This window comes from Lysinibacillus sp. FSL M8-0216 (assembly GCF_038595555.1).
Classification (GTDB): domain Bacteria; phylum Bacillota; class Bacilli; order Bacillales_A; family Planococcaceae; genus Lysinibacillus; species Lysinibacillus fusiformis.
The window spans coordinates 2,883,057-2,940,727 of sequence record NZ_CP152007.1; the positions used below are offsets into that span (position 1 = coordinate 2,883,057).

Annotated in this window: 53 protein-coding genes; 13 read left to right on the forward strand and 40 right to left on the reverse strand. The window is 38.0% G+C overall.

The genetic code is table 11. From position 1 onward, the window contains the following. Window positions 1-188: 188 nt before the first annotated feature. From MKX57_RS14165 to MKX57_RS14190, 6 genes are all read right to left on the reverse strand, one after another. The gene (locus MKX57_RS14165) at window positions 189-1,058 is read right to left on the reverse strand and encodes a metal ABC transporter permease (protein ID WP_089986352.1); all 870 of its coding nucleotides are present in this window, start codon (window positions 1,056-1,058) and stop codon (window positions 189-191) included. Then, window positions 1,055-1,927: a metal ABC transporter permease gene (locus MKX57_RS14170; protein WP_090002617.1), complete on the reverse strand. Its 873-nt coding sequence runs from the start codon at window positions 1,925-1,927 to the stop codon at window positions 1,055-1,057. Before MKX57_RS14170 ends, MKX57_RS14165 begins: the two co-directional genes overlap by 4 nt. 12 nt (window positions 1,928-1,939) lie before the next feature. After that, on the reverse strand, window positions 1,940-2,668 hold the full coding sequence (locus MKX57_RS14175) for a metal ABC transporter ATP-binding protein (RefSeq protein WP_043990773.1): 729 nt from the start codon (window positions 2,666-2,668) through the stop codon (window positions 1,940-1,942). Window positions 2,669-2,677: 9 nt separating this feature from the next. Next, window positions 2,678-3,592, reverse strand: a complete 915-nt coding sequence (locus MKX57_RS14180; RefSeq protein WP_008180974.1) for a zinc ABC transporter substrate-binding protein — start codon at window positions 3,590-3,592, stop codon at window positions 2,678-2,680. Between the two features lie 165 nt (window positions 3,593-3,757). After that, a complete protein-coding gene (locus MKX57_RS14185; protein WP_008180975.1) occupies window positions 3,758-3,913 on the reverse strand; it encodes a hypothetical protein in 156 nt (51 codons plus the stop codon). Between the two features lie 197 nt (window positions 3,914-4,110). Continuing rightward, the gene (locus MKX57_RS14190) at window positions 4,111-4,743 is read right to left on the reverse strand and encodes a TetR/AcrR family transcriptional regulator (protein WP_170844134.1); all 633 of its coding nucleotides are present in this window, start codon (window positions 4,741-4,743) and stop codon (window positions 4,111-4,113) included. 136 nt (window positions 4,744-4,879) lie between these two features. Here MKX57_RS14190 and MKX57_RS14195 point away from each other — a divergent pair, with 136 nt between their 5' ends. Both MKX57_RS14195 and MKX57_RS14200 read left to right on the forward strand, forming a co-directional pair. Next, window positions 4,880-5,617 carry an SDR family NAD(P)-dependent oxidoreductase gene (locus tag MKX57_RS14195; RefSeq protein WP_089986349.1) on the forward strand — a complete coding sequence of 246 codons (738 nt, stop codon included), beginning with the start codon at window positions 4,880-4,882 and terminating at the stop codon, window positions 5,615-5,617. A gap of 126 nt (window positions 5,618-5,743) precedes the next feature. Further along, complete coding sequence (locus MKX57_RS14200; RefSeq protein WP_089986348.1) at window positions 5,744-6,772, forward strand: S-layer homology domain-containing protein; 1,029 nt, start codon at window positions 5,744-5,746, stop codon at window positions 6,770-6,772. A 22-nt stretch (window positions 6,773-6,794) separates the two neighbouring features. On the opposite strand, the gene MKX57_RS14205 is transcribed toward MKX57_RS14200, so the two are convergent. The 7 genes from MKX57_RS14205 to MKX57_RS14235 all read right to left on the reverse strand — a co-directional run bounded on the left by MKX57_RS14205 (window position 6,795) and on the right by MKX57_RS14235 (window position 14,386). Then, complete coding sequence (locus MKX57_RS14205; protein WP_342550370.1) at window positions 6,795-7,694, reverse strand: LysR family transcriptional regulator; 900 nt, start codon at window positions 7,692-7,694, stop codon at window positions 6,795-6,797. A gap of 178 nt (window positions 7,695-7,872) precedes the next feature. Beyond that, window positions 7,873-8,412, reverse strand: a complete 540-nt coding sequence (locus MKX57_RS14210; RefSeq protein WP_089986347.1) for a flavodoxin family protein — start codon at window positions 8,410-8,412, stop codon at window positions 7,873-7,875. A gap of 233 nt (window positions 8,413-8,645) precedes the next feature. After that, window positions 8,646-9,746 carry an alpha/beta hydrolase gene (locus MKX57_RS14215; RefSeq protein WP_089986346.1) on the reverse strand — a complete coding sequence of 367 codons (1,101 nt, stop codon included), beginning with the start codon at window positions 9,744-9,746 and terminating at the stop codon, window positions 8,646-8,648. A gap of 111 nt (window positions 9,747-9,857) precedes the next feature. After that, window positions 9,858-11,255, reverse strand: coding sequence for a right-handed parallel beta-helix repeat-containing protein (locus MKX57_RS14220; RefSeq protein ID WP_090002616.1), 1,398 nt, complete (start codon window positions 11,253-11,255; stop codon window positions 9,858-9,860). Window positions 11,256-11,303: 48 nt separating this feature from the next. After that, window positions 11,304-11,921, reverse strand: coding sequence for a DUF2306 domain-containing protein (locus MKX57_RS14225; protein ID WP_043990775.1), 618 nt, complete (start codon window positions 11,919-11,921; stop codon window positions 11,304-11,306). Between the two features lie 201 nt (window positions 11,922-12,122). Continuing rightward, complete coding sequence (ade, locus tag MKX57_RS14230) at window positions 12,123-13,868, reverse strand: adenine deaminase (RefSeq protein WP_089986344.1); 1,746 nt, start codon at window positions 13,866-13,868, stop codon at window positions 12,123-12,125. Between the two features lie 95 nt (window positions 13,869-13,963). After that, a complete protein-coding gene (locus MKX57_RS14235; protein WP_089986343.1) occupies window positions 13,964-14,386 on the reverse strand; it encodes a pyridoxamine 5'-phosphate oxidase family protein in 423 nt (140 codons plus the stop codon). Window positions 14,387-14,549: 163 nt separating this feature from the next. Between MKX57_RS14235 and MKX57_RS14240 the strand changes: the two genes are divergently transcribed. Then, the gene (locus MKX57_RS14240) at window positions 14,550-15,176 is read left to right on the forward strand and encodes a membrane protein (protein WP_008181003.1); all 627 of its coding nucleotides are present in this window, start codon (window positions 14,550-14,552) and stop codon (window positions 15,174-15,176) included. Between the two features lie 84 nt (window positions 15,177-15,260). Here MKX57_RS14240 and MKX57_RS14245 read toward each other — a convergent pair whose 3' ends face one another. Together MKX57_RS14245 and MKX57_RS14250 are read right to left on the reverse strand one after the other, a co-directional pair. Further along, on the reverse strand, window positions 15,261-15,896 hold the full coding sequence (locus MKX57_RS14245) for a 50S ribosomal protein L25/general stress protein Ctc (protein ID WP_036148871.1): 636 nt from the start codon (window positions 15,894-15,896) through the stop codon (window positions 15,261-15,263). A gap of 139 nt (window positions 15,897-16,035) precedes the next feature. After that, window positions 16,036-16,737, reverse strand: coding sequence for a YjjG family noncanonical pyrimidine nucleotidase (locus tag MKX57_RS14250; RefSeq protein ID WP_008181008.1), 702 nt, complete (start codon window positions 16,735-16,737; stop codon window positions 16,036-16,038). Window positions 16,738-17,012: 275 nt separating this feature from the next. Here MKX57_RS14250 and yfkAB point away from each other — a divergent pair, with 275 nt between their 5' ends. Next, window positions 17,013-18,125: a radical SAM/CxCxxxxC motif protein YfkAB gene (yfkAB, locus tag MKX57_RS14255; RefSeq protein WP_089986342.1), complete on the forward strand. Its 1,113-nt coding sequence runs from the start codon at window positions 17,013-17,015 to the stop codon at window positions 18,123-18,125. A 390-nt stretch (window positions 18,126-18,515) separates the two neighbouring features. Here the strand turns inward: yfkAB and MKX57_RS14260 are convergent, their stop codons facing one another. Both MKX57_RS14260 and MKX57_RS14265 read right to left on the reverse strand, forming a co-directional pair. Then, entirely contained in the window at window positions 18,516-19,508 is a 993-nt protein-coding gene (locus MKX57_RS14260) for an LLM class flavin-dependent oxidoreductase (RefSeq protein WP_171365082.1), read from the reverse strand. Window positions 19,509-19,584: 76 nt separating this feature from the next. Then, the gene (locus MKX57_RS14265) at window positions 19,585-20,010 is read right to left on the reverse strand and encodes a hypothetical protein (RefSeq protein ID WP_043990776.1); all 426 of its coding nucleotides are present in this window, start codon (window positions 20,008-20,010) and stop codon (window positions 19,585-19,587) included. Window positions 20,011-20,212: 202 nt separating this feature from the next. Between MKX57_RS14265 and MKX57_RS14270 the strand changes: the two genes are divergently transcribed. The 5 genes from MKX57_RS14270 (at window position 20,213) to MKX57_RS14290 (ending at window position 25,296) form a co-directional block, all read left to right on the forward strand. Beyond that, window positions 20,213-20,980 carry a TSUP family transporter gene (locus MKX57_RS14270; RefSeq protein ID WP_089986340.1) on the forward strand — a complete coding sequence of 256 codons (768 nt, stop codon included), beginning with the start codon at window positions 20,213-20,215 and terminating at the stop codon, window positions 20,978-20,980. Between the two features lie 156 nt (window positions 20,981-21,136). Beyond that, window positions 21,137-21,655, forward strand: a complete 519-nt coding sequence (locus tag MKX57_RS14275; protein WP_025116216.1) for a sigma-70 family RNA polymerase sigma factor — start codon at window positions 21,137-21,139, stop codon at window positions 21,653-21,655. Next, complete coding sequence (locus MKX57_RS14280) at window positions 21,648-22,541, forward strand: RsiV family protein (RefSeq protein ID WP_107922501.1); 894 nt, start codon at window positions 21,648-21,650, stop codon at window positions 22,539-22,541. The genes MKX57_RS14275 and MKX57_RS14280 overlap by 8 nt, the downstream gene beginning before the upstream one ends. A 143-nt stretch (window positions 22,542-22,684) precedes the next feature. Next, a complete protein-coding gene (locus MKX57_RS14285) occupies window positions 22,685-23,809 on the forward strand; it encodes an endospore germination permease (protein WP_008181803.1) in 1,125 nt (374 codons plus the stop codon). Beyond that, the gene (locus tag MKX57_RS14290; protein ID WP_008181802.1) at window positions 23,809-25,296 is read left to right on the forward strand and encodes a spore germination protein; all 1,488 of its coding nucleotides are present in this window, start codon (window positions 23,809-23,811) and stop codon (window positions 25,294-25,296) included. Before MKX57_RS14285 ends, MKX57_RS14290 begins: the two co-directional genes overlap by 1 nt. A gap of 39 nt (window positions 25,297-25,335) precedes the next feature. On the opposite strand, the gene MKX57_RS14295 is transcribed toward MKX57_RS14290, so the two are convergent. Both MKX57_RS14295 and MKX57_RS14300 read right to left on the reverse strand, forming a co-directional pair. After that, window positions 25,336-25,755, reverse strand: a complete 420-nt coding sequence (locus MKX57_RS14295) for an SRPBCC domain-containing protein (RefSeq protein WP_008181801.1) — start codon at window positions 25,753-25,755, stop codon at window positions 25,336-25,338. A gap of 175 nt (window positions 25,756-25,930) precedes the next feature. Continuing rightward, window positions 25,931-27,691 (reverse strand): ABC transporter ATP-binding protein, encoded by a 1,761-nt coding sequence (locus MKX57_RS14300; protein WP_342550371.1) that lies wholly within the window; start codon window positions 27,689-27,691, stop codon window positions 25,931-25,933. 416 nt (window positions 27,692-28,107) lie between these two features. Here MKX57_RS14300 and MKX57_RS14305 point away from each other — a divergent pair, with 416 nt between their 5' ends. Then, window positions 28,108-28,869: a TerC family protein gene (locus MKX57_RS14305; protein WP_008180519.1), complete on the forward strand. Its 762-nt coding sequence runs from the start codon at window positions 28,108-28,110 to the stop codon at window positions 28,867-28,869. 340 nt (window positions 28,870-29,209) lie between these two features. Beyond that, a complete protein-coding gene (locus tag MKX57_RS14310) occupies window positions 29,210-29,719 on the forward strand; it encodes a ferritin (protein WP_069481808.1) in 510 nt (169 codons plus the stop codon). 94 nt (window positions 29,720-29,813) lie between these two features. Here MKX57_RS14310 and MKX57_RS14315 read toward each other — a convergent pair whose 3' ends face one another. The 20 genes from MKX57_RS14315 to MKX57_RS14410 form a co-directional block, all read right to left on the reverse strand. Continuing rightward, window positions 29,814-31,898, reverse strand: coding sequence for an ankyrin repeat domain-containing protein (locus MKX57_RS14315; protein ID WP_342550372.1), 2,085 nt, complete (start codon window positions 31,896-31,898; stop codon window positions 29,814-29,816). A 13-nt stretch (window positions 31,899-31,911) separates the two neighbouring features. Further along, the gene (locus MKX57_RS14320) at window positions 31,912-32,250 is read right to left on the reverse strand and encodes a hypothetical protein (RefSeq protein WP_107922504.1); all 339 of its coding nucleotides are present in this window, start codon (window positions 32,248-32,250) and stop codon (window positions 31,912-31,914) included. A 351-nt stretch (window positions 32,251-32,601) separates the two neighbouring features. Then, complete coding sequence (locus MKX57_RS14325) at window positions 32,602-33,783, reverse strand: iron-containing alcohol dehydrogenase (protein WP_107922505.1); 1,182 nt, start codon at window positions 33,781-33,783, stop codon at window positions 32,602-32,604. Between the two features lie 17 nt (window positions 33,784-33,800). After that, entirely contained in the window at window positions 33,801-34,655 is an 855-nt protein-coding gene (locus MKX57_RS14330; RefSeq protein WP_043990738.1) for an N-acyl homoserine lactonase family protein, read from the reverse strand. Window positions 34,656-34,667: 12 nt separating this feature from the next. Further along, on the reverse strand, window positions 34,668-36,089 hold the full coding sequence (locus tag MKX57_RS14335) for an aldehyde dehydrogenase family protein (protein ID WP_107922506.1): 1,422 nt from the start codon (window positions 36,087-36,089) through the stop codon (window positions 34,668-34,670). 95 nt (window positions 36,090-36,184) lie between these two features. Beyond that, entirely contained in the window at window positions 36,185-37,183 is a 999-nt protein-coding gene (locus MKX57_RS14340; RefSeq protein WP_090002613.1) for a LacI family DNA-binding transcriptional regulator, read from the reverse strand. Window positions 37,184-37,255: 72 nt separating this feature from the next. After that, window positions 37,256-38,473, reverse strand: coding sequence for an RtcB family protein (locus tag MKX57_RS14345; protein ID WP_107922507.1), 1,218 nt, complete (start codon window positions 38,471-38,473; stop codon window positions 37,256-37,258). Between the two features lie 102 nt (window positions 38,474-38,575). Then, window positions 38,576-40,426 carry a dynamin family protein gene (locus MKX57_RS14350; RefSeq protein WP_089986331.1) on the reverse strand — a complete coding sequence of 617 codons (1,851 nt, stop codon included), beginning with the start codon at window positions 40,424-40,426 and terminating at the stop codon, window positions 38,576-38,578. A gap of 267 nt (window positions 40,427-40,693) precedes the next feature. Beyond that, window positions 40,694-41,578, reverse strand: coding sequence for a ribokinase (gene rbsK / locus MKX57_RS14355; protein WP_008180503.1), 885 nt, complete (start codon window positions 41,576-41,578; stop codon window positions 40,694-40,696). Between the two features lie 76 nt (window positions 41,579-41,654). Next, window positions 41,655-41,825 (reverse strand): hypothetical protein, encoded by a 171-nt coding sequence (locus tag MKX57_RS14360; protein ID WP_008180501.1) that lies wholly within the window; start codon window positions 41,823-41,825, stop codon window positions 41,655-41,657. Window positions 41,826-42,020: 195 nt separating this feature from the next. Beyond that, window positions 42,021-42,611 (reverse strand): 3-isopropylmalate dehydratase small subunit, encoded by a 591-nt coding sequence (gene leuD, locus MKX57_RS14365; RefSeq protein ID WP_043990735.1) that lies wholly within the window; start codon window positions 42,609-42,611, stop codon window positions 42,021-42,023. A gap of 31 nt (window positions 42,612-42,642) precedes the next feature. Then, window positions 42,643-44,052: a 3-isopropylmalate dehydratase large subunit gene (gene leuC / locus MKX57_RS14370; protein ID WP_008180497.1), complete on the reverse strand. Its 1,410-nt coding sequence runs from the start codon at window positions 44,050-44,052 to the stop codon at window positions 42,643-42,645. A gap of 17 nt (window positions 44,053-44,069) precedes the next feature. Further along, complete coding sequence (gene leuB / locus MKX57_RS14375; RefSeq protein ID WP_043990737.1) at window positions 44,070-45,170, reverse strand: 3-isopropylmalate dehydrogenase; 1,101 nt, start codon at window positions 45,168-45,170, stop codon at window positions 44,070-44,072. 175 nt (window positions 45,171-45,345) lie between these two features. After that, complete coding sequence (locus MKX57_RS14380; RefSeq protein ID WP_089986330.1) at window positions 45,346-46,881, reverse strand: 2-isopropylmalate synthase; 1,536 nt, start codon at window positions 46,879-46,881, stop codon at window positions 45,346-45,348. Next, window positions 46,868-47,902 carry a ketol-acid reductoisomerase gene (ilvC, locus tag MKX57_RS14385; protein ID WP_008180491.1) on the reverse strand — a complete coding sequence of 345 codons (1,035 nt, stop codon included), beginning with the start codon at window positions 47,900-47,902 and terminating at the stop codon, window positions 46,868-46,870. Before ilvC ends, MKX57_RS14380 begins: the two co-directional genes overlap by 14 nt. A gap of 105 nt (window positions 47,903-48,007) precedes the next feature. Then, the gene (gene ilvN, locus MKX57_RS14390) at window positions 48,008-48,523 is read right to left on the reverse strand and encodes an acetolactate synthase small subunit (RefSeq protein WP_025116198.1); all 516 of its coding nucleotides are present in this window, start codon (window positions 48,521-48,523) and stop codon (window positions 48,008-48,010) included. Continuing rightward, window positions 48,520-50,286 carry a biosynthetic-type acetolactate synthase large subunit gene (ilvB, locus tag MKX57_RS14395; protein WP_089986329.1) on the reverse strand — a complete coding sequence of 589 codons (1,767 nt, stop codon included), beginning with the start codon at window positions 50,284-50,286 and terminating at the stop codon, window positions 48,520-48,522. Before ilvB ends, ilvN begins: the two co-directional genes overlap by 4 nt. Before the next feature lie 479 nt (window positions 50,287-50,765). Further along, on the reverse strand, window positions 50,766-52,436 hold the full coding sequence (gene ilvD, locus MKX57_RS14400) for a dihydroxy-acid dehydratase (protein WP_107922509.1): 1,671 nt from the start codon (window positions 52,434-52,436) through the stop codon (window positions 50,766-50,768). Window positions 52,437-52,805: 369 nt separating this feature from the next. Beyond that, on the reverse strand, window positions 52,806-54,128 hold the full coding sequence (locus tag MKX57_RS14405; RefSeq protein WP_089986327.1) for a D-arabinono-1,4-lactone oxidase: 1,323 nt from the start codon (window positions 54,126-54,128) through the stop codon (window positions 52,806-52,808). After that, window positions 54,116-55,291 carry an amino acid deaminase/aldolase gene (locus MKX57_RS14410; RefSeq protein WP_008180482.1) on the reverse strand — a complete coding sequence of 392 codons (1,176 nt, stop codon included), beginning with the start codon at window positions 55,289-55,291 and terminating at the stop codon, window positions 54,116-54,118. Before MKX57_RS14410 ends, MKX57_RS14405 begins: the two co-directional genes overlap by 13 nt. A gap of 785 nt (window positions 55,292-56,076) precedes the next feature. Here MKX57_RS14410 and MKX57_RS14415 point away from each other — a divergent pair. Then, a complete protein-coding gene (locus MKX57_RS14415) occupies window positions 56,077-56,334 on the forward strand; it encodes a GlsB/YeaQ/YmgE family stress response membrane protein (RefSeq protein WP_107922510.1) in 258 nt (85 codons plus the stop codon). A gap of 35 nt (window positions 56,335-56,369) precedes the next feature. Here MKX57_RS14415 and MKX57_RS14420 read toward each other — a convergent pair whose 3' ends face one another. Next, on the reverse strand, window positions 56,370-57,068 hold the full coding sequence (locus MKX57_RS14420) for a lytic transglycosylase domain-containing protein (protein ID WP_008180475.1): 699 nt from the start codon (window positions 57,066-57,068) through the stop codon (window positions 56,370-56,372). Between the two features lie 193 nt (window positions 57,069-57,261). Here MKX57_RS14420 and mscL point away from each other — a divergent pair, with 193 nt between their 5' ends. Continuing rightward, window positions 57,262-57,651, forward strand: a complete 390-nt coding sequence (mscL, locus tag MKX57_RS14425) for a large conductance mechanosensitive channel protein MscL (protein WP_008180473.1) — start codon at window positions 57,262-57,264, stop codon at window positions 57,649-57,651. Window positions 57,652-57,671: the final 20 nt, after the last annotated feature.

Sequence of the window (57,671 nt, forward strand, 5' to 3'; positions counted from 1 at the left end):
TATCGTAACAAAATTTTAAATATTCGTACATAGCGATATAAAAAAATATTACTAGCTTCTATGCCATTCCACCCAATTCAATCTTTTTAAAGAGTATACTATTTTTCCTATAAAAAATACTCATCCAAAAGTTTGAATTATTCAAGCAAAAAACACCGTTTGATGAAAGTATCAAACGATGTTTTTTATTATGATAGTTCTAGTTTATGCACAAGCGCTTTTCTTCTGCGCTCGATTATTTTTTGACTAATTAATGTAATGATAAATAATAAGCCTACAGTTGTGGCCATCATCCCTGCTATAGAGGTATCCCATAGCTTCGCTAAATAATAGCCAATGACAGAAGCACCAGCACCAAAGAGCATACTGTAGATAAACATTTGCTTAATCGTCTTACTAATTAAATAAGAAGTTGCGGCTGGTCCAATTAGCATGGCAACGACTAAAATGGCTCCTACGCTATCAAATGCTGCAACCGTTGTAAATGAAATCGAGGTCATAAATCCATAGTGGAGAAAGACTACGGGTATACCAATTGTTGCGGCATAGACAGGGTCAAAGGTTGCAAGCTTCATTTCCTTAAAGAATAGTAGCAAAAATACAATATTGATGACTAATACGAGTAAAAGCATCCATACAGCCTTAGGCATGGCTAGACCTAAAACCGTCCATCGATCCCATGGAACGAAAGCAATTTCTCCCATTAAAACATGCTCTACATCCAAATGGACATTACTTGCAAATAATGTAATGAGCAGGACACCCGCCGCGAATAAGGATGTAAATACCACCCCTATCGCTGCATCTTCTTGAATACCAGAAGAATGTAATAATTGTACGAGATAAGCAGTTAAAATACCCGCAACTGCTGCACCTATTAGCATCCAAAGGCCATTCAATGATTGGGTAATGATATAGGCCATCACAATACCAAAGAGGACAGTATGGCTAATGGCATCGGCTATCATAGACATTTTACGCAAAATAAGAAAAACGCCTGCAATCCCACATGTTACACCCACTAATAAGCCAGTTAATACAACCCAAAACTCTATCATCCTATATCACCCTGCTTTCGAAATTGCATTTTTCTACGATATTGATTAATTTGACCAGCAGGACTTATAAAATAGGAGATAAAGAATATACCAGCCGCCACTAGAACGATAATTGGACCAGTTGATAATCCTGTTCGAATCGCGCTAATAAAAGTACCTGTAACACCTGAAATACCTCCAATCGCTGCACTCAACAGGAGCATCGTACTCAGTTTTTTCGTCCATAATTTGGCGCTTGCAGCAGGGATAATTAATAAAGCTGACATTAATATTACACCTACAGCTTGGATACCTGTAACAATCGTCATGACAATTAATACGGTTAGCGTAGCCTTTAAAGCCTCAATCGGTAAGCCAATCCCTTTTGCATAAACAGGATCAAAGATGAGTAATTTCCATTCCTTATAAAAGAACAGACTAACTAAAATAATTACGGCTGCACTGATGAACAGCCACATTAAATCAGCCTTTGTCATCGTTGCGGCTTTACCAAAAATAAAGTTATTAAGACCACTCTGGTTTCCAATTGGACTTCTGTTAACAACAGTTAAAAACACAACACCGATGCCAAAAAATACGGTCAGTACTAACCCAATAGCCGCATCCGCCTTCAACTTTGAAAAAGACACAATCCATTGTATACAATACACAGATAAAGCAGATGTAATACCCGCTCCGAGCATTAAAATTGGTAATTCCTTTTGTCCTGTAAGGAGGAATGCAAGCGCGATGCCTGGTAATGCTGCATGTGCCGCAGCATCGCCCACTAAGCTTTGTTTTTGCAAGAAGGAGAAGGTACCTGTTATGCCTGCAGCTATACCGAGTAACATAGTGCCACTAAGTACCCACAATAAGTTACCACTTATCATCCTGATCCCTCCCTACGCATGCTGCATCATGAATAGTTTACCACCATATGTTTTTTGCAATTGTTCTGGTGTAAAAACTTCTTCTGTTGCACCTGATGCTAATATCGTTTTGTTTAATAGAATTGTATAATCAAAATATTCTTTCACCGTTTGAAGGTCGTGATGCACGACAAAAATACTTTTTCCCTGAGCCTTTAATTCTTTTAAAATATCAATGATCGTTTTTTCTGTTGCAGCATCGACCCCAGCAAAGGGTTCATCTAAGAAATAAATATCTGCATTTTGTGCTAAAGCTCTTGCTAGGAATACACGCTGCTGCTGTCCACCCGAAAGCTGACCTATAGAACGCTCTGCAAAGTCCAGCATCCCTACACTTGCTAATGCTTGCCGAGCGACTAGTTTATCCTGTTTCGTCGGTCTTTTAAATAAACCTGTATGACCATATCTCCCCATTAACACAACATCGAGAGCATTTGTCGGGAAATCCCAATCAACGGCATTTCGCTGTGGTACATACCCAACTACTAAACTTTTTGGCTCAAAGATTTTTCCTAAAATTTCTACTTTTCCAACTTTATTTGGAAGTTGGTTTAATATAGCCTTTAAAAACGTTGATTTTCCGGCACCATTTGGCCCGATAATCGCAGCTAGATGACCTTTAGGAACCGTCACACAGGCATTTTCCAATACTGTTTTCTTATCATAAGCTACTGAAAGATTTTCCACTGTTAATGCATCCATTTTATCCACCTACTTTAATGCATCGACAATTGTGTCGATGTTATATTGATACATCCCTATATACGTACCTTCTGTTGTGCCTTCCGCACCCATTGCATCCGAAAATAGTTCTCCACCGATCACAATGTCATGTCCCTTTTCTTTAGCCCCTTCTATAACCGCCTTCATCGCTTTATCAGATACACTAGACTCGATAAAAATTGCCTTGATTTTATGAGCGACTAAGAAATCAACCATTTCCTGAACGTCTTTGACTCCATACTCTGAATCTGTACTTAAGCCTTGTAAGCCACGCACTTCAAAGCCTTGACTTCGACCGAAATAATTAAAAGCATCATGGGCAGTTACTAAAATCCTTTGCGGCTCTGGAATTTCTTCGACACGTTTTTTTGCATAGCTTTGTAAATCATCTAGCTTTTTTAAGTAAGACATTTCATTCTGTTGAAAATCCTCTTTGAATTCTGGGTATTCTTCTTGGAGTTGCAAACTGATTGCTTGGACAACTCCCTTCCAAAGTTCAATATCGAACCATATATGAGGATCATGTAGCATGGCATCACTATCACTAGCAAGTAATTGCTTAGTATCTAATGTTTCCCCAACAGCTAACACGGTTTTATCTTTTGCCATTTGTTCAAAAATGTCGAGCATCTGTCCTTCTAAATGTAAACCATTGTAAAAAATAACTTCGGCCTTATCCAATTTCGATAAATCGCTTTGGGTAGCCTTGTATAAATGGGGGTCAACCCCTGGTCCCATTAATGCTGATACTTGTAAATGATCGCCACTAATTTCTTTTATAGCATCTGCAATTTGTCCTGTTGTGGCGACAACAATTCCTTTTTTTTCTCCATCTGCTTCAGTTGAACAACCGAATAACAGAAGTGAGAGTGATAGTACGAATACACCTAACCATTGTTTCATTGACTTACCTCTACTTTCATTTTATTAGTCATTGCTTGAAAAAAAGCGGTCATGCTGCACCTATAAAGGGGGTGGCGGACATGCCTTATTAAATCTTTCGGCTACGCCCGCCTTGTCAGACTTGCATCATTACATGCATCGCTCTTTCTCATACTGCCACTTTATTTATATAATTTTCCGAATAAACTGGCGCCAGCTCATCCAGAAAAGGATTAATATTATGCCTGCTCCTACAGACTCTGTAAGTTTCCAAAGAATCGTAAGAAGTAATAAAACAACCATTGGAAGAATCGTCAGCTTGAATTCACCTAACTCTTTCATTCACGCACTCTTCTTTCTTTAGAGATATTTTGTTTCCCTTAGGAAAAATATATGCTTAAAACAAAAATAATTCAACTACTTTATGAAAATTTCTTTAAAAAAATTTTTTTCTAGAGGAAAATTTACTTTCGCCCAAACAAAAAAATCTCTAATGCTATGATTAGAGATTTTTTATAAAATAGTGATATTAAATACGGTCAATCGTTGATTGCTAGCGGTTTTCCTATATATTCAAATGCATAAATATGCGTCCGAGTCAATTCAATGACGTCTTTTATTAAAGCTTCTTCTGATTTTTCATAGCCGGTTGCAATCCATTGCATCATTAATCCGTAGAAGCCGTAAGAGGTATAATGTTTGAACATATCCATATTCACTGGTTGATTGTTTATGGTCTCAAAGTTAAATTGCTCTTGATAAATTTTAGTAATCGTCAAAGGCATGCGCGTATGCAATCCAGGAATCGTATCTTCAAAATTTAATAGCTCAAAAAATGTACGATTCTGATACATGTAATGAATAATATTAAATGAAGGAGCTTTGAGCTTCGTTGTGTACACTCTTTCACCAAATAAATATGGTTCCCCCACTGCTTGTTCTAGTCCATTCAACATCTGCTCTAGCAAATTTTCTGCTAGCTCAACTTTATCCTGAAAATGCACATAAAAAGTACTACGATTATAGCCTGCTTGTTCTACAATATCCTTTACTGTAATTGCCTGAAATCCTTTTTTTTTAATTAAATCAACTAAAGTGCTATAAAAATGACGACGGGTTCTTTCCTGTCTTTGTGTCCATTTTGTCACTATTTCTTCCTCCCTTTTAGACATTTTATATAGATATGTCTACTAGTTAGACACTTGCCATAACATTAATGATTGTTTCTGTTTTATAGAGTTTTACAATAAAAGTACACCGTGATTGACACAGTGTGCAAGAAAATTTACTTTTATGGGAGTGTCATATATGGGGAAATTACAAGATAAAGTCGCAATTATTACAGGTGGTGCTTCAGGAATTGGTGCAGCAACTGCTGAATTATTTGTAGCAGAAGGTGCTAAAGTAGTACTTGTAGATCTTAATGAAGAAAAAGGCCAAGCATTTGCAGCCCAACTGCAGGCAGGCGGAGCAGAGGCTCTCTTTATTAAAGCGAATGTAACAGATGAAAATGAAGTGGCCGCTATTTATCAAACAACACTAGAGACATTTGGCAAAGTCGATGTTCTATTTAACAATGCAGGAATTGGACGAGTAACGCCAACTGAGGAGTTACCTTATGCAGAATGGCGTCAAACAGTGAATGTAGATTTAGATGGTGTATTTTTAATGGCACAGGCTGCCATTAAGGAAATGCTAAAAGCGCAAGGCGGGACAATTGTCAATACTGCCTCCATGTATGGATGGGTTGGTTCACCAGGGTCTGCAGCCTATAATGCAGCGAAAGGTGGCGTTATCAACTTAACACGTTCACTAGCACTAGAGTTTGCTACGCGCGGCATCCGTGTCAATGCCCTTTGCCCTGGTTTTATTGATACACCGATTATTCCTGAAGAAAGCAAAGAGCCATTACGTCAAGTAACACCCATGCAACGTTTAGGTCAACCAGAGGAAATGGCAAAAGCCGTTTTATTCATGGCCTGCGATGATTCAACATTTATGACAGGCAACACATTAACGGTGGATGGTGGCTATACTGCCCAATAAATAACACTAAATAATCGCTTCCCCTGTAGAGGGTAGCGATTATTTTTTTATTAAGAAAAATTTGCAGTTTTTATCCATTTCCTGCAAACTATTAACATATCGAGCAGGAAAGGATGAAGATGACAAATGAAAAAATTAATAGGTATATTATTATTTTCCATTCTTATCGTAGGCAGTGCAAGCAATGTACAAGCTGCTGGTTTTAAAGATGTGTCAGAGGATCATTATGCCTATGAAGCTATCTTATGGGCAGAAGAATATGATATTGTGAATGGTTTTGCTGATGGTACATTTAAACCGAATGCTACTATTACCGAACAGCAATTAGCTAAACTTTTAGCTATCTTTTACGAGCTTGAATCTCCCATCGATGAATTAAAAAAACAGACCCCTTCTGCCATCTGGTCGGATGAATTTTATAACCAGCTTGCTAGCTATGGTGTCCCTTTAAACGGCTATTTCGATAATCGGCTACGAGCTGCTACCGTGAAGCGTGGTGTCGTGGCACAGGCTATTACTCATTTAGCCAGTGGAAAAAAAGGATTAGATTCATCTATTCAATTTTTACTTGATTACTATATTTCTTCTGGGCAAAATCCACAGTATGAAGACCGTAATTTACAAAAGTTTTATGGTGTGACCAACAATATGACACGAGCACAGGTTGTGACAATGCTGTATCGCATGGATGAACGAAATTTTTATGAAATTTCAGGGGATGCACAAGCCATTCAAGACAATGCCAACAAATTATCGTTAAACACTCGTGCTAAAAATGCCCAAAATCAGCTCGATAAATCAATGCAACAAACTACACCTAGCAAGAGTGCTTGGGAAGGGGTTTATACGTATTATTATAAATGGGGTAAAGGAACAAATGACTTTAACCGTCGAGATGCTATCATTTCAAACGCCACAAGCAATAGCTTTTCCATTGCTTTAACTGCGAATGATGGGACAGCTACAGGGAAAGTCAACGGAACTGCCACGATAACAAGTTCGAATAAGGCATTAATGAATAAGTCCTCTAACGGCAATCGTTGTGTCGTTGAGCTAGAGCGATTAACAAATAATGCGCTGAAAGTTACAGAAGTGGATTGCCGTGCAGAGCGTAGTGAAGGCACCAATTATTCTGGTACACTAAAACAACAATAGTACACAAAAGAGTCTGATTCGTTCAGGCTCTTTTTTGAGCACCAAAAATTTTATATTGCTCCTTGGCTATGGCAATAAAATCTAGAAGGCAAGGCTGCATATGTTTATCTTTATGCCAAGCAATGTCTGTAAAGATTGGTGCTAAGTTGATTGTCGAGTGAATTTCCTCTAATTGTCCATTTGCTAATTCCTTTTCTACGACCATTCTCGGTAAAAATGTAATACCTAAACCAGCCATCACACATTGCTTAATCGCTTCTATGCTCGCAAACTCTATCATTTGTAGAGGCAAAATATTTTCCTGCTGTAGCTGTGCTTCTAAATGATTGCGATAGGAGCACCCCGTTTCCGTTAGTAGCATGGTTTCTGTTGAAAGATGAGAAGCGACGAGAGGCTCTCTTCTAGCTTTCGAGGCACTCACAAAAATAAGCTGTTCTTCGAGTAAACGTTCTCGATGTAGCATCGCTGTTTCCTGATATGTATCTGTAATAAAGGCCACATCTAACTTACCTGATTGCAATAACTCCTTGGCAATGTCAGTCGTATGCACAGGCTTAAATATAATTTTCACATGGGGATGCGCCTGTTGAAATTGCTGCAAAATGCTTGGAAGTCGATAAACACATTGACTTTCCTGTGCCCCTACTTTTAACACTACTTGTTCTTGTTCATTGGACATCGCCTTTTTCATTTCACGATCTAGCTCTAACATTTTTTCAGCATATTGTTGGAAACGCTTGCCTTCCTCTGTTAAAATGATCCGCTTCCCAAGCCTATCAAAAAGTATAACCCCTAACTCTTGTTCCAATGTTTTAATTTGCGCAGTAATACTTGATTGAGCGTAGTCTAGGCGCTGTGCCGTTTGTGTAAAGCTTAATGTGTCTGCTGCTGTTAAAAATGTTTGAAGCTGCTTTATATCCATTTCCGCACCCCTCTTAAACAACTTTTTCGATATATTTTTATGAATCATTCACATTTATCGATAGTAAATCCAGTTTACACTAGCTTAGCAAAAATAAATAACTTTTCAACCAAACGAGGTCCATTAAACAGAAAAGGATTTGGAAACTTTATCGTCCAAATCCTTTTTTAATCTCATGCTATTGCAGTTCTTTTCTAAGACATTCGGCTGCTGACATCGCTTTTAAATCTTGAACTATATCTCCTGGTTTATTTCCTTCTCCTAAAATATATCCTTCAAATGATGTCCCCATAAAGTCAAAGATGTGTTGAAACTGCTGGATCATTGGTAGCCCTTTTATATAGGGCATATCACCACCAACTGCAATGACATACGCTTTTTTAGAAGACATATTGTCCTTGAAATTGGGGTAATTTGAATCTCTTAAAGTTTGTGACCAACGATCAATAAAGTTTTTCATCGGCCCTGTCATGCTATACCAATAAATAGGTGTAGAAAATAGTAGAATATCATGCGGAAGTATACGTTCAATGATGGAATTATAATCATCATTGACTGTAGAAAAACCCTCCTCTGTATGGCGTTTATCTATTATAGGTAGAATTGAATAATCCTTTAGATAAATTTCTTCAACTTTTAAATCTTGAGTGACTAATTTTGTTAACGTTTCTGCATTGCCATTCGGACGATTTCCACCATAAATAACGGCTATTGACATGTTGGTGATCCCTTCTTCCTTAAAGTTTTCTAGTATTATTCCCGAATAGTTATATCTTATTATGATTTCACAAATCGATAAAGATGATTATTTCGATAAAATGAATCGAAAAAATCGATTATAGAGAAGTGACTAGCATGGGAAATACATCATGAAAAATTTCAGAAAAAGGATTTTTTTAATGGGATAAATGGCTATCCTCTTGAATGATTCTTCATGATTAGACCTCCACATTATACAGAATCAAAAATTTTCTTTACCCATTCAAGATACTCACGCATATAGTATTGCTGCTTAAAGCCATGATTCTGACCTTCTGCTACAATCACAGTGACATCCGCATCTGCATTTCGTGCGGACTGAATATATTCCTGAGGTCCTTTTACCCCAACTGCTGAATCCTTTGTTCCATAAGCAATAAATTGAGGGATATGAGCCGTTCTGAAATGCTTGGATAAATCAGTCTTAAGCAAAAGCTCTTCTCGTTCTTCTGGATCTCTAACCACTTTATCATCAAAAGATGCAAAGAGCATTGGGATATTATAGCGGTACGTCAATGCAGGGTAAATCATAGCTGCAGATGCTACTTGGTCATCAACTGCATCGATAGCATCAAGCTGATAATTTTTTGGAAGCCGTTTTTCTCCCTGAATGAGATTAATAAAACTTCCTGTTTGAAAACCACCTGCACTAAAGCCTATCAATCCAATTTTATTAGGATGTATACCATAATCATTTGCATGATAACGTAGATAACGGACAGCACGCTGCACATCTAATTGGGGAATGGGCCATTCATAGGGATTGGAACGATAGTGTAGAACGAACGCGTTGATACCTGCCTTATTTAATGATTCAGCGATATCTTTTCCTTCAGTAGTGCCGCCATCCATTTCCTTAAAGCCATAGCCACCACCTGGAATCACAATGACCGCACTATCACTGTTTGACACCGTATATGGAATCAAATATGGCTCATCCTCATAGGTAGACTTTTCATAGCCTCCCTCTATTTCACGGACATATGTAAACGTATCAATGGCAGCCTCATTATTTTGATAGTCTTCTCCTACAATATTGCCGATAAATTTAAATGTAGCCAGCAGTCTATTAGGATTGCCTTTAATATTCATATCGTCTAGCTTGCTTCCAGAATGATTACCTGCAACTTCTTCTCCCCAAATTTCAACCTTACGTTCAATATCGGCAACTGGCTTACCTGGTTTATTGCCAAATGGATTAATCTCAAGAAAAGCATAACCAAACCCTATGATCAAAACCAATATAGCTAGCAATATTCCCACAAACTTGGCTGTTTTCTTCATTATTTTCATAATCACTAACCTCCGTAAGTAGTGAAAAAAGTTTGACGAGCATCTACGAATTACCCAAAGATGATTTTATTGACAACTCAAGCATCTTTTTAGCCTTAGCCTTCGTATTTTTTACTTCACTATATGTTCTGCAGGTGAATCTTTTTCAAGTCTAAAATCAAATTTGTCCATGTTTTTATATTGAGGATCTAGATAACTAGATGTCGCATCACTATTAGAAGCGATTTTAAACTTTTTAAACGAATCATATTCGGTATCCTTCCATATCCAAATACCATCCTCCCCTTTTTCTTGATGAAACACATTCCTCGCCAATTTATTATTTTTATTACTAGTAAAATAGTTAGCTATAAATATTCGAGATGATCCAGCTGTTAGTATATTTTTTTCGATTACATTATTTTGAGTATCATACTGTAATAAAAGCTGTCCTCCATTTAATTCCATCGTATCATTACGGTAAATAATATTGTGTGAGATAATCGAATTTTTCGTCCCTCCTCTTTCTTCATCATACCCACCAATCGATATTCCTGTGAAAAAATTATTATATACTGTATTATTTAGTACTTTTATATTATCTGCATACTTATTTGCATGTTCAGATGTTACTTCAATTCCGATATCATTCTTATAAAGAGTATTGTTCTCAATCGTTATATTCTTTCCACCATCGACATATATCCCCCCAGCAGAATAATTCTCGCCATATGCTGGATTACCATAGGAGGAAATTTCATAAACTTGATTATTTTTTACAACACCGTTTCGTACATAGTCCAATTTTTTATCATTTGAAATTCCTTCAAACCCAATCAGATCAATTCCGATATTATTGCTTCGACGAACTACATTATTTTCTATTGTAAATCCATCAATGTTTCCATTCAGGACCATCGATTCACTTGCACCTACTATTAAATCTTCCACTTTATTACCTACAATATTTATATCTCTCATTGAACCTGTTCCATAGACAGCGATACCATGGCCATTTCCATCCTCGGCAAAGGTTTTTATTCTTTTCACATGATTATTCGCTACGGTAATATGGCTACTGGAGCCTGTTACATAGATTCCCATCACTGTTTCATCTTGTTGTTCCGTCGTTAAATCCTGGATAGTGAATCCACTAATGGTAATGTAATTTTTATTCTTTATCGTTACAAGAGTTGCATCATCGTCAGTATTTTCCATCGACTCTCCACTAAGAATAACTTCTTCATTTTCATACGCCTTGAAAATAACGGGGTTTAATTTTGTACCACTATGTATAACAGAAAGCTTTTCCTTATAAATGCCTTTCCGTATCAATACGGTTGTCCCTGCTTCCGCTTCTAATGCCGCCTTTTTTAGTGTTCGGTATGGGCTTAATTTTGTACCATTATTGGAATCATTTCCATTGCTGTCTACAAATATTGTCCTATCCTGTTTTGTTTCTGTATCATTCGTCGTTAAAACGATCATCACAGCAGCTATAATCAAAAAAAATAAAATCCATTTTTTCATATATTCTCCCTTTTCACGATAATTTCTAAAATCGTTTTTGAAACGACGTTAAATGGTCGATTTTCTAATCACAATCTCTGCCAATACTAAATTAATCATAAAGGCTAACCACGCTCCTAACGAATACGAAAATCCATATGAAAGACCCGCTACATATTGAAATATCGTCACAAGTATGTAAATAGTTAGATTGGCAAACGTTAAGAAAAAGCTTCTTAGCATCCAGCTCCGATGACGATGAACTTGTCCTTTTCTTATAAAGCGATAACCGTTTATCGTCGTAAGCAACCAGAGTGTATTTAAAATGAGAAAACCAATCGTACTCCATATACCCCCATTTGCGTAGAGAGCTACATAATATCCTGGAAGTATATTAAATACAATCACCATTACGTAGATTCGACCATTCCAGCGGTGTAGATGAGGGTTTTTCATTCTCATCGCTCTCGAAAGACCTAATGGCCCAGTAATTAAAGCAATAATGGCTAAAGCGATATGTAGTTGGATCATGACAATCCATAATTTTTCATTCGGAAGTTCTATTTCCTTGTTCGAAAGAAATGTCGAAAATGTCGGATCGACCATAAAATTTTTAGATGTTGTATGTAGAATCCACATTACAGCTATCACCGATAAACTAATGACTAAGCCTTTTCTACTTCTCATGTCCTGCTTCCTCTCTGTTTGTAAAGTGCCCTTTAGATACACTAGTGTCCGATCAAAATGGTACATCTGTCTATCTCAAAGTATCTATAAACAGTCTATCATTAAGGACTCTTCTTCCGATACTAATCATTCACCTTTGTTACTAGACAATTTTAAGCAAAAAAACGACCTAATCGCTCTCCGCAACTAGGTCGTTTTTTTCTATGCTTCCACTGCTATATGCTGGAAGGTTGTTACATCAAATAACCCTGTATCTGTTAATTTTAAAGCAGGAATTACTGGTAATGCTACAAAAGAGAATGTCAGTAGAAAATGAAAATCTAAAGTTGGGTTGAGCTTCTGTAAAGCACCGTGTAAGCCAGCTAGCTGTTCCTTCGCCTGCTGTGCTGGTACATCTGTCATTAAGCCCCCAATTGTTAAAGGCATCTCTGCGAGAATTTCACCGTCTGCTACAATAACGAAGCCACCTTGGATTTCCTGAATGCGGGAAAGTGCCAGAACCATATCCTCATCATTTGTGCCTACAACAAGAGCATTATGTGAATCATGGGCTACTGTAGTAGCTACTGCGCCTTTTTGTAACCCAAATCCCTTCACTATGCCTAAGCCTGTCGTATGCAATTGATGATGGCGTTCGATAACCGCTAATTTCAGTAAATCTTCCTCTACCGATGGGACAAATACGCCGTCTTTCACAGGTACATCTATGACTAAATGATTGGTAATTAGCTGATTCGGCACAATTTCCATTACATTCGCCTTCGTTCCCTTGGTGAATGATAATTGTAGTCTATCCTTTGTGATGCTTGGTAAATGAACAGAGTGATGAATATGGGCAGGAACTATTGTCTCCTGACGATTTGTCAGCATGTTGCCATTTTCAGCAACTTTATGACCATTCTTCCAAACTGCTTTTGCCTGCATCGTCGATAAATCATCTATACACACAAAATCAGCTTTATAGCCTGGTGCCAGTACCCCTCGATCAAATAAACGATAGCATTCTGCTGTGTTCACGGTTGCTAGCTGGATTGCCTGCAATGGTGTCATCCCCTCCTCTATTGCCATCGCAACATCGTAATTGATGCTACCTTCATCAATCAGCTCATCCACATATTTATCATCCGTACAAAAACCAAAGCGACGTGCAGTGTGTGGCTGAACGGCCGGTAATAAATCACGTAAATTTTTCGCTGCTGATCCCTCTCGAATAAGGACATACATCCCCTGCTCTACACGGTCAATGGCTTCTTCGGCTGTCACACATTCATGATCCGTCTGAATACCTGCAGCCCGATAGCCTGTAATTTGCTCACTTTGTAAGCCCGCACAATGCCCATCAATAACTAGATTTGCTTCCTTTGATAATAAAATTTTTTGAAGCATTCCCTCTTCTCCATTTAACACGGCTGGGAAATCCATAACCTCCGCTAAGCCAAGAACTTGTTCATGGTGCAGAAATGGCTCCAAATCTTGGGCTGTTAATGTTGCGCCAGCGTTTTCAAACTGTGTCCCTGGTACACTTGAAGGAAGCATTACAAAAATATCCATATCAGCTTTTTGTGCATCTTCCAGCATAAATTGGATTCCTTCTGCTCCTGCTACGTTTGCGATCTCATGTGGATCTGTAATCACGGTTGTAATACCATGAGGAATTAAGACACGACTAAATTCCCCCGGTGTTAGCATCGAAGATTCAATATGTATATGGCCATCTATTAATCCAGGAATGACGTAGCTCCCCGCTGCATCCTCTACCACTTTTGCATGAAATCTGTTGTTAGTATCCAGTGCCACAATCATGCCATTCTTCACAACAATGTCCGCTTTCTTCCACGTTAATGTAAAGACATCGGCAACTTGTGCATTTTTAAGAATAAAATCTGCCTCTAATTTACCTTGAGATGATAAAATATTTTGCGTTAATTGTTGTAATTTTGTTGTCATAGCCTATACTCCTTTTTCTTTTAAGAACTATCATGCCTGAAAGTTGTCTATCATTGCAACTATTAATCGTCAAGTCAGTAAAAAACGACCATTGTTTAATGGTCGCTCGAAAATTCTAGCTCTTTTGGTGGTTGTCCTTTTTTATTCATCAAACGCATACGAATAGGTTCAATTTTTAAGGTCACCATTTCATCCTGATTGCCAATAAAAATATTCGTGAAAATTTCTGCAATTTTATTTTTGATTCCTTCTTCGTGTACTTCCGTGAGCTTGCCCTCTATCTCCACATAGGAATCACCAAAGCCTCCATTTTCATAGCCATATAAAATATGGGTATATGGATTTTGACGGAGCTCCTCCATTTTCTCAGAATGCTTATTTGTCACAGTATATAACACAAAATCCTCATGCTGGAACGTCATATAGCGCGAATAAGGTTTCCCGTTTTCTACAGTAGCCATTGTTCCAATTTTTTCACGGTTCAAAACTTCTAAAATTTCTTCGCGTACAGAAGTCATTTCATCTCATCCTTTCTTCTATACCTATATTTTGCCCTCTCCACCTAAAGCTAAACTGTTTTTTTTGAAAAATGTGAAATGACAAACTTCGGACAAATTGAAAATCTCTTGTTATAATAATTGGATGGACAACAGGAATTTACGGATGAATGAGGGTTAAAAAATGAAACAAGCTTTTTTTACGCGCTGTTTATTTTTCATAACAGGCATTATCGTGCTATCTTTTGGCATCACATTAACCATTAAAGGGCAGCTTTTTGGCGTAGGCTCTTGGGATGTTTTACATATTGGCTTAACCAAAACACTCGGGCTAACAATCGGTTCATGGTCCATCATTTTAGGACTGGCTATTTTAGCGTTTGATATGCTAATAACAAAAAAATTCCCATTGCCAGGAACTTTTATCGATATGTTTTTAGCTGGCATCTTCATTGATATTTTTAATTATTGGCTACCTGATATCGATGGCTTTTGGATGCAACTTGTTTCTTACCTAACAGGGTTAGTATTACTAGGCTGGGGCTGCGGTATGTATATGGTGGCTAATTTAGGAATTGGTCCTCGTGATACCTTAATGCTAATGATGGTTCATAAACTTGGCTGGAGCGTCACACGTTCCCGTACAACCATGGAAGTTACGGTCGCTGTACTCGGCTTCTTACTTGGCGGTCCTATCGGCATTGGTACGGTGATTATGGCCTTTGGACTTGGACCAATTGTACAATTTGCCTTAACTTATAACGAAAAATTATTTATGAGATGGACGGGCGTGAAAAGCGCCGTCATTTAAGCTTTATGACAATGCAAAGAATGCATTGTCTTTTTTTAGGGAAATAACAAGGAGCCATGTTGGGAAATGGCTCCTTGTTTCACGCTATGCTTCTGGCTCAGACGTATTTTGCCCTGTCGCTTCAATCACTTCAGGCGTGTCGTCCACAGTGTCGTCTTCTTGAACATTTTCAGCAGATGGCGGTGTAATCGTCACCAGTGTATAGTCATCTTCTTGTAAAATTTCAAATGAAAATTGTTGACGTATATCTCCTACGTATAGGGACGTCCCAATTGCTACATTCGTGACATCGATTTCGATTGTTTCGGGAATTTCTGTTGGCTTCACTTTAATACGAACCTCACGATTAGGCTGTAAGAGGAAGCCTCCATCTGCTACTCCGATGGCATCACCGATTACGGTTACTGGAATTTCTACTTCCAGCTCTTCTGACATATTGATCGATTTAAAATCAACATGTTTAATATTCCCCTTTAAAGCACAGCGCTGAACTTCTGATAAAACAGCATTAATACGCTTTCCATCAACATCTAATTGAAAAACACTTTTTGTACCATGCGCTGCAAGTAATTTAGCAAATACTCTTGCGTCTAATGTAATGGCTGTTGATTCCATTTGAAAGCCATAGACAACACCTGGGATGGCACCGTTTTGTCGAAGTTGTGTTAATGAGGATTGACGTCCTTTTTGGCGTTTATTGGCTGTTAAAACCGTATTCATCGAATATTTCCCCTTTCATGGAAACTAGTCTCATAAATGGTTTTGCCCTTTCCTCGGTTTTTTATACCTGCATGACCTGTACTGAGCAAAAAGAAAGCACCTCTCTGTCTAAAAAACAAAGAAGGTGCCTGATGATTACTTATAGTGCTACTTTTTGATTCAGTAAGTCATGTAAGTCCTGCAATTTTTTAATTTCATAATGCGGTTCAATGCCACTTGTGTTTTCAACATTGCGGATATTAAACCAACAAGTATCGATACCGGACTGTAAACCACCCTTTATATCGGATGTCAAAGAATCGCCAATAATTAACGCTTTTTCTTTATCAAAATTATCAATTCGTTCAAACACATAATCGAAAAAGTCGGGCATAGGTTTTTGATAGCCTGTTTGCTCCGAAATAAAAATGCCTTTAAAATATTGCGCTAAATTCGCATCCACAAGACGTTTATTTTGTGTAACGGTTACCCCATTCGATACGACATATAAATGATAATGATTGGCTAGCTGAGCGATTACCTCATAAGCACCCTCAACATAATGGTGGGCCTCACGTAAATATTTTTGGAAAAGTGATTCAAAATAGGTCCCATCAACTTCTATGCCAAATTCCTTTAAAGCAATCGAAAAACGGGTATTATGTAATGTATTTTTCGTTACTTCTCCACGCTCAAACGCTCGCCACATCGACTCATTAATTTCTTTGTAACGTGCAATCATCTCGGAAGTAACTACTATGTTTTCTTCTTTAAACATGCGGTCAAGTGCAGCATTTTCAGCCAAATCAAAATCTAGTAACGTATCATCCACGTCAAATAATAATATTTCATATTTCGTCATGTCCGTACCTACTTTCTATGATGCATTGTGCTATTTTCTCTATCCATGATAACGTTTTTTTAGAAAAATAACAGTAAAACCACCTTTTTCAGAATAGTAGGACTTGTAGGCGCTTTATCTTCATCCATTTCAGTGTTATTGGATTTGCGAGCATTTTCCTTTATTGGGTAAAAAAATGTTCATCTAATCCTAAAATAGCCCTTTCAGTAATTTCATATTTGAAATTATCGATGAATATGAGACAATAGAATGCTAGAAAGGAAGATGTACGAAAGATGACGACCTTACAAAAAATAACGCCTATCTTTGATCCATGGGAAGCGTATTTAGATGTTGAACAACATGGACAAATGACTCTATCCAATATTGAATTTACAACAACTAACCTTTGTAATATGCGTTGTGCACACTGTGCAGTCGGCTATACATTACAAAATAAAGACCCTGAGGCATTGCCAATAGATTTAATTTTACGTCGCTTAGACGAAATACCTCATTTAAAAACACTTAGTATTACAGGTGGAGAACCGATGATGAGTAAAAAGTCGGTACAAAATTACGTGTTGCCACTTTTGAAATATGCTCATGAACGAGGTGTACGCACACAAATTAACTCTAATTTAACATTGGAGCCGGCACGATACTTATTAATTGCCCCGTATTTAGATGTTTTGCATATTTCACATAACTGGGGTACTATCGATGAATTCGTTGAAACAGGCTTTGCCATGATGGAGCGCAAGCCTACCTATGACCAACGTGCAGCTCTGTTCCAACGTATGATTGATAACTCAAAAATGCTTGCGGAACACGGTGTCATGGTTTCAGCCGAAACCATGCTAAACAAAAAAACTTTACCATACTTAGATCATATTCATAACCAAATCATCCATGAAATGAAATGTGCACGTCATGAGGTGCATCCTATGTACCCATCAGATTTTGCTAGTGCCCTGACATCCCTTTCACTAGAGGAAACACGTGAAGCGATCCATCATCTACTAGATATTCGTGATGACAATACTTGGATGTTATTCGGAACACTTCCATTTTACCCTTGCAGTACGAATGAGGAAGATCGACGATTACTTCAACGTCTTCGTACAGCGAAAAATGTCACAATGCGTAATGACCCAGATGGCCGTTCACGTTTGAATATCAACATTTTTACGGGCGATGTCATCGTTACTGATTTCGGTGATACACCAGCTCTAGGTAACATTGTACATGACAAGCTTCCAGCTGTGTTTGATAAATGGATGGCAACTGATCTGGCTAAATCACTCAATTGTCATTGTCCAGCTGTTAAATGCCTTGGCCCTAACGTTTTAGTAAAAAATATGTATTATCAAGATCAAGCGTTTGTTAGTGGCTCTGGCCGCGTTTAAGCGACTTATAACTAAAGAAACTCCTTTTGAAGAATCTGTATCAAAATGGAGTTTTTTTTATTGTTTAAAAAAATTTCTCAACAATGTATAAAAAATATGTCGTGGTCTATACTATTAAAGATTTCACTTCAAATCCTATGACTAGGAGGGTTAACCCGATGAGTGCGATTGATCGATAACTCAAAAGGACCATCAAAGCTGAGTAAAGTACAGTTCTTAGGAATATCTTAAGATTCTATGCGGAAGCGAGGCAGTGTGTCATGGAGTATTTAATGTAAGTGGTAATCGAACCCGGAAATTTATTTCCGGGTTTTTCTATTTTATGTATGGTAAAAAGCAGTCAAGCCCAATAAAAATCACCTCGAAGCGTAACAACGAGGTGATTTTGTTCTATAATAATTCCTTCCCTAGGAATTTATAGGTATTTAAACGACTTGCTAATTCATATTGATTACAGTTCAGCATGACTTCATCAAAGCCATAGTGTTCTTGTTCTTTCACTAAAAATGCGGCAATATCCTTTGGTGTGCCGACAAGATTTGCTTTGCGATTATTGGCGATTGTCATTTTATCCATTTCTGTTAATGGATAATCCTTTGCTTCTTCGGGTGATATAGTTTGAATAATTTGCCCCTTCATCAGCTGAAGACGAGAAATATCGATTGGTTTTGCCAAGTATTCCGCTTCCTCTAAAGTAGGAGCCACCGTCGCCGCATAGGTCACAATGATTTGTGGTTTTTCCATATAATAAGAAGGCGTAAAATAGGCTTTATAGGCATCAAAAATATCCTTCGACATATTGCCTGTGAAAAATTGGGCATAGGAATAACCAACACCTAGCTGTCCTGCCTGCATCGCACTTTGACCACTTGAGCCTAGTAGCCACGCCTCAGGTAATGTAATATGAACCGGTGCCGCAACGACTTGATCATAGACATGTTCACCCGTTTTTTGATTATTCATCAGCTTTAAAATAATTTCAAGCTTATCATATTGCTCAGTGAAGCGTTGTCTTCTTCCTTCTGCAAGCGCATAAATAGAGGCATGATCACCACCTGGCGCTCTCCCCACTCCGAAATCAATTCGATGAGGTGCTAATCCTGACAATGTTTTAAAAACCTCTGCAATCTTATATGGTGAATAATGCATCATCATGACGCCACCCGTCCCAATGCGAAGTCGCTTCGTTTTCGCAGCTAAAAAAGCAGCGGTTACTTCGGGAGCTGAACTTGCCAGCGACTGACTATTATGGTGTTCAGCTAGCCACATACGATGATAACCGAGTTCTTCCCCTAATAAAGCTAGTTGTTCTGTACGTTGGAAGGCTTCCTCTGCCGAATGACCTTTTGGTATAGGCATTTGATCTAAAATACTTAACTTCATTCAAAACATCCTCTCTGTCTGTAAGCTCCCCCTTTTAACTGTAATATAGTTCTGCTTATTTACAAAGCAAAAAACCTTACTCATAAGCTAGTTGTTTCATTTCCCATGTTTGATAGACCATGCCGACGAGTTTCTGTTTTTGTTCAGCATTTAGAACTTTTTCATTAAATTTCATCGCACGAAGGGAAAATTGCGTTGTTTGTTCGTCAACGACGAATTGTAAAATAGCATGTCCTTTTTCATCTTGAAACGTAATATCACCTGATAATTCTACAACTTGCTCCCCTGTTTTCGCTTGATAATATCGCCAATATGGTTCAAAGAATGCATAGTTAAATGCATTACGAACCGTGACATCAGAAAAATTTTCCAAATAACCTTCTTTGACAATATCAATATACTCATGATCTGTTATATCTTTTTTAGCATTAAAGACATATCCAACAAGCATCCCCATAAACACGACACAGAGAAATACACGTATATGATTTGCTAAACTCATGTCATCACGTCCCCTTTACGTAAAAACACCACCATTTACATAATACATCAAATTTCTAACTCCAAGTAGAAAATATTTGATTATTGTAGAAATTTTACGAAAACTCATTATACAAGCTCCGCAAAATTATAGAAAGAGTATTTACAGCCCAACCTCAGTTCGCTACTATCAGATTATTATGATAGAAAAGAGATGACCTGTTGTGCCATTTGATTTAGATTTAAATATTTTAGTCATTCTTATCGTTTTTGGTTTTTTAGCCGCATTCATTGATTCAGTTGTTGGCGGCGGTGGACTTATTTCTTTACCAGCCCTTATGTTTGTAGGTCTCCCACCTTCTAGCGCTGTAGCAACCAATAAATTAGCAGGTACAATGGGATCACTTACAAGTACTTTGACATTTTATCGCTCTGGCAAGCTTGATATTAAAGCGGTCTATAAGCTATTTCCATTTGTCTTTTTCGGATCAATGCTTGGAGCTTGGGTTGTCCACTTAATGGATCCTAGTGTCCTGAAGCCGCTCATGCTGTTTATGCTGGCTGCCGTAGCTATCTATACGATCTTTAAAAAGGATTGGGGAAGCATCACTACCTTTAAAAAGTTAACACCAAAACGTTATTTATTTTTTGTAGTAGTAATTACTGGCATTGGTTTTTATGATGGTTTTTTAGGTCCTGGTACAGGTTCATTTTTATTATTTGCCTTTCTCATGGTCGGTTTTGATTTTTTACAATCTGCAGGTAATGCGAAATTTTTAAATTTCGGTAGTAATGTTGCAGCCCTTCTTATGTTTATATACTTAGGGCAAATTAATTATGCCTATGGTTTACCAATGGGGCTTGCGCAAATTGCTGGGGCCATTGTGGGCTCCAAATTTGCGATTAAACGTGGCAGCGGTTATGTACGTAAGTTATTTATCGTTGTGACCATTCTATTACTCTTGAAAAATACATATGACTATTTCTCATAATCATCTGTTATGCTGACGTATGCCAACAATATAGAAGGCTAAAACTTATCTCATATTGGGGTAAGTTTTTTTAATGGCTTTCAACTTTTTCCCTCATTTCGTACGTCTAGTACATGTATACAATTTGACAATGTTAAAAAAGGAGCTTCTTTGGACATGAAAACAAGAAATGCATTTCAACATGAAGAGGTGTTTGTCCAATTCATTCGTGAACAAAAAGAGCGTTTTTATTTGCTCGCGTATAGCTATACAAAAAATGAACAGGACGCACTAGATGTTGTACAGGACAGTGTTCAAAAAGCCATGCTGTCATTAGATCGACTTGAAAATGTTGATTATATGAAAAGCTGGTTTTATAAAATAGTCGTTCGTACAGCCATTGATTTTTTACGAAAGCATAAACGCTTACAAGTAACTGATGATGATACTTTGCAATATTTAACCCCCGCTCAAGAGGATGTCTATGAAAACGTCGATTTAGAGCATGCGTTAGATGAGCTACCGCAAATGTATCGAGAGGTTGTGATTCTCCATTATTTCGAGGATTTAAAGCTCGCAGACGTTGCGAACATCCTCGATATTAAGTTAAGTACAGCCAAATCGCGTCTTTATAAAGCATTAAAACTATTGAAAATACAATTGGAAGATGTGAAGGGAGAAACTGCACATGGATAAAAAATTAAAAAATTTAGAAAAACAATATACAGATGTTTCCATTCCTAAGGAATTAGATTTGGTGGTAGAACGAGCATTAAAGCAAGGTCGAAAAAAGAAAAAAAACCGTACTCCTCAATGGTTGCTTGGTTCGGCAGCTGCAGCTATGCTATTTACTGCTAGTTTAAATGTGAGTCCAGCAATGGCTCGAACACTTTCAGACATACCTGTTGTAGGAAGTGTTGTCAAAGTATTAACTTGGACAGAATATGAGGTGGCAGAAGATAATTTTGATGCCAATATTAAAGTACCTGCTATTGAAAATTTAGACAATCAAGATCTTGCCAATACATTAAATGAAAAATATCGTGCAGAAGGGAAAGCTCTTTACGATGAATTTATCACTGAAGTGGGTGATTTAAAAGCCAGTGGTAGTGGTGGTCATTTAGGCGTTGATAGTGGCTTTGAAATTAAAACTGATAATGACCAAATTTTATCGATTGGTCGTTATGTGGTAAATACTGTCGGCTCTTCTTCCACTGTGATGGAATACGATACGATTGACAAAGAAAACGAAATTTTAATTACTTTACCTATGCTTTTTAAAGATAAAAATTATATTGAAGCTATTAGTGAAAATATTAAGGAACAAATGCGTACGCAAATCGCTGAATCCAATCAGGATAAAGTTTATTGGGTGAAGGGTGCTGGCATGGCCGATGAAGATTTGATGGAGGAATTTACAGCCATTCAACCTGATCAGCAGTTCTACATTTCAGATAAAGGTAAGCTTGTGATTTCCTTTGATAAATATGAAGTGGCACCAGGCTTTATGGGCGTTGTGGAATTTGAAATCCCAACAGACGTCTTAAAGGATGATCTTGTGAGCGCAAAATACATCCATTAATTATATAGGACTTAACGAGGTATTTGACGATTACATCATCAAATACCTCGTTTTTTCATGGAGAAGAACCCATTTTCTGCTTATAAAGCTACTGTTTTTTGTCTAAGCTAATATGTATCAATCAATGTTAGAGGGTTTTCATCATGAAAAGTGTAGGATCCATCAGTATTTTACATGTAATCTTCCTATCAATGACCGTTATTGGCTTAAAAAATCATGTAACTATTATTCCTCCACTGCTAGATGCCGCCAAAAGAGATGGCTGGCTATCTGTACTATTTGCTGGGGGTGTTATTTTCTTTTGGTTATTTTTATTAGTTTACATCCAAAAAAAATCTAAACAGGAACCCATTCGAGACTGGCTCAGCGAAAAAATAGGAAAAGTCGCTTCTACTACCATCATCTATATTGTCGCCATTTTTCTATTGATTATCGCAGCATTTACAATGGTGGAAACATTACAATGGGTAAATAGCACATTTTTACCTCAAACACCTGTCCTTATATTATTGTTTGTTTATACTATTCTTTGCATTTTACTTGTGACAACTAGCTTACAAACAATTGTTATTGTCAATGTCTTTGTATTATTTGGAGTTGTAATCCTTGGTTTTTTTGTCGCCTTTACCAATATACAAGTAAAAGATTATAGTTTATTGCGCCCCTTTTTTGAGCATGGTTTTCAGCCTATCATACATGGTATGATTTTTCCTGCTTCAGGATTTATAGAGCTATTATTACTATTATTTTTGCAGCACCAATTTAAAGAACGTCTTCGTTGGTACCATTTCACTATTATACTGGCTATCTTAATTGGCCTTACATTAGGTCCATTAATTGGAGCCATTACTGAATTCGGACCAAGTGAAGCATCGAAACAACGTTATCCTGCTTATGAAGAATGGGGATTAGTGACCATCGGACGCTATATTGAGCATTTAGACTTCTTCTCTATTTACCAATGGTTAACAGGGACTTTCATTCGTGTAAGTTTCCTCTTATATATTGTGGCAGACTTATTAAAAATGACTGGCGATCCAAAGCGTATTTGGCAAATGCTCGCTCCACCCTTCTTCATCATTTGTTTACCGTTAATTATGTTAAATGAAAGCTTATTTTTAAAAGTAAAGGGACATTATATTTTAAGTGCTACGTTTATTTTCTTTTTTGCTTTATCAATTTTTTTCATTGTCGTTGCTTACTTATCGGATAATTCTTCTAAAAAGGGGAAAACTGAAAAACAAGACATGAAAAGTGGTGAATCATAATGTCTCAACAGGAGCATGAGTTAGAGATAGATTTAAATACAATAAAAAAACTATTTCAAAAATCTGCAGATATACAATTTCAGGAATATAGCTTTAATGAACAAAAGGTACAATTTATCACATGTGATGCCATGATTGATCAGCAAATGCTGAATGGTGTCATTATTCAGCGGACCCAGTATTTGTATGATCATTTGGATGACGTTTCTTTTGAGGAAAATATAGCGAGGCATCTCCATGTTCCAAGCCTTCAAAAAATCCAAGATAAGGAACAGCTTATTTCATCCGTTTATAGTGGCTTCCTGTTGATGTATTTTGAGCAAGATCATCTGTTATATGCAAGCAATATCGCTAAAAAGCCTAATCGTAAGCCGGAAGAAACACGTATGGAGGTTCTTATTAAAGGGCCAAGGGATAACTTTATTGAAGATATCCGCGTCAATATCGCTTTAATTCGCAAACGATTACCGACCAATTCATTTTGCGTCGAAAAGGTGGAGCTCGGAAAACGCTCAAAAACAACAGTGGCGATTCTGTACTTTGAAGATATTGTGGATATGGACATTCTACATGGTATTAAGAAACAGCTAGCTGCGGTCGATACAGATATCGTTTTTAGTGGCGATTTATTGATGGAACGCGTGAATAAAAATTCTAAATTATTTCCAAAGTTCGATTATACAGGGCGACCCGATTATGCCGTTCAAGCATTAGCAAGGGGCCGCTTTGTTATTTTCGTAGATGGTGTCGCTTATTGTATTATCACGCCTGTGAATCTCTTCTTATTATTGAAATCTGCGGAAGATAATGAATATCCGGTCATTTTTAGTTCTGTAGAACGAGTACTACGGATACTCGGTATTCTTATAGGATTACTACTGCCTGCCTTTTGGCTTGCCTTAACAACCTACCATCAAAATCAATTGCCATTACAGTTACTGGCAACCGTTGTACAGGCCAAAGCTGGATTACCCCTCCCTTCTTCACTTGAAATGCTACTAATGCTTTTGATGTTTGAATTGTTCCGTGAAGCAGGGTTACGGCTTCCTTCAGTAATTGGGGGAACCATCAGTGTTGTAGGTGGAATCATTATTGGAGATGCTGCAATTCGAGCAGGTGTAACAAGTCCTGAAATGATTGTTGTTATCGCCATCTCTACCATCGCTTCATTTACCTTGGTCAATCAATCCCTAGTGACATCCGTCAGCATATTACGTGTTGCCTTTATCCTAGCTAGTGCCTTTTTCGGATTATTTGGCTTCTTTGTTTCTTTATATTTGACACTTCTTTACTTATGCAATATCCGTATTTACGGCTACTCTTACATGAACCTTGCAACAGATTTAAACTGGTCTACCATCAAAAAATCTATTTTTCGTCTATCACCAAAAGGTTACACGGAGCGCAATAAAGCACTTGCTCCTCAGGATGCAACCCGTTCAGCTGATGCTCATAGCGTAGACAAAAAAGACCAAGAAAATAACTAGCATCCCCTCACATATTGAGGAGATGCTAGTTATTTTTGGCTACATCTTTTGTATGCTCTCTTCGATAGATGCTAACCTCGATTCCCAATATCGCTTCATTTCTTCTCTTATTTGCTGATTAGCAAGATGTTCCTGATGAAAACTAATGGTCGTTTTATTATTTTCTTTGGATAGGATTCGAATTTGTATGGTAGAAGGTCGTTGCCACTCCTCTTTTTTCCAAGTAAGACGGAGTTGCAAAAGTGGTTTGACGATCCGAATTTCTCCGGTTCCCACCGTTGTACGATACTGATGACCAGGTTTAAGGATTATATTTCCCCCTCCTCCTAACCATGCATTCAAACCTTCCTCCGCTGTAATAAGTGACCATGCTTGCTGTTGCGAGATTGGAAACGTTTTTCTAACCCCTACTTGATAACCAACTGTTTTGGTTAGTCCAATACTTTTGTGGCTGTCCATGTCTTAACCTCCATCTATTAATCTGTCATTGTCTATTCACTACTAATAATTCCTCCCCTCTTCTAAAATTCCTTGTCCTATTAGTCCTTATCCTTTGCGATAAATATATAAAAATAGGAAAAGACAGAAATGCTCTCACACATTTCTGCCTTTTAATAATCGGGCCGACATACTGTTACATCAGCTCTACATAATCATTTTGTATGCTTTGTTCGTTTTGTCCCTTACGGAATTGAATGTGATGGAGCTTCGCAAAGATACCATTGTGAGCCACTAACTCATCATAAGTACCATCTTCCTCAATACCTTTTGGCGTCACGACCATTACCCGATCTGCGTTTCTAATAGTTGCCAGGCGATGGGCAATAACTAACGTAGTACGGTTTTCAGCTAGCTCTGATAAAGATTGCTGAATAATCATCTCTGTTTCGGTATCTAATGCAGAGGTCGCTTCATCTAAAATTAAAATTGGTGGGTTTTTCAAGAACATACGCGCAATGGCTAATCGTTGTTTTTGTCCACCGGATAATTTCAAGCCTCGTTCCCCAATTTGCGTATCATAACCATCAGGTAGCTCAGCGATGAATGCCTCTAAATGGGCCTTTTTCGCTGCTTCACGAATTTCTTCTTCACTGGCGTTTAGCTTTCCATAGGCAATGTTTTCACGAATTGTCCCTGTAAATAAGAAGACATCCTGCTGTACGATACCAATTTGAGATCGTAAGGAAGCCTGGGTCATATTGCGAATATCGATACCGTCAATCGAAATAGCACCTTTTGAAACCTCATAGAAGCGAGGAATTAACGAACAAATGGTCGTTTTACCGGCACCTGAAGGGCCAACAAAAGCAATAGTTTGTCCAGCCTTTACATCGAATGAAATATCTTTTAAAACCTGTTTCGAAGTATCGTAATTAAAGTGAACATTATTGAAGGAAATATTACCATCTAAATGGTTAATGACCTTCGCATTCTCATGATCTTGAATTTCTGGTTCCTGCTCAATTAATTCACGGAATCTCTTAAAACCAGCCATCCCCTTCGGATAAAGCTCTAATAAAGCACTAATCTTATCAATTGGTTTAATGAGTACATTTGTATATAAAACAAAGCTCACTAGCTCCCCGTAAGATAATTTTCCATTAAAGCTTAGCCAAGCGCCGACTACTAACACCATTAATGTAAGGAGGCGTGTCATCATGTAAATACTCGAGTGGGTTCCTGCCATTATTTTATAGGCATATAATTTAGCCGTACGGAAAAATCCATTCTGCTCCTTAAAGCGTTTGATTTCAAAATCTTCATTTGTAAAGGATTTCACAACACGGACTCCGGACACACTATCCTCTACACGTCCGTTAACATCAGCAATTTTGCCATACATCGTTTTCCAAGCATTATTCATTTTTATATTACTAAATGTCACAAGCCATGTTAAAAATGGCACCATGATCGCTGCAATTAAAGCGAGTGTTGGGTTCACATTAAACATAATAGCAAAGGCCCCAACAAAGGTCATAATGGCAATGAATAAATCCTCAGGTCCATGATGGGCAAATTCCCCAATATCAAATAAATCATTGGTAATACGGCTCATGATATGACCTGTTTTCGTATTATCAAAGAATCGGAATGATTGCCTTTGTACATGCGTAAATAATTCCTGACGCATATCTGTCTCAATATTAATCCCCAATTTATGCCCTAAATAGTTCACGATAAAGTTTAAAAACGTACTTATTGCGTACACTAGCAGCAATAATACACTTATTTTTACAATCATTCCCCAATCGCCTGTTGGTAATAGCTCATCAATAAACCACTGAACGGCTAATGGAAAGGCGAGCTCTAAAATGGCTACAATGATTGCACTTGAAAAATCGATGACAAACAATCGTTTATGCGGCTTATAATAGGAAAAAAATTTTCTATACATGTTTGTCTCCTTTCTAAGTTGTAAAAATTTCGCCTATCTTTTAATAGTACCATTTGTGCAAACGTAACGGAAAAGTATTTTTTCTCCATAGCAGTATATTTTTATTTACTTTCAGTTTTTCGCATGCTATGATTGGTGTAAGAATTGAATAGCTTTTGACTTTATTGTCAAAGGGGAGTAGCTAGCGGATGCGATCGAAGCATCTGATTCACATTCGTCATTACATGGTTTCGTACCATCGGGTGTGATGGCATAAATTGTCTCACAGAATAATTTCTGTGCAACGAACAGTAAATTGCTTAGCAAGACCTTTGCCTATTTTTTAGGCAGGGGTCTTTTTCTTTTGCTTAAAATTGGGAAGAATATGTTAGAAGCAACCATTCATTTCTGTTCAATAATTAAAGGAGGAAACAAATTTGGAGGCAATTATTTTAGAATACGCATGGGTACTCGTCGTATTAATTGTATTAGAAGGATTGTTGGCAGCTGACAACGCAGTGGTAATGGCAGTTATGGTTAAGCATTTACCAAAAGCACAACAACAAAAAGCTTTGTTATATGGATTAGTGGGGGCATTTGTTTTCCGCTTCGCCGCATTATTCCTTATTACAACACTCGTTAATTTCTGGCAAATTCAAGCAATAGGTGCAGCTTATCTATTGTTTATGTCTATTAAGCATATTTATGATTCACGGAAAGCATCGCAAAGCTCCGATGAGATCCAAGAGCCGAAAAAGCAATCCGGCTTCTGGATGACGGTTGTAAAAGTAGAACTTGCTGATATCGCGTTCGCGGTAGATTCTATTCTAGCTGCGGTTGCTATTGCTGTAACATTACCACATATCGGTGATTTTGATATTGGTGGTATTAATGCAGGACAGTTCGCCGTTATGTTCTTAGGTGGTCTTATCGGGGTTATCATGATGCGATTCGCGGCTCGTTGGTTCGTGAAAGTTCTTGATAAATTCCCTTCACTAGAAACGGCTGCCTTCCTAATCGTTGGTTGGGTTGGTGTGAAATTAGCTGTGTTAACATTAGCACATGAAAAATTAGGCATTATTCCACATGAGTTCCCACATTCTACAATTTGGAAAGCTATTTTCTGGATTGTCCTAGTAGCAATTGCCCTAGGTGGTTACTTAATTGGGGTCAAAAACCAAAAAACTCAAGCACAATAATGATTAAAAAAATCGCCACGACCTATGTCGAGGCGATTTTCTATTTTATATGTAACATTTTATTTTATTAACAGCGCCATGCTAAATAAATTTTCATGTCATTGTAACCTCGCTAGGTCGCCCTATCCAATTCCCCCGACTAATACTTGACTTTACAAACGACACAATAGCCTTTCCTGCCGTTGTATCGAAAAATAAAGAAGTGTAAATTTTCTAATTGAGAACAAATATCAATTAAGTTTTGCACATATTTCCATGAAATTTAAAATTTTTGTATGAAGAACCTCTAACATTGTATACTAGTGAAGAAGGCATTTACTGCAAAAGGAGGAAAACTTTTATGTTATCTGAAAAACTACACACAGCACTTAACGAACAAATGAATTTTGAATTTTACTCGGCTCATGCTTACATGGCAATGGCGGCTTATTGCACAGACCAGGATTACGATGGTTTCGCTAACTTCTTTTTAGTACAAGCCGAAGAAGAACGCTTCCATGCGATGAAATTTTACAACTTCTTAAGTGATATGGGCTACCGTGCAACAATTCAAGGCTTTGAAAGCCCAGGCAATCATTTTGAATCGATTTTAGATGCCTTTAAAACAGCTCTTTCTCATGAAAAAGAAGTGACGCGCCGTATATATAATTTATCAGATATCGCTTTAGATGAACGTGAGCATGCGACAATGGCCTTTTTAAAATGGTTCATCGATGAGCAAGTAGAGGAAGAATCTACATTTGATACATTAATTCGTAAAATCGAACGTATCGAAAACGACTCCAACGCTATCTTTATGCTAGATGCAGAATTAGCTACGCGTACATTTACGCCTGATGCAGAAGCATAACATACTTACTAAATTAGCTAACCCATGACAAAGGCTACGAAGTTTCATCAAAGAAGCTTCGTAGCCTGATTTTTAGGCTTTAAATATACTAATCCTACTGGTACAAATTATTATAAAATTCATAGCCTGCATAATAAAGAAACCCTATTTCTTCTTTTGGTTTTAATAGCAGTAATTGTTCCGTTCCCTTTAGATAATATAACGGAGCATCATCATCGATAAACGGTTTTCCTAAATCTTTATACCATTTTTCATTTAGCTGTTTAGGATATAAGTTAAACGAAATATATTCAATCTTATCGCTTATACCTATATAAGAACAATAATGCGTCTCTATATCTTTTTCGGTACTATCTTTTAGATAATAAATATTACAGTCTATGTCACCATCTATAGATTCGAATTGTTTCCTCTTAGCAGGGTTTCCTAACTTATTAACTACGTCTTTTCTTGAATTGCCCAAGGTAACCCCACTTACTAAGAAAACATTCTTTTGTTTATCATGCTTAATTGTAAACCTATCTTGCTCAAATAATTCTACCAATGATTTATTATATTTTTCGGCAATATCTTTAGCAGAGTCCCCATTACTATTGACAATATTTTTATCCACCTTAAGTTTAAGTAGCCCCTCAACAGTTTTTTTATCCCCGTTTAGGATCGCTAAATACAATGGTGTTTGTCCTTGTTTATTAAGTCCATTTACAGCCGTTCCTTTAGTTATTAATTCTGCCAAATAAGTCAGATTGTCTTTTTTGTGATTAAGGAGAATGTGAATCGCATTATTTCCTAATTCATCAACCTGATTAAGATCTAATCCTTTATCTATAAATAGTTGAACTATCTCTTTATTTTGAGTAAGTATAGCTGTTGTGTATGTATTTTGACCACCTATATTCACTTTTTTTAAATCAATGTCCAAGTTTAGTAAATCCTTGATTAATGCTGTATTGTTTAATGGCTGTAATAAGGCTACTTGAACAATATTGTTACCGTCATTATCCACTTCTTGAAGATTTACTTTCCATTCATAAATAAGGTATTCAAGTATCTCTCTATTCCCTGTCTGCAAAGCAGAATATAGTACAGTATGCCCCATCTCATTCTTTACGTTCATATCAACTTCGAATTTATGAAGCTCTTTTAGTATCTCATATTGTTCATTTTTAACTGCAACATGTGCAAGACTATCCTCTTCTTTTCCTACTCTAATATTTCCCATACCTTTATTCATTAAGGAAATAGCTAACTTTTTATTCGGTAATTCGATGGCTTTACTAATTGAATTTTCGCCATCCCTATTTACAAAATTAGCGTTGGCCCCATTTTCAATCAAAAAATTTATATCATTCAAATTTTGGTTTTTTACTGCCTCAATCAAAGCGTTGTCCTTATCTTTTAACAAAAGATAATTATCCCATGAAAAAGTAAATTTTGTTATAAAACCATAGGTTGCAATACCAATAAGCAATAGAAAAAAGATTATCACAGAGCTATATTTTACTATTCTCTTTACTTTTTTCCTAAATGTTTCATGTTGACGTTCTTTTTCTAATAGCTCTTGCTTTTTTTCCTCTTCTATTTGTTCTTCATATAACTTAATATTTTCACTAATCGTTTTTTCATTCATATAAATGGAAAGAACATTATCTTTTTCTCTTTTGCAACGTTTACATATTTTCGTGTTCTCCAAGTTCAAACGTCCACATACACATGTCCATTTATCATTTATCAATTGTGAATAATATTTTGCATCATTTCCTTCATGCGTTTGTACAAACATTAATTGACCTGGATCGTTAATTTGTTTTAGTTCTACTTTCTCTAACTCTGATTCCGTTTTTGTCCATATTGTTTCATCACTAAAAAGTACTTTCTCAAAGACTATATCTATGCTTCTGGCATGAGAAAAACTATCTAATGCAATTTTTTCATTGTTATCAAATGCTTGGTTAGGTTCTATTGATTCACTTAGATGCAGTTTATATTCAATGTTAGTTGATTCCCAGCCAACTGGTTCACCAAATTGATCAAAACAATAAATAGTAGCATTTAAGCCTTTTATTCTTTTTTCTGAAATATTATTAAACTTCAATGAACAATAAACTTTACCCGTTTTCTTACTTCTATATAGCTGATACTCAAGTAATTCAACTGGACAATTTATATCAACTAACATTCGTTTCCTCCTATTAATTCAACAATTCGAACTCTTCTTCTTGAGGCTTATTTGTAACCTTGGAATTTATGTCTTGAAGCAATGCAATAATTTTTGCTATTGCAAGAAAGAATATTCCTGTTAGTACCATGGATATTGCTGATACTAAGGTTGTTGTAAGATGTGAGCTATATATATTTTTAACAACAAAATATCTTTCTTCAATTAGGTTGTTATCATAATGTTCTTTAGCTGCTTCTTCCCAGTATTCCATATCCTCTTTTTCTTCCTTTAAGATTGATATTTGAGATAAACTAAAAACTATAGCTGCAATAAATAATATATAACTTGATATCTGTAGTACTAGTTTCATTAGCACACCCTCCATATATTGAAAAATAATTAATATTATATACTAATTACCTATTATTTACTATAAATTTTAAAATAACTAAGAGAAAATATTCATAAATATAAATTTTTGAATATTATTTTATATATAAAAAAAACGCTCTAAATGATGATTTATTCTTGCTGTTTCTTAAGTAATTTAGTCATAAAACCTTTCATTTCAAAGTGGGTGGGGTATGTACGTTTTCTCCAATCTCCAATCTCTCTTCCTTTAATAAATCTCATACTTTTAGGACGCAAATTAATAAGTTTAATTTTGAATACCTGCATAAAAAAAGAAAAACGTCAACAATCAACGTTTCTCTTTTCTTCTTTATGATTTAGCTGGCTCTCGGACTTCTCCATCGAATGCAGCCCGATAAATAGCATAAATATCTTCTCGTTCTAATGGCATCGGACTTCGAGCTAAAATTCTTGTTTGCTTTGTTGCATCGTCAGTTAATTGTCCTAGGGCTTCTTCTGGTATATTAAATCCCTTTAACGTGGAAGGAATTTTTACATCTTGAACGAGCTGTTGTAATGCATCCACACATTTATAGGAAGCCTCTTCTTGCGATAAGTAGGCAGATGATAAACCCATGGCATCTAAAATATCTTTCATTCGTTTTTCACAGCTTTGACGAATATACCCCATGACATATGGTAATAGTACGGCATTGGAATCGCCATGGGCTATATGAAATTGACCTCCTAAAGGATAAGCTAAAGCATGAACACCGGCTACTCCTGCATTGAAAAATGCCAAACCAGCTAAATAACTACCATAGCTCATATCTGAACGTGCCTGCTTATTCTCCCCTTCCAGCACAGCCGTACGAATAGAGCCACTAATTAGGCGAATAGCTTGTAGTGCAAGTGCATCCGTTACTTCATTGGCATTGACTGAAACATATGCCTCAATGGCATGTGTTAAAGCATCAACCCCCGTTGCAGCTGTTACCTTTGGTGGTAATGAAATCGTTAGCTCTGGGTCTACAATCGCACTGTCCGCCAATAAGTAGTCGTGTGTCACAACGTCTTTTGTTGTGTCGAGGGACAGGACTGAGATATTTGTCACTTCTGAGCCTGTTCCAGATGTAGTTGGTATTAAAATTTTAGGTAATCCTTTTTGTTCAAGTGCTTTTGTGCCCGTTAAATTTAAATAATCCGCTACTTTCCCATCATGTACGGCTAAAACAGCAGCAAGCTTAGCTAAATCAAGAGCACTTCCTCCACCTAAACCGATGACCAAATCAAATTGATGTTTTCTAGTAAAATCAACTAGCTTTTCTCCAATAGCAAGTGGGGGCTCTGGGGCAATATCTGTATAAATGGTCGTTGCATATCCTTTTGAACGCAAGGGCTGCTGGACTTTATCTGCTAGCCCTAATTCCTTTAAAAATGGGTCTGTGACAATTAAAATATTTGTAGCTTTAAATCTTTCTACTTCAGGCAGAAGCTGATTTAAACATCCCCAACCTGTATAGCTTACAGGCGTAAAGGTTAATTTATGCATGGCTTCTCTACTCCTATCTATTCATAATATCCTTCTGTCGATTTTCTAAATGATTTAAATTGGACAGGGTCATGACCAAACCAAACCTGAGAATTCGTTTCATTGGCAAGTCGGCGAATGCGTTCAACTGTAGAATTATAGCCAACCGAATCATAAATAATGCCCGGTGGCTTAACAGGTGGGCCAAAGCTTTCCGCCGTATAGATGGCATCTGACGCTAAAATAATTCCACCTGTGTCTGGCATATTAATGTGCAGACCGAGCATACCCCACGCATGGCCACTACCAAAGTTTAATACTTGAATGCCTTCTGCAAGCTTCACATGATCTTCACCACGTTTAATAAGGCGCCATTGTAAATTATTTTTAATCCACATATCAATGTCGCCCCAAATGTAGGCACCGTCTTTAACATTTCTTGCATACGTTTGTAATGTGCCGTTAAACTCATCTTCTTGTACAATGATCGTCGCATTCGTAAATAATTCTAAGCAGCCTGCATGGTCGAGATGCAAGTGGGATGCTACAACATATTTGATATCCTCAGGACGAACATTTAATTCTTCTAATCGATGATGTAAATAGCATTCTTCTGGCATATTAATAGGGAACGCTTTTTGTGTAAATTCTCCCCAACGTCCATCGGGTCCCATAGCGTTTGGATTACACGCCGTATCAAATAAAATTTTGCCCTCTGGATGATCAATAAGTACTGTATAAACGGGGAATTCTACAAATTCATTTGGTTGATTTGGATGATCGATTGTTGCTGGATTGTGCATGGCAATCATATAATTCTTATCCATTCGCATCGTACCGTTGTCCATTACATACAATTTTGGGTGTTGTTTGATCATTTTCATGTTTCCCATCTCCATTCGTGATTATTGGTTATTCCAAATAATGAGCTTCATTTCTGTCATTTCTTCCATTGCATATTTAATGCCTTCACGGCCTGTACCACTTTCCTTCACGCCACCATATGGCATATGATCTACACGATAAGTTGGCACATCATTAATAAGGACGCCCCCTACCTGTAATGCTTTGGAAGCTTTAAAAGCCGTCTCAATTGATGGTGTAAAAATACCTGCCTGTAGTCCATAATGAGAATCGTTAATAGCTTCTATTGCCTTCTCTATAGTAGATACTGAATTCACGATAACAACTGGCGCAAAAATTTCTTCACAGGATACCTTACTTTGTGAAGATACGTTCGATAAAACAGTTGGCAATAAAACCTGATTGTCAATATAACCACCAGCAATGATTTTAGCCCCTTCAGCAACTGCTTCTTCAATCCACTCATGGGCTCGTTCTTGTTCTGCTGCTGAAATCATCATGGCTATATCCGTTGTTTCATCAAGAGGATCACCAATGACTAGCTGTGCCACTTTAGCGCTGAGCTTGTCTAAAAACTCATTTACGATACTTTCCATTACATATATTCGCTGCAATGAAATGCATACCTGACCTTGATTTGAAAATGCCCCCATAATTATTCGGTCCATAATCTGATCAAGTTGAACGCCTTCGTCAACAATCACTCCTGCATTCGACCCTAATTCTAACGTTACCTTTTTTAAACCTGCACGATTTCGTAGCGAAATCCCTACAGCAGGACTTCCCGTAAACGTTATCATTTTCACATGAGGATGTGCTAAAAATACATCTCCTACTAATTTCCCCTGCCCAGTCACTAGATTAAAAGCTCCCGCCGGTAAATTGGTTTGTGCCAATAGTTTTGCTAGAAAATGAGCGGATAGAGCCGTTTGAGTAGCTGGCTTTAACACAATCGTATTACCTGCCGCTAAAGCAGGACCTACTTTATGCGCAACTAAATTTTGTGGGAAATTAAACGGTGTAATTGCTGCAATTACGCCGATTGGCTCTCGAATGGTATAGGCAAAACGCCCTTCCCCATTTTTAGAAGCGTCCATCGGAATCATTTCGCCAGATAATCGTTTAGCCTCCTCTGCGGCAAATTTATAGGTTTCAATGGTGCGATCAATTTCAGCATAGGCATACTTGAGCGGTTTTGCTGATTCTAGTGAAATAATACTAGCTGCCTCTTCTCGATTTTCCAAAAAGAGTGTCGATAAATGCTCCAAAATTTCTGCTCGTTGAAAAGCCGTTAACGCAGCCATGCTCTTCGCAGCTATTTGTGCACTTGCAATGGCCTCATGTATATCTTGTTCAGTGGCCATTGCAAAATGGGCAATCACCTCTTGTGAATGCGGGGCTTGAACCTCCATATACTCTGCAGTCATCTTCCATTCTCCATGAATCCATAAGCCCCTTTTCAAGACTTATCTCACTCCTTTCATTTATGGTTACGTATTCATTTCTGAAAATAAAGAAATGAATACGTAACCATTTCGGTGCAAAAAATAAACTGACGTTAAATCAGTTCATTTTTACACGTTGTATTTCTTGGGAAAAGTTTAACAGACTCTGTTTGCTGGATGCAAGTATTTTTTTTCTCCATAACCTCAAATAATTTTTCAATCGCTAAAAATCCTAAGTTTTCTTCTGATGTAATCCCTACTGTTGTCAAAGCAATGGAATGATGTTTACTAAGCTCCACATTATCAATGCCGATCACATTGAAATCCCTAGGAACCTGAAAGCCTCTTTCTAAACAAAGGTTCAAAATTTCTATAGCGATGGCATCTGTTGCTGCACAAATTGCTGTAGGTCTTCTGTCCAGTTTTAATAGTTCCTCAAAAGCCTTTTCGATATCTTCCTTATTCGTATTGGTAAAAAATGTAGGTACAGATTTAGCTTCTATTTCATGATCCTTTAGTGCCTTTTCAAACCCATGGTAGCGACCAAAAAAAGTACTCATTTGATGTGGACCACCAATCCAGCACAGTGATTGATGCCCTAATGATAAAATATGATTAGCTGCTAGATATCCTGCTTGCACATTATCTATTTCTACAAAATGTCTATTTTCTTGATGCTTACGATTAAACATAATAAATGGAATTCCTAGTTTTTCTAATGTAAAAAATAAATCATCTTGATAGAGCATCGAAGATAATATAATGGCATCTGCCTTCGTTTCTAAAACTGCATTGTAAATCGAGTGTAAATTATCTTCTGTACCAAAATAAACGTTAACTTTATAGCCACGGGCGTTGACATAATTAACGATAGCGGTCGTCGTATCAACAAAAAAAGGATTGTGTAAAGGACCTGATATTAATGTTATAATGCCTGTCTTTTTCTGAACAAGCGATCTAGCTATATCATTTGGAATATAGTTTAAGTCCTCAATCGCTTTCATCACTTTTTCAACTGTTTTTGGCTTTACTAGCTCTGGTGTATTCAACACTCTTGACACGGTTGTTTGAGATACACCAGCATGCTTTGCCACATCTTTTGAAGAAACCAAAAAACCACCCATTTCATTGTTGTAAAGCTATATTATACCATACATACCTATTGATGATAGGGAGTTAGGGTGTCACTTTCTCTCATAAGGCTTTACCGCTTCACTCGCTTTGAAATTGTAGACAGGCTTAATCATCTTAATAATATCCACTGTTTCTCCAATAGCAGATGTAATTTCTGCCATAGGCTTATAGGCCATTGGTGCCTCGTCTAATGTTTCTTCATTGACTGATGTTGTCCAGATTCCCTCCATCGTCTCTTTAAAATCTTCCATATTCAACGCTTTTTTAGCGGCACGGCGTGAGTACATACGTCCTGCACCATGTGGGGCTGAATTATTCCAATCAGCATTGCCTTTCCCTATACAAATAAGTGATCCATCGCGCATATTCATAGGAATGACAAGCTTCTCTCCTTTATTGGCACGGACGGCTCCCTTACGTAGCGTCATTGTCTCTGTCTCAATATAGTTATGAATCGTATCAAATGTATCTATCAACTGCCAATTCATATGTTTTGCAATGGTTTCAGCAATAGTCCAACGATTCATCTGCGCAAATTGCTGCGCGATTTTCATATCATGAATATAGTCATGGAAATGTTCGCCCTCCAGATAGGCTAACTCTTTCGGAACCACAGGGTGTTTCTCTTTATAGGCTTGAATCATCGCTTGGATTTCCTTTTCTCGCCCTTGTTGTTTAAAGCCCTCTATTTTTTCAGTCAAATCTTGCTGACGTAAATTGTCATAGGCTCTTTTTTGATGCCAGTTTGCTACTTTTGCCCCCACATAACGTGAACCAGTATGAATTAGTAAATAGAACTGATTTTCCTCATCTTTAGCCAATTCAATAAAATGATTGCCTCCACCAAGTGTCCCTAACGATAGATTCGTATACTCATCCTTAAAGCCACTTGCTTTGAACTGTTTACCTTCGAACGCTAAAAATTGTCGGTCAGGCGATAGTTCCTTATGAACCTCTTGACCGCTCGGTACATACGTTCGAATGACAGTATCGAGTTTCTCATAATCTACCTTCGTTACATCTAATTGCGCTACAAATACACCACAGCCCACATCCACACCGACCAAATTTGGCACAACCCGCTCCTGTAGGTGAATGGTCGTGCCAATAACACAGCCTTTCCCTGCATGATAATCAGGCATAATACGTACCTTTGTACCTGACATAAACGCCTGATTCGTCAATTCTTGAATTTGATCGATCGCTGATGGCAATGCTGTTTCAGCATAAATTTTAGCCTCCGTGTAACGTCCTTTAATTTCAATCATTTTTACCCCTCCTTACCATTTATACGTACAAATGGAATGATATGTTTCATTCCATAAAAAAACGCCCTAAAAGATTCATTCTTTTAGAACGTTTTGTAAAGTTTATTCTGCATATTGTATGGCTAGTTTATTTGGTATCTCTGGAATATCATTCGATTTCACATCTTCTTCTTGTAACGTTAAGCATTGCTGTGGATACATTTCCTCCACCTCAAAAGGTATAGCAATACTCTCCATTTTATTATTCATTTGACTACGTGCCAATAAACCATTCCTCGAAAGATCGATGTTCAAAATAGCCTGCACCGTTTCTTCAAGCATTTCTAGGTCCTTTGCTTTCAGTGGCATTTGTTCCTGCATTAAGAAAGGTTGAAGATGTTCCTTAATATAGCCCTGTGCTTCAATTAAACATGAAAATTCATTTAATTTTTCAGCATAGCGCTTTAATTGTCGCTTCTCTTTCGCACGTTGTTGATTTAATTCCTGCACTTTTTGTTCAATACGACTCATACGTTCCTTTACTAAATTGACTAAATAAGGTTGAATGTCTCGAACTGCTTGCAACATGGACGTTTCTGCTTGCAGTACATTGTCGTATTGAGCTACACAAACCACTTGCTGCTCATTTAATTTTTGCACACGCTCTTTGAAAAATTCATTTTGGGTATGCTGACCGAAGATAGCCTTCATAAGCCCTTTACCATGAATCTTTTTATGCTGTGCATCTAGGCGTTCATATTCTCGTGAATACTCACTGTGCATAGAACGATACTCCCGTAACATTTGTTGATAATATACAGCGATTTCAGTAAATTTTTCTACCTTCTCATCTTGTAAATAATCATGCTGCGAGATAGTTTGTAAGAGCTGATAAAGGGTTTGAACATGTGTAAATGTATTGGCCACCTGCTCATATTCTTGCTCATATTCCTTAACTATCGCTAAGTCACGCTGATAGCGAGAAAACTCAAATTGGGTATCACCTGCGTATTTTTCAATATTCTCAACAGCAGACTGAAATGGGTCACGTCGTGGAATAACAGTTAATTCGAAGCGGAACCGTTCAAGCCATTGCAAGAAGCGAATTAAAATGGCATAGGTTTTTTTTTCACTATTTTCAGCCACACGATGTATGTGAGCTATTAAATGGTCATATTGACTTTTCTGCCAAAGCTCAAGGTTGCCCGTTTGCTTGGCTGCCAGTGCATTCGTTGCGGAAATAGCTATAAAATCACTCATCAAATGGCCAATACGCTGTTGTTCAGCAGTAATAAATGCGTCTGCATGCTCATCAGCATCAATACCATTGATGACACATAAAGGCTCCACTCCTTTATGCTTTAACGTATCCATTAATAAAAGCTCAGCATCAATCGCCCTAGAGCCGGCACGTAAAACCCAGAAAATCTCATCTACACGGTTCATCAGTGCTTCAGAGAAATAGGCCATTTCACCTCCCCCAGCTTCTAAGGAAACCGAGTCAATGATTGTCACAGATTTTAATAAATCATTTTTTAAATATACTTCCAAGTAATCTAAATGTTCACGTAAAATCTGCGAAGCAAATGTATCACCTGTTGTTAGTAGTTCTAATTTACTAAGATCAAATATGGCTACAACGCCATCTAAAAAATAGGCTTTAATCTCTTCTTGTTCGCCATATCGAATAAATGTATTGACACCTGTCGGATGTTGATCATTTACAGATAAAACCTCACGTCCGAGGAGTCCGTTGACTAGTGTCGTTTTGCCTACTCGTTGTTTACCGACGATTAAAATCATCGTTTGGTTATTAGCATCTTGAATAATACGATTTAAATGTTTAGCTGTATCTTTCACATATGTATTTTGGACAATAATACCGTACAATTGTCGAAGTTGATCAACAAATTGTGGCAATATATTATTCGCTGAGGTTGTATATTCGATTGGCGTATGGTCAATGTTCGTCATCCTCAAAACCTCTTTTCGTATGCATCTATAAGACCATTATAAATGATACTAATGCTTTACTAATATATAGATCAACGAAAAGAGGACAATATACTTATGCATTTATACGACAAATAGGAATTCATCCTTATACCGTTGTAATGTCATTTCACATTTCATTCACAATTCAGACTAAAAGAAATAGCCAATTTTATGAATTTTACTAAAATCGCCAGCGTAAATAACCTTTATTATAGCTATTTAGATCTACCTGTTCTTTTTGGAATACTATTCCCCGGTGCCTGCCATACGCGCGTAAACTTCCCCAAGTGTAGGCATGCCTCCCTGTGCACTAAATTTTTCAACAGACAATGAGGCAGCAAGATTAGCAAAGTACACTGCCTCATCTAATGATTGACCCTCTACTAAGGCATAAGCTAGTGCACCGTTAAAGGTATCACCTGCACCAGTTGTATCCACAGCAGTCGTCATATAGCCTGGTATATGAACGGGAAATATACCATCAAAATAACGCGCACCATCACTTCCTAGCGTTATAATGAGCTTATTAGGATACTTTTCTAGCAGCTGATCGATGGGCTCGTTAAAAATTTCTGCACATTCTGTTTCATTTGGCGTTAAATAGGCGATATCCTTCATCCACTGTTTATCAAAATTTGCCGCTGGTGCAGGATTTAATAATATTGGCACTCCCGCCTCTTTACATAGTTGAATGGCATATGCTGTTGTCTCTTTTGGAATTTCCAGTTGAATGATCACCATTTGGCTTTTTTGTATCAACTCTTTGGATGCCTCAATATGTGTAGGTGCTAATTCATAGTTTGCGCCAGGCACCACTACAATTCGATTATCTTGATTGTAAATAAGTATATTAGCAATACCTGTTGGAGCTGTAGCACTATGAACAATGGCATCTGTGTTTACTTGCTCTTGCTGTAAACCTGCACATAATGTTTCACCAAAGCTATCCTGACCGACACAGCCAATCATCGCCACGTCACTCCCAAGTCGAGCAGCCGCAACTGACTGATTTGCCCCTTTTCCTCCTGGAACTGTTTGAAATGCATGGCCAAGAATGGTTTCTCCTTGCTTTGGAAAAGCATTCATTTGTACAACTAAATCCATATTCAAACTTCCTATAACTGTAATCATTAATGTCCCTACCTTTCTTCTAAGCTCTATTTTAATGGAGAAAAAAGGTCAAGGACAGGGTGTTTTAATAGCCTTTTTAAAGTTTTCCTAATAATCCTTTTCTAGCCTCACGTTCAATTTTACTATCACAATCTTCGCAGGAGAATTTTCCTTTCATATTTCTTTTATACAAGGTATATTTCCTTGTCCCTTCCACAACCTCAAACGTCTTTTTGCAAAAAATACAGGAAACTGAATAAGTAATCATAATCTATTCTCCTTTCAAATAACTTGCTACTTCCACATTATCAAAAAATACCATTTATTCACAATGTTTATATTCAGAATATTCTTGTCAAACTTACTTCTATTCACATTCTATCCATAATTATTAGTATGGTTATTTGCTAACGCAAAAAAACTGAAGACAACTCTCAGTTTGTCTTCAGTCTCCAATAATATATTAATAGGCTACTCGCTTCTCTTCATAAGTAGCGATATGTTCTTCGTATTTAAAAGTTAAGGCAATCTCATCCCAACCATTTAGCAATGTTTCCTTGTAGTACGGATCAATTGTGAAATGATAGACTGTTCCATCATCATTTGATACCGTTTGTGCTGCAAGATTCACTTCCACTGAATATGGATTTGCTTTGCCCTTCGCTAGAATTTCATCACATTCTGCTTCTGTTAGCTTAATAGGAAGAATCCCATTTTTAAAGCAGTTATTATGGAAAATATCTGCAAAGGAAGGCGCAATGACGACATTAAATCCATAATCCAATATGGCCCATGGTGCGTGCTCTCGAGAAGAACCACAGCCGAAATTATCCTGTGCCACTAGAATCTTTGACTCTTTAAATTCTGGTTTATTTAATACAAAGTCTTTTATTTCATTGCCGTCTGCATCAAAGCGCCAGTGATAAAATAAATACTGTCCAAAGCCTGTGCGCTCAATACGCTTTAAAAACTCTTTTGAAATAATTTGGTCTGTATCCACATTTTTACGATCCAGTGGTGTAATAACACTCTTTACGATATTAATTGGTTCCATTTTCAACATCCCTTCCGTGTAAAAACAAGCTTTACACAGTTTCCTTTACAAATTCACGTACATCTACAAAATGCCCTGCAATTGCGGCTGCAGCTGCCATTGGTGGAGATACTAAATGTGTACGAGAACCAGCTCCCTGACGCCCTTCAAAGTTGCGGTTGGATGTGGAGGCACAGCGTTCACCAGCTGGGACTACATCATCATTCATCGCTAAACACATGGAGCAACCTGACTCTCGCCATTCGAAGCCGGCGTCTATAAAGATTTTATCTAAACCTTCTGCCTCTGCTTGTTTTTTCGTAGTATGAGAGCCTGGAACAACGATTGCTGTAACATCGCCATGTACCTTTCTTCCTTTAATAACATCAGCAGCTGCACGTAAATCACTAATACGCGAGTTTGTACAGGAGCCAATAAAGACATGCTGGATATCAATGGACGTTAATGGTTGCCCTTCCTCTAAGCCCATATAATCAAGAGCTTTTTGAAGTGCTGCCTTATCGGATTCATCTTTATAATCTGCTCGTGTTGGGACGTGGCCAGAAACTCCTGTACCCATCGATGGATTGGTTCCCCATGTAATGATAGGCTCGATTTCTTCCGCATGAATAATACGAACTGTATCGTAAGTAGCATCCTCATCAGAAGCTAGGCTTAACCAATAGTTAGCTGCTTCCTCAAATTGTTCACCTTGTGGGGCATATTTACGACCACGAATATAGTCTACCGTTGTTTGATCAGGGGAAATAAGCCCTGCCTTGGCACCAGCTTCAATCGACATATTACAAATCGTCATCCGTTCTTCCATGGACAGTTTGTGGATAGCTTCTCCAGTAAATTCCACAATATATCCTGTGCCGACTCCAATTCCGAATTTTGCAATAATCGCTAAAATAATATCTTTAGCGGCTACTCCGACTGATAGCTCCCCTTCAACACGAATTTCCATTGTCTTTGGCTTATTTTGCCATAATGTTTGCGTCGATAATACATGCTCTACCTCAGAAGTTCCAATACCAAAGGCAATCGCTCCAAATGCACCATGTGTGGATGTATGTGAGTCACCACAGACAATCGTTTTGCCAGGCTGTGTAAGCCCTAGCTCTGGTCCAATAACATGGACAATTCCTTGATCAGGATGGCCCATACCTGCAAGCTCAACACCAAACTCCTCAGCATTTTTGGCTAAAGTTTCAATTTGGTTACGTGCAATCGGATCATGGATGGTTGGTAAATTTTTTGTTGGAACATTATGATCCATTGTTGCAAAGCTTAAATCTGGGCGACGTACTTGACGTCCAGTCATCCGAAGTCCTTCAAAAGCTTGCGGAGAAGTTACTTCATGAATTAAATGAAGATCAATATATAACAGGTCCGGTTTGCCCTCTTCCTGATAAACAACATGTTTATCCCAAATCTTTTCAATTATATTTTTACCCATTGTCTTCACCTATTTCTTTAGATATATGTTGTCATAATGCTTTGTGAAACAAAACTAGTATCAATTTCATTAATAACCTTGTCTGTCCATTCATTTGTTGATAAAACTCTACTGCCATCACGGGCAAGATCTGCTGTAAAATAACCATCATCAAATACCGCACTTACGGCACGTTCAATTTCTGCTGCTTCTTCCTTTAAGCCAAACGAGTATTGAAGCATCATCGCTACAGAAAGAATGGTTGCTGCAGGATTTGCCACTCCTTGCCCTGCAATCTCAGGTGCTGACCCGTGTACTGGCTCATATAGGCCAAAATTATCTCCACGAATAGATGCCGACGGTAATACACCTAAAGAACCCGTAATAACAGATGCTTCATCACTTAAAATATCCCCGAACATGTTTTCTGTAACTACTACATCATAGTGTCCAGGATTTGTAATCAGTTTCATCGCTACAGAATCTACTAGGTTATGTTCCACCAAAACATCTGGATATTCTTTTTTCTTTGCTTCTACGACTTCTCGCCATAAACGACTTGTTTCAAGAACATTCGCCTTGTCAACAGAGCATAACTTGCCTCCACGTAAACGTGCTAGCTCAAAGGCATTTTCAACGATACGCTCTACTTCTGCTTTCGAGTAAACAGTTGTATCAATTGCGCCATTTTCAGTACGCATACGTGGTTCCCCGAAGTATACGCCACCTGTTAGTTCACGAACTATCATTAAATCAACGTTTTCAGCTACTTCACGCTTCAATGGTGAAGCATCTAGTAAACTCGGGAACGCCTTTACAGGACGTAGATTAGCAAATAAATCAAAGTGTTTGCGAATTCGCAATAATCCCTTTTCAGGGCGTAATTCAGGTGGATTCTGATCCCACTTTGGCCCTCCAACAGCTCCTAGTAGAACCGCATCACTATTCTCACACATCTCAATTGTTTCATCTGGTAGTGGATTATTGTGTTGGTCGATGGCAGCGCCCCCGATTGTTCCATACCCTAAATGGAAAGTATGATTAAATCTTTTACCAATCACTTGTAATACACGCACAGCAGAAGCAACAACCTCTGGCCCAATTCCGTCACCAGGAAGTACTGTAATTTTTTTCTCCATCATCAAAACACCCTTCTTTATATAGCGCATTCGCTAATTTTGTAAAGACGCTCACCAAATATATGAGTGATGAGCGTATTCAATTTTCTTGATTAACCTTATACGCCATGATTATTGCATCCGACTTGTGAATGGTACCTCACACATTTCACTACTTGTAAAACTGGACGATTAATTAAACTGGATGTGCACGAAGACTTTCTTTTATTAAATGACGGTTAATAGCATTTAAATAAGCTTTCGCCGATGCTTCCAAAACATCCTGAGAGGAGTTGCGGCCAGTCGTCGATACATGATCATAACGAATATTTATAACAGCTTCACCAAGTGCATCACGGCCTTTCCCCACTGATGTCACACGGTAATCAATCACATGAACAGCACTTGGTACTAGCTGCTCTAGCGTGTTAAAAATGGCTTCTACTGACCCAGAACCAGTGGCAACTACTGTTTTCTCTAATCCCTCTGGTGTTAGCACAATGGCTGTGGCCGTCGGAATATTTTCTGTACCATATTGCACTTGAACCATTTTCAATTCAAATAGTGGCACATCCTCTAACTGAATTTGCTGTTCCGTAAGAAGAGTCAGTAAATCTTCCTCAGTAATTTCCTTTTTACGATCCGCCAATTTTTTGAATTTCAAAAACGCCTTATTCAACTTTTCATCTGATAGATCAAAGCCCATTGTTTCAGCTCGATCACGGAAGGCTGCTCGACCAGAATGTTTTCCAAGAACTAAAGGTATTTCACCTTCACCGATCAGTGCAGGTGAAATAATTTCATAAGTTTCTGGATTTTTTAACACACCATCCTGATGAATACCAGATTCGTGTGCAAATGCATTTTTCCCAACAATCGCTTTGTTTGGCTGAATCACGACGTTTGTCAATTTACTGACTAATTGGGACGTACGTTTAATCTCTTGCAGCTGTATCCCTGTCTCTACCTGATAAAAATCCTTACGTATATGAAGGGCTACGGCAATTTCTTCTAACGCTACATTGCCTGCTCGCTCTCCAATGCCATTAATTGTTCCCTCCACTTGTGCAGCACCATTTTCAATTGCCGCCAATGTGTTGGCTGTTGCCATTCCTAGGTCGTCATGACAATGGGCAGAAAATTTGACTTTATCAGCGCCTTTTACGTTTTCCAGCAAATACTTAAATAATGCACCATATTCGTAAGGGGAGGCATAGCCAACTGTATCAGGGACGTTAATCGTTGTGGCCCCAGCGGCAACCACTTCATTCATAATTCGTACTAAAAATTCACGATCTGAACGGAATGCATCCTCAGCAGACCATTGTACAAGGGGAAAGTATTTTTTCGCATATTTAACCGCTTCAACCGCTTGCTCGATGACTTGTTCTGGTGATTTTTTCAGCTTGTATTCCATATGGATGGGTGAAGTAGCTAGAAAAATATGAATATGTGGTTGTTGAGCTACTTTAATAGCTTCCCATGTCGTATCAATATCCTTTTGGATACAACGAGCAAGGCCCGTTACGACTGAATTTTTTACTGTTTCAGCAATGCGATGGACTGCATCAAAGTCACCGGGTGACGAAGCAGGAAACCCTGCTTCAATAATTGTCACACCAAGGCGCTCTAACTGTTTAGCAATTTCTATTTTCTCTGCTGTATTTAAATTGATACCAGCAGATTGTTCACCATCGCGAAGCGTAGTATCGAAAATATCAATTTTTCGCACTTGTCGCCACTTCTCTTACCACTTTTTCTTTACCTTCGTTGATGAATGGCATCATCTCACGTAGTTTTGCGCCTACTTCTTCGATTTGATGGTTCGCACCTGCCTCTTTGAACTTTGTATATTCAGGACGACCATTTTCATTTTCTTGAATCCAACGGCGAGCAAACGTACCATCTTGGATATCCGTTAACACGTCTTTCATACGAGCTTTTACAGACTCATCGATGATGCGTGGTCCTGCCACATAATCTCCCCACTCAGCTGTATCTGATACGGAGTAACGCATTGTTGCCATTCCACCTTCAAACATTAGATCAACAATTAGCTTTAACTCATGTAGTGTTTCGAAGTATGCTAATTCTGGTTGGTAGCCTGCTTCCACTAACGTTTCAAATCCTGCTTTTACTAGCTGCGTTGCGCCACCACAAAGTACTGCTTGCTCGCCAAATAAATCTGTCTCTGTTTCTTCTTTAAATGTTGTTTCAAGAAGGCCACCACGTGCGGCACCAATGCCTTTACCGTAAGCAAGTGCTAAATCTTTTGCTTGGCCCGTTGCATCTTGGTGGATAGCAAATAAACCTGGTACACCAGCACCTTCTTGGAATTGACGACGAACCAAATGCCCTGGTCCTTTTGGCGCTACTAAAAATACGTCTACATCTGCTGGTGGTGTAATTTGCCCAAAGTGAATATTGAAGCCGTGTGCAAACATTAGCGCTTTCCCTGCTTGTAAATGTGGAGCAATTTCTGCTTCATACACAGCTTTTTGTCGCTCATCTGGTAGTAGAATTTGGATTACATCTGCTTCTTGTGCTGCTTCAGCCACTGTTTTTACGTCAACACCATCTGCTTTAGCAGCATCAAAAGATCCACCTGGGCGAACCCCTACTACTACGTCAAAGCCTGATTCTTTTAGGTTTAATGCATGTGCATGACCTTGTGAGCCGTATCCGATAATAGCGATTTTCTTTCCTTTTAATACTTCCTCGTTAATATTTTGTTCATAGTACATTGTAGCCATTGTTGTTTCCTCCTAGAATTTGGTTTATTTTCACAGCTCTAGATGCATGACATTTTGGTAGTACTCACATCTATCACATCTAAAGCTATCAATTTTATAGGCAAACTATTTTAAAATAGAGAGCTGCGGATTCGAGATCTTTTGTGTTTCACGAACTGAGGCAGTTGCTCCTGTCCGTGTAAGTTCTTTAATGCCATATGGTCGAATGAGTTCAATAAAGGCATCTATTTTGTCTGGGTGTCCTACGACTTGATACGTCACTACATTTTTAGCTGTGTCAATTATTTGAGCGCGGAACGGTTCGACAATCGAATTCATTTCCAAGCGTAAATTTGGTGGTGAAATAACCTTTACTAGTGCTAGTTCTCGCAGGACAATTGATTTATCAGTAATATCATTGACCTTTAATACATCAATTTGTTTGGATAATTGCTTCACCAGTTGTTCAATTTTGCCTTCATCCTCTACATTGACAACAAAGGTCATTTTTGAAAAATTCGGTTGCTCTGTATGACCAACTGTAATGGATTCAATATTAAACTGACGTTTCATAAGTAAACCTGTTAATCGGTTTAACACACCACTTTGGTTAATCACAGTTACGGTAATTACTCGTTTCAATTCTTTTTCACCCCAATCATTTCATGTAGGCCTTTGCCTGGTGCTACCATTGGGTATACACATTCAAGCTGTTTCACACGACAATCGATTAACACAGGCTCATCAGAAAGTAATGCCTCTCGGAAAATAGCTTCCGCTTCATCAATTGTGTTAATGCGATAGCCTTTAATGCTATACGCATCCGCCAATTTAACAAAATCCGGTTGGATTGGCATAAGTGAGGATGAATAGCGCTCTTCATAGAATGTTTCTTGCCATTGGCGAACCATTCCTAAACAGCTATTATTCAAAATCACTATTTTTACTGGTAAGTTAAATTCCTGTAGAATGGACAGCTCCTGTGCAGTCATTTGAAACCCTGCATCTCCTACAATCGAAATAACTTTTTTGTCTGGCTTCGCAAATTGGGCACCAATTGCGGCTGGGAAGCCGAAGCCCATCGTACCAAGTCCACCAGACGTTACCCAGGCATGATCGTTATTTAAATGATAGTATTGCGCTGTCCACATTTGATGCTGCCCAACATCTGTTGTCACAATGGCATCACCCTCTGTAATTTTATGAACTAATCGCAATGCCTCTTGTGGTAAGATTTCCTGATCATGATCATTCTTGCAATACCATAATGGAAATTCATTGGCGTGATTTCTTAAATAGGCTAGCCAATCCGTTGTATCAGGACCATCGAAATCCTTTTTCAGTATCGCTTTCAATGCTTCTTTTGCATCTGCCACAATCGGAATATCTGTCGGTACGTTTTTACCAATTTCAGCAGGATCAATATCGATATGAACAATAGTCGCATTTGGTGCAAATGTAGCTAAATTACCTGTTAAGCGATCGTCAAATCGAGCACCAATATTAAGTAATAAATCTGCCTTTGTTATTGCTGTGTTCGCTGTTGCCGTACCGTGCATGCCGGCCATCCCTAGGAATAATTCATGTTCACCGTGGATGGAGCCTAAGCCTAGTAAAGTATTCGTTACAGGGATACGGTATTTTTCAGCGAATGTCGTTAATTCTTCACGTGCGTCTGCAAAAAGAACACCTGCACCAGCTAAGATGACTGGATTTTTTGCTAAAGAAATTGCTTGTATCGCCTTTTGGATTTGTAAGTAGTTAGGCTTATAGGTTGGTTGATAGCCTGGTAAATAAATTTCATCCGGTGCTTGAGGCGGATTTTCTACATCAAACAGCATTTGTGAAACGTCCTTTGGAAAGTCAACGACAACTGGCCCCTTACGACCTGTGCTGGCAATATGGAAAGCTTCTTTGACAATACGTGGGATGTCATTTACATCTTGTACTTGATAATTATGCTTGGTAATGGGTGTAGTAATACCCATAATATCAGCTTCTTGGAAAGCATCTGTGCCAATAACAGAAGTAGCAACCTGACCAGTGAATACCACTAAAGGTATGGAATCAATCATGGCATCGGCTATCCCTGTAACAAGATTTGTTGCGCCTGGGCCACTTGTAGCAATGACAACACCTGTTTTCCCTGAAACACGCGCATAGCCTTCCGCCGCATGGATAGCACCCTGCTCATGTCTTGTTAAAATATGACGGATTGGATTTTTATACATCGCATCATAAATTGGTAATACAGCACCACCTGGATAGCCAAAGATGATTTCAACGCCCTGATCGTGCAATGCCTGCACTAGTACATCGGCCCCGTCCTTTGCTTGATAGGTTTGCTCAACTGTTGCAGTTGTTGCTAATTGTTCTTTTTCATTAATTGAAACATTCGCACTCATCAATATGCCTCCTTTATTTCTTTCAAACTCACACATCAGTGTTGTAGATTAATGAAGTGTCACTAGCTGGTTAGTCTATGCTCTCCTGAAGAAGGAGAGTTAGCTCATTCCATTATGAAAATAATAAAAAGCCTTTTTCTCCACACGCAAAGAACTACCTTACGTAGGGATGAAAAAGACTTTCCATGGTACCACCCTTTTTTATAGCAAATAATTGCTACCTCGCGAATAAATGACAGCATTTATGTGCACCCATGCGGAATATACCGCATCCAATAGGGTGTCATAAAACATTTATTCATTAATAACGAGCACTTTCGACTATGCCCGAAGCTATCTAATGGTGTAAACACGTTTAATAGCTCACTCCGAGGGGATGTCGGATCTAGTTGTATCGCCGGCTTCCAGCACGACCGGCTCTCTGGTAGATACAAGGCTCTAGAACCTTTAACCTCATCAACGTTTTCATTTATCTAGTTTTAAATCTTCATAACGCCACCAGTGGAAGCGTTCGTCACTAATTTTGAGTATCTTGCGAGCCAACCTCGTTTGATTTTAGGCTCAAAGACTGGTAATTTTGCTCGACGTTCAGCTAAAACTTCCTCTGAAATTTGTAAATTAATCGTACGATTTGGTAGATCAATTTCAATCATATCTCCGTCTTCTACTAAAGCAATTGGACCACCCTCAGCAGCTTCTGGTGAAATATGTCCGATTGAAATACCGCGTGATGCCCCTGAGAAACGACCATCTGTGATTAAAGCCACCTTTGTACCAAGGCCACGACCTTGAATCGCAGATGTTGGTGCCAGCATTTCCGGCATTCCTGGGCCACCTTTAGGACCTTCATAGCGAATGACGACGACATGGCCCTCTTTCACTATTCCATTATCAATATTTTCTTGTGCTGCCTCCTGTGAATCAAAAACGATGGCTTGACCTTTGAATACTTGGATGGAAGGATCTACTGCGCCGACTTTAATCACGGAGCCTTCTGGTGCGATGTTACCGAATAACACCGATAAACCACCTACAGCACTATATGGATTTTCTTTCGTTCGAATGACTTGATTATTCGTAATGTGATGATCTTTAACTAACTCACCCATTGTCACTCCTGCCACTGTTGGACGATTAGGATGTATAGCACCTGGAATAGACACCAATTCATTAATAATGGCACTAACGCCACCAGCTTTATTAATATCATCCATTGAAATATCGGAAGCAGGCATGATTTTTGCTAAATAAGGTACTCGTTCTGCAACTTTATTAATATCCTCAATGTTGTAATCTATTTCCGCTTCATTGGCAATGGCTAATGTATGTAGAACCGTGTTAGTAGATCCACCCATAGCCATATCTAATGCAAAAGCATCGTCAATTGCCTCTTTTGTAATAATATCGCGTGGCTTAATATCTTCCTTTACCATACGAATTAATTGTTTCGCCGCTTCTTTAATGAGCTTATGACGCTCTTCAGAAGTAGCTACGATTGTTCCATTACCTGGTAAAGCAACACCTAGCATTTCCATTAAACAGTTCATAGAGTTTGCGGTAAACATCCCTGAGCAGGAACCGCAAGTCGGACAAGCATTATTTTCAATATCTAATAGCTCTTCGGCAGACATATTTCCAGATTTATGAGCACCGACACCTTCAAAAACAGACGTTAATGAAAGCTGTTTGCCTGATGCAGATGTACCGGCCTCCATTGGACCACCAGACACAAAAATTGATGGTACGTTGGTACGAACTGCTGCCATAAGCATACCTGGTGTAATTTTGTCACAGTTTGGAATATAAAATACGCCATCAAACCAGTGTGCATTAATAACCGTCTCAGCTGAGTCTGCTATAATTTCACGACTTGGTAATGAATAGCGCATACCAATATGCCCCATTGCAATACCATCATCGACCCCAATTGTATTAAATTCGAATGGAATACCACCCGCTTCAATAATGGCTTCTTTTACAACATCAGCGAACGTACGTAAATGAACGTGACCTGGTATTATGTCGATATAAGAGTTACAAACCCCAATAAATGGCTTGCCTAAATCTTTTGCTTTTACTTTGCCTGTTGCATATAAAAGACTTCGATGTGGCGCTCGATCTACGCCTACTTTTATCATGTCACTTCTCATTTTAAACGCCCCTCATTTATTGCTTTCCATACTATGTTCGTTGCTATATACAAAATCAAAATCTTCTGTCTATTTATTTTTTGTTTATAGATAACAGCATTCTAGAGTACTATTGCTGTAACGAACGTGTTAAATTGTTGTTATCATAGTACGAAAAAAAGGTCTCGTCAACACTATTTTTTGAATTGTTTAAACAATTAAAAAAATCTATCAAAATTGAAATCGTTTACATGCTGATTAAGCATCAGTTTTATCTCGCTTTGATAAAAATTTTGACATTTCGTTCATATTTTAATTTTTCAAAAATATAGAACAATAATTTTCTAAATATGAACAAAGAGTTGGAAAGGGCGGAAAAGGAGATAGCGCTTACAATAGAAATAATTTTTTTAAATATCCTGTAAAAAACACATGATCGGGATCATATTGGTGTCGAATGTTTAAAAATTTTTCAATTTCAGGATATAATTCATAAACCTTTTGAGCGGTTAAATGATGTTGTTTGCCCCAATGTGGTCGACCTTCATATTTCTGCATTAACGTATGCACCCATTTAAAATAGGGCTCCTCTGACATTCCTTTATACATATGGAAGGCGATAAAGGCTGATTCACGCCCCTGTGTAGGGCTTAAAAAACCTGCTTCCCCTGCAGTTGTTCGACATTCTAATGGAAAATGAACATTAAAAACACCCTTTTTAAAGGTTGCATGAATTTCCTCTAGACAAGCTTCAAATTGAGATAATGGGATGGCATATTCACTTTCCTGGAACTTCACACTACGAGGTGAAGGATAAATTTCATAGCTTATACCTATTTTTTCACTTTCCACCACATTAGCCGCTGCTATTTTACTCATGGCACCACTTAAAGCTGGTTTCCACTTACACAGCTCAGACATGGCAAAAAAAGCACCATTTTCTACAATTTGTAACTTGAGGTTCTCTATTTTCTTATTCCATTCGCTTTGATAGACAGGAGCCACAACATTCATTCGCTTTACTTGAATCGTCTCACTACCAGGGAAATAAAACCATTCCACATGACGATGTTGTTGGATATCCTCCGCAAACCCGGTGAGTCCATTAGCTAAAGTATCTCTTGCCCCCACATAATGCAGACCATATAATGGCATGACTTTAATCGTTACTTTAACAAGAATACCGAGCATTCCTAGCGCTACATGAAGTGCTTCAGACAAATCATCCAATCCTCGTCGATGCTCCTGATAAGTTCCCGTCCCATCTACAAATCCCCACGACATCACGGCTGAGGATAAGGAACCAAGTGTAACACCTGTGCCATGAGTCCCCGTTGATACGGCACCTGCAATAGTTTGCTCCTGAATATCTCCCATATTAATTAATGCAAATCCATGCTTTGCTAGCATTGGTCCAATTTCATATAAATAGGTTCCAGCCCATAATGTAGCCTCCTGCTTTTCCTCATTCACAGCGATTAACCCGCGCATATTATGTAAGGAAATAGCTATATGCTCCGGCATTGCCACAGCGCTAAACGAGTGTGCTGCACCTGTAACACGAATCGTCTTTGCAGATTCGCGTGCATGTTTAACAATCATTGAAACTTCTTCAATGGAATGCGGTAAATACATTTCACTTGGATAGGAAATAACATTCCCAGCCCAGTTAGTCCATTTTTCTCCATTCTTCCATTTTTCTATAGAAAACATTGTCCATCCCCCCTGTATGTTGTATAAGATCCTACATACTTGTCCCCTCGAACACCATGTAATAATTGGAATCGTTCACAAAGCTCCCCAGCCTTGGCATGTCGAAAATAAATGGTATCGCCAATTTCAATGTTTTTCCCTTTGACCTTAATCGGCGTTTGCACCTCTCCTGCCCCTTCTAAGCTAAGATATGCAAAATTGGTAGGTTCATAGAATACAGGTAACCGATCACTACCGATCGCACCAGAAGCTGTATATCCCCCTCCATGACAAACAACGATATTTTTTTCAGGCTGTCTCGTGACACGTAAGGCGAATCCGGCTGCTTTTTCAAGCTGCAAATGGGTAAATTGATCGAACAGAGCAGGGGCATAAAACGCAGAACCAACCGTAATTTCAGTCACTTCTTTCTGCTGAGTTGTGTAAGTCATACTACCTGAGCCTCCTCCATTAACAAAACGTAAATTTGGAAAATAGGCTTTAATATGAGCGATAGCTAATCGGCGAAATTGAGTGACCTGCTTTTTCGCCTGTGCTTGCATGGCTTCTATTACTCTACCCTTTAATACATTCGCTGGACGATTACCAACACCAGCGATTTGCGCCTCATAGCCCATGGCCCCTACTACTTCAATAGAAGGATTATTTTTTATGGCTTGCAAAAATGGAGTTAACATCTCAAGGGAATATAATGATGAACGTTTCGTACCAAAGTACAATAATTTGAAATCATTTGATACATTAATATCGATGCAAATTGGGACACGCACACCCATTTCATTCCCTAACTTCGCTAATAGTTGGATATGTTCCTGTCGATCAACCATAAACGTAACGGTTTTCCCCTCTTGAACAAAGTGTAATAATTGACGTATAGCCGTCTCTTCCATCACTGGATAGCCCAGTAATACATCATCAAACTGCTGCTGTAGTAAAAAAATTGTCTCTGCTGCTGTAAAAGTCATAAACCCTACTACATTCACAAGCTGATGTTGAATATAGCGAAGCACCTCAACTGAACGAATCGATTTTGTTGCTAGACGAATTGGTTTTCCCCCACATGCACCCTGTACAATTTGAATATTTTTATCAAGTGCATCAAAATCCAACCACGCAAATGGCCGTTCCAAATGACCAAACGGTTGATCCCATCTTGTTGTCATTTAATCCCTCCCTTTTAAGTACTAAGTATTAGACATGTAATAGAATAATTCCTTTAATCAAAATAAAAACAACCGTGAGCAGTTAACTAACAATGCCTACACGGTTGTTTTTAAAATGGGACAAACATTTCATTCACCTTTCTATTAAATTGATTACGATGCGTAGAGGAAATCTGCTGCTAGATTTAATAAAACTAACAAATGCAAGCCCGCAATTAGTAAACCTTGACGATTTAATCGTTTCATTACAGCCATATTCATATATAACACACTCCTTTTTCACATTATATTCTTTTTTAGTTCATTTTTCAAACTATTCAAATAATGGAAAATTACCCATTTAAAAAGACTACCTATTAGCAATGTGCTAAATAAATTTATGCATGGGCGATTGAGGTGATGAATCAAAAAAATTTTTACGAATGAATAGGCTGTTTTTGCAAATAATTTTAGAAAAGGCTCATTCATTTCTTTCGAAAGTAGATGAATGTATTTTAGGTACGATTTGAATGCGCAAACATACTATAGAAGTAAGCGATAATCGGTGTATGTATCATATAAAAGCTGTTATATGTAATGTAGGCATTTTCACAACAATTTATGCAGATGATTTGGCTGTCACTCCAGCTAACGATCAATTGACATGGTGAAAGAGCTGCAAGGTTAAAGACAGCCGGATAAAATCATGTAATTATTACAAAAAAAGATGGCAACGTTTAATCTGCTTCATTCAGGGTATAACTAAGTAATCGCCATTATATCTTAACTTTAAGGAGATGAGAAATATGATTAGTTTCATTTGGTATTTAATCATCGGAGGGATTCTTGGATGGTTAGCAGGCGTAATTTTAGGTAAGGATGTACCTGGTGGTATCATTGGAAATATTATTGCGGGGATTGTCGGTTCTTGGGTCGGTAGTATGGTTTTAGGGAACTGGGGCTGGAGAGTTAGTGATTTCTACGTATTCCCTGCGTTAATCGGTGCTATCGTGCTGATATTTATCGTAAGCCTTATTCTCAAAGGTATGCGTAAAGCAACTTAAATATGCGATGAAGAGCCATCCAATGTGATGGCTCTTTATTTTTCTTGATGTAAAAGAACTGCTGCTTTTAACTCATCGTGATAAGCATTGTACAATTGATAGTAAGACAACACATCTTCCACATATTCCTCACTGTGATTATATTGAAAAACTGCCTTTTTAATTTCACCTTGTGCAGCACCATATTTCGACAAGTAATTAGCTGCACTAAAAACTGCATCCTCTATGTCATATGGATCAGCAACCCCATCGCCATTTGCATCAACTCCATATCCCCCGTATTTCGCAATGGTCTGCGGGCTCATTAGTTCAGTCTTGGATATATCGCCCTTCCCTAAACCTGAGCAAGTGGGATGCTTCCAGCCAACAAATGTGCAAGGCATAAATTGCATATGCCCCTCTGCACCTGCTGACGATACCATCGTTTTCACTGTCGAAAAACGAGTCTCAATGCGATGATGTGCAGCAAGTAAGGTCCAAGGTACGCCATACTTCTCCTCCGCCGCTATGTATACAGGAATAAATTTTTCAGGAATGCTTATATCAAAATGCTCCTGAATTTCTTCTATCGCCTTTTCCTGAGCAAGCTTTTCAAAAATCGGTAAGGTTTGAAGCTCCTTCCAAGCAAAAAAAGTAAGGACGTATACAGTTATTGCAATTGGAATCAATAATGCTATCATACCCAATTTTGTCGCGGGTGATAACATCGGTTTGTTATTCTTTTTTTTAGCCATAAGTCACACCTAATCTAGTAGTCTACTTCCATATTACCAAATTTTCCGAAATAAGTTGCGAAATTTTTTAAGTCATACAACCTAGCAGCATAGGACATCATTTCCACTACGAAAGCAGTTGAAAGACTTGGGAAAAATATAGTAAAATACAAATTGATTAATTTTATGGATCATAATAGGGAGGAATTTTATTTTGTGGAAAGACTTTAAAGAATTTGCGATGAAAGGCAATATTATCGATTTAGCAGTAGCAGTTGTCATTGGTGGTGCTTTCGGTAAAATTGTAACCTCCTTAGTTGAAAATATCATTATGCCATTAGTTGGTGTGTTAACAGGTGGTATTGATTTAACAGCAAGCTTTGTCTACGGCTCAGGTGACGCCCAAATCAAATTAGGCGTATTTTTACAATCAATTATTGATTTTTTAATTATTGCGTTTGCAATTTTTATGGCTTTACGAATTATGACGAAGCTTACCAATAAAAAGGAAGAAGCAGTCGTGGAAGAACCCACTCCTGAGCTGGATGCCAAGGAAGAGCTTCTAAAAGAAATCCGCGATTTATTAAAAAAGGAACAAGCCTAATATCTATCGCTACTTCGAAT

What these genes read in the sequence shown, in the direction of transcription:
- MKX57_RS14165 (WP_089986352.1), bottom strand. Translation starts at nt 1,058, where the DNA reads ATGATAGAGTTTTGGGTTGTATTAACTGGCTTATTAGTGGGTGTAACA.
- MKX57_RS14170 (WP_090002617.1), bottom strand. Translation starts at nt 1,927, where the DNA reads ATGATAAGTGGTAACTTATTGTGGGTACTTAGTGGCACTATGTTACTC.
- MKX57_RS14175 (WP_043990773.1), bottom strand. Translation starts at nt 2,668, where the DNA reads ATGGATGCATTAACAGTGGAAAATCTTTCAGTAGCTTATGATAAGAAA.
- MKX57_RS14180 (WP_008180974.1), bottom strand. Translation starts at nt 3,592, where the DNA reads ATGAAACAATGGTTAGGTGTATTCGTACTATCACTCTCACTTCTGTTA.
- MKX57_RS14185 (WP_008180975.1), bottom strand. Translation starts at nt 3,913, where the DNA reads ATGAAAGAGTTAGGTGAATTCAAGCTGACGATTCTTCCAATGGTTGTT.
- MKX57_RS14190 (WP_170844134.1), bottom strand. Translation starts at nt 4,743, where the DNA reads ATGTCTAAAAGGGAGGAAGAAATAGTGACAAAATGGACACAAAGACAG.
- MKX57_RS14195 (WP_089986349.1), top strand. Translation starts at nt 4,880, where the DNA reads ATGGGGAAATTACAAGATAAAGTCGCAATTATTACAGGTGGTGCTTCA.
- MKX57_RS14200 (WP_089986348.1), top strand. Translation starts at nt 5,744, where the DNA reads ATGAAAAAATTAATAGGTATATTATTATTTTCCATTCTTATCGTAGGC.
- MKX57_RS14205 (WP_342550370.1), bottom strand. Translation starts at nt 7,694, where the DNA reads ATGGATATAAAGCAGCTTCAAACATTTTTAACAGCAGCAGACACATTA.
- MKX57_RS14210 (WP_089986347.1), bottom strand. Translation starts at nt 8,412, where the DNA reads ATGTCAATAGCCGTTATTTATGGTGGAAATCGTCCGAATGGCAATGCA.
- MKX57_RS14215 (WP_089986346.1), bottom strand. Translation starts at nt 9,746, where the DNA reads ATGAAAATAATGAAGAAAACAGCCAAGTTTGTGGGAATATTGCTAGCT.
- MKX57_RS14220 (WP_090002616.1), bottom strand. Translation starts at nt 11,255, where the DNA reads ATGAAAAAATGGATTTTATTTTTTTTGATTATAGCTGCTGTGATGATC.
- MKX57_RS14225 (WP_043990775.1), bottom strand. Translation starts at nt 11,921, where the DNA reads ATGAGAAGTAGAAAAGGCTTAGTCATTAGTTTATCGGTGATAGCTGTA.
- ade (WP_089986344.1), bottom strand. Translation starts at nt 13,868, where the DNA reads ATGACAACAAAATTACAACAATTAACGCAAAATATTTTATCATCTCAA.
- MKX57_RS14235 (WP_089986343.1), bottom strand. Translation starts at nt 14,386, where the DNA reads ATGACTTCTGTACGCGAAGAAATTTTAGAAGTTTTGAACCGTGAAAAA.
- MKX57_RS14240 (WP_008181003.1), top strand. Translation starts at nt 14,550, where the DNA reads ATGAAACAAGCTTTTTTTACGCGCTGTTTATTTTTCATAACAGGCATT.
- MKX57_RS14245 (WP_036148871.1), bottom strand. Translation starts at nt 15,896, where the DNA reads ATGAATACGGTTTTAACAGCCAATAAACGCCAAAAAGGACGTCAATCC.
- MKX57_RS14250 (WP_008181008.1), bottom strand. Translation starts at nt 16,737, where the DNA reads ATGACGAAATATGAAATATTATTATTTGACGTGGATGATACGTTACTA.
- yfkAB (WP_089986342.1), top strand. Translation starts at nt 17,013, where the DNA reads ATGACGACCTTACAAAAAATAACGCCTATCTTTGATCCATGGGAAGCG.
- MKX57_RS14260 (WP_171365082.1), bottom strand. Translation starts at nt 19,508, where the DNA reads ATGAAGTTAAGTATTTTAGATCAAATGCCTATACCAAAAGGTCATTCG.
- MKX57_RS14265 (WP_043990776.1), bottom strand. Translation starts at nt 20,010, where the DNA reads ATGAGTTTAGCAAATCATATACGTGTATTTCTCTGTGTCGTGTTTATG.
- MKX57_RS14275 (WP_025116216.1), top strand. Translation starts at nt 21,137, where the DNA reads ATGAAAACAAGAAATGCATTTCAACATGAAGAGGTGTTTGTCCAATTC.
- MKX57_RS14280 (WP_107922501.1), top strand. Translation starts at nt 21,648, where the DNA reads ATGGATAAAAAATTAAAAAATTTAGAAAAACAATATACAGATGTTTCC.
- MKX57_RS14285 (WP_008181803.1), top strand. Translation starts at nt 22,685, where the DNA reads ATGAAAAGTGTAGGATCCATCAGTATTTTACATGTAATCTTCCTATCA.
- MKX57_RS14290 (WP_008181802.1), top strand. Translation starts at nt 23,809, where the DNA reads ATGTCTCAACAGGAGCATGAGTTAGAGATAGATTTAAATACAATAAAA.
- MKX57_RS14295 (WP_008181801.1), bottom strand. Translation starts at nt 25,755, where the DNA reads ATGGACAGCCACAAAAGTATTGGACTAACCAAAACAGTTGGTTATCAA.
- MKX57_RS14300 (WP_342550371.1), bottom strand. Translation starts at nt 27,691, where the DNA reads ATGTATAGAAAATTTTTTTCCTATTATAAGCCGCATAAACGATTGTTT.
- MKX57_RS14310 (WP_069481808.1), top strand. Translation starts at nt 29,210, where the DNA reads ATGTTATCTGAAAAACTACACACAGCACTTAACGAACAAATGAATTTT.
- MKX57_RS14315 (WP_342550372.1), bottom strand. Translation starts at nt 31,898, where the DNA reads ATGTTAGTTGATATAAATTGTCCAGTTGAATTACTTGAGTATCAGCTA.
- MKX57_RS14320 (WP_107922504.1), bottom strand. Translation starts at nt 32,250, where the DNA reads ATGAAACTAGTACTACAGATATCAAGTTATATATTATTTATTGCAGCT.
- MKX57_RS14325 (WP_107922505.1), bottom strand. Translation starts at nt 33,783, where the DNA reads ATGCATAAATTAACCTTTACGCCTGTAAGCTATACAGGTTGGGGATGT.
- MKX57_RS14330 (WP_043990738.1), bottom strand. Translation starts at nt 34,655, where the DNA reads ATGGGAAACATGAAAATGATCAAACAACACCCAAAATTGTATGTAATG.
- MKX57_RS14345 (WP_107922507.1), bottom strand. Translation starts at nt 38,473, where the DNA reads ATGATTGAAATTAAAGGACGTTACACGGAGGCTAAAATTTATGCTGAA.
- MKX57_RS14350 (WP_089986331.1), bottom strand. Translation starts at nt 40,426, where the DNA reads ATGACGAACATTGACCATACGCCAATCGAATATACAACCTCAGCGAAT.
- rbsK (WP_008180503.1), bottom strand. Translation starts at nt 41,578, where the DNA reads ATGATTACAGTTATAGGAAGTTTGAATATGGATTTAGTTGTACAAATG.
- MKX57_RS14360 (WP_008180501.1), bottom strand. Translation starts at nt 41,825, where the DNA reads ATGATTACTTATTCAGTTTCCTGTATTTTTTGCAAAAAGACGTTTGAG.
- leuD (WP_043990735.1), bottom strand. Translation starts at nt 42,611, where the DNA reads ATGGAACCAATTAATATCGTAAAGAGTGTTATTACACCACTGGATCGT.
- leuC (WP_008180497.1), bottom strand. Translation starts at nt 44,052, where the DNA reads ATGGGTAAAAATATAATTGAAAAGATTTGGGATAAACATGTTGTTTAT.
- leuB (WP_043990737.1), bottom strand. Translation starts at nt 45,170, where the DNA reads ATGGAGAAAAAAATTACAGTACTTCCTGGTGACGGAATTGGGCCAGAG.
- ilvC (WP_008180491.1), bottom strand. Translation starts at nt 47,902, where the DNA reads ATGGCTACAATGTACTATGAACAAAATATTAACGAGGAAGTATTAAAA.
- ilvB (WP_089986329.1), bottom strand. Translation starts at nt 50,286, where the DNA reads ATGAGTGCGAATGTTTCAATTAATGAAAAAGAACAATTAGCAACAACT.
- ilvD (WP_107922509.1), bottom strand. Translation starts at nt 52,436, where the DNA reads ATGAGAAGTGACATGATAAAAGTAGGCGTAGATCGAGCGCCACATCGA.
- MKX57_RS14405 (WP_089986327.1), bottom strand. Translation starts at nt 54,128, where the DNA reads ATGTTTTCTATAGAAAAATGGAAGAATGGAGAAAAATGGACTAACTGG.
- MKX57_RS14410 (WP_008180482.1), bottom strand. Translation starts at nt 55,291, where the DNA reads ATGACAACAAGATGGGATCAACCGTTTGGTCATTTGGAACGGCCATTT.
- MKX57_RS14415 (WP_107922510.1), top strand. Translation starts at nt 56,077, where the DNA reads ATGATTAGTTTCATTTGGTATTTAATCATCGGAGGGATTCTTGGATGG.
- MKX57_RS14420 (WP_008180475.1), bottom strand. Translation starts at nt 57,068, where the DNA reads ATGGCTAAAAAAAAGAATAACAAACCGATGTTATCACCCGCGACAAAA.